The sequence below is a fragment of the Cytobacillus gottheilii genome, assembly GCF_018582665.1.
GTDB classification, from domain to species: Bacteria; Bacillota; Bacilli; order Bacillales; family Cytobacillaceae; genus Cytobacillus; species Cytobacillus gottheilii.
In genome coordinates, this window is record NZ_CP071709.1 from 4,404,978 (window position 1) to 4,462,648 (window position 57,671).

At 39.6% G+C, this 57,671-nt stretch carries 45 protein-coding genes and 1 riboswitch (2 of these 46 cut by a window edge); of the genes, 21 read left to right on the forward strand and 24 right to left on the reverse strand.

All coding sequences use genetic code 11. The features are described 5' to 3' along the window. The 4 genes in view from J1899_RS21680 to J1899_RS21695 are tightly spaced (each overlapping or abutting the next) and all read left to right on the forward strand, a layout consistent with a single transcriptional unit that may run on beyond the window. Positions 1-647, forward strand: the 3' portion of a protein-coding gene (locus J1899_RS21680; RefSeq protein WP_214476675.1) for an iron-siderophore ABC transporter substrate-binding protein. The gene continues 427 nt to the left of window position 1, outside the view; 647 of the gene's 1,074 nt are visible here — the last part of the coding sequence; its start codon lies off the left edge, out of view; it ends in the stop codon at positions 645-647. Next, on the forward strand, positions 640-1,680 hold the full coding sequence (locus J1899_RS21685) for a FecCD family ABC transporter permease (protein ID WP_066442066.1): 1,041 nt from the start codon (positions 640-642) through the stop codon (positions 1,678-1,680). The genes J1899_RS21680 and J1899_RS21685 overlap by 8 nt, the downstream gene beginning before the upstream one ends. Then, entirely contained in the window at positions 1,677-2,708 is a 1,032-nt protein-coding gene (locus tag J1899_RS21690; RefSeq protein WP_214476677.1) for a FecCD family ABC transporter permease, read from the forward strand. The genes J1899_RS21685 and J1899_RS21690 overlap by 4 nt, the downstream gene beginning before the upstream one ends. Continuing rightward, positions 2,708-3,514: an ABC transporter ATP-binding protein gene (locus J1899_RS21695; protein WP_066442064.1), complete on the forward strand. Its 807-nt coding sequence runs from the start codon at positions 2,708-2,710 to the stop codon at positions 3,512-3,514. Before J1899_RS21690 ends, J1899_RS21695 begins: the two co-directional genes overlap by 1 nt. Positions 3,515-3,666: 152 nt before the next feature. On the opposite strand, the gene J1899_RS21700 is transcribed toward J1899_RS21695, so the two are convergent. From J1899_RS21700 to J1899_RS21735, 8 genes are all read right to left on the reverse strand, one after another. Beyond that, positions 3,667-5,334: a glycerol-3-phosphate dehydrogenase/oxidase gene (locus J1899_RS21700; RefSeq protein ID WP_214476679.1), complete on the reverse strand. Its 1,668-nt coding sequence runs from the start codon at positions 5,332-5,334 to the stop codon at positions 3,667-3,669. A 238-nt stretch (positions 5,335-5,572) separates the two neighbouring features. Then, positions 5,573-7,063 (reverse strand): glycerol kinase GlpK, encoded by a 1,491-nt coding sequence (glpK, locus tag J1899_RS21705; RefSeq protein ID WP_214476681.1) that lies wholly within the window; start codon positions 7,061-7,063, stop codon positions 5,573-5,575. Positions 7,064-7,178: 115 nt separating this feature from the next. After that, positions 7,179-9,197, reverse strand: a complete 2,019-nt coding sequence (locus J1899_RS21710) for an alpha/beta fold hydrolase (RefSeq protein WP_214476684.1) — start codon at positions 9,195-9,197, stop codon at positions 7,179-7,181. A 238-nt stretch (positions 9,198-9,435) separates the two neighbouring features. Then, positions 9,436-9,969 carry a glycerol-3-phosphate responsive antiterminator gene (locus J1899_RS21715; RefSeq protein ID WP_425514990.1) on the reverse strand — a complete coding sequence of 178 codons (534 nt, stop codon included), beginning with the start codon at positions 9,967-9,969 and terminating at the stop codon, positions 9,436-9,438. A 170-nt stretch (positions 9,970-10,139) separates the two neighbouring features. Next, positions 10,140-11,582 (reverse strand): PH domain-containing protein, encoded by a 1,443-nt coding sequence (locus tag J1899_RS21720; protein ID WP_214476688.1) that lies wholly within the window; start codon positions 11,580-11,582, stop codon positions 10,140-10,142. 408 nt (positions 11,583-11,990) lie between these two features. Further along, on the reverse strand, positions 11,991-13,229 hold the full coding sequence (locus tag J1899_RS21725) for an L-lactate MFS transporter (protein WP_066442049.1): 1,239 nt from the start codon (positions 13,227-13,229) through the stop codon (positions 11,991-11,993). Positions 13,230-13,335: 106 nt separating this feature from the next. Continuing rightward, positions 13,336-14,064 (reverse strand): LytR/AlgR family response regulator transcription factor, encoded by a 729-nt coding sequence (locus tag J1899_RS21730; protein WP_066442047.1) that lies wholly within the window; start codon positions 14,062-14,064, stop codon positions 13,336-13,338. Further along, positions 14,061-15,704, reverse strand: a complete 1,644-nt coding sequence (locus J1899_RS21735; protein WP_214478976.1) for a sensor histidine kinase — start codon at positions 15,702-15,704, stop codon at positions 14,061-14,063. The genes J1899_RS21730 and J1899_RS21735 overlap by 4 nt, the downstream gene beginning before the upstream one ends. A gap of 730 nt (positions 15,705-16,434) precedes the next feature. Here J1899_RS21735 and ahpC point away from each other — a divergent pair. The 4 genes from ahpC (at position 16,435) to J1899_RS21755 (ending at position 20,616) form a co-directional block, all read left to right on the forward strand. Beyond that, a complete protein-coding gene (gene ahpC / locus J1899_RS21740; protein ID WP_151575744.1) occupies positions 16,435-16,998 on the forward strand; it encodes an alkyl hydroperoxide reductase subunit C in 564 nt (187 codons plus the stop codon). Between the two features lie 13 nt (positions 16,999-17,011). Then, entirely contained in the window at positions 17,012-18,541 is a 1,530-nt protein-coding gene (gene ahpF / locus J1899_RS21745; protein WP_214476690.1) for an alkyl hydroperoxide reductase subunit F, read from the forward strand. Positions 18,542-18,747: 206 nt separating this feature from the next. Further along, positions 18,748-19,314 carry a permease gene (locus J1899_RS21750; RefSeq protein WP_214476692.1) on the forward strand — a complete coding sequence of 189 codons (567 nt, stop codon included), beginning with the start codon at positions 18,748-18,750 and terminating at the stop codon, positions 19,312-19,314. Between the two features lie 480 nt (positions 19,315-19,794). Next, positions 19,795-20,616 (forward strand): Cof-type HAD-IIB family hydrolase, encoded by an 822-nt coding sequence (locus tag J1899_RS21755; RefSeq protein WP_214476694.1) that lies wholly within the window; start codon positions 19,795-19,797, stop codon positions 20,614-20,616. Between the two features lie 45 nt (positions 20,617-20,661). Here J1899_RS21755 and yeiL read toward each other — a convergent pair whose 3' ends face one another. Then, positions 20,662-21,327 carry a transcriptional regulator YeiL gene (gene yeiL / locus J1899_RS21760; RefSeq protein ID WP_214476696.1) on the reverse strand — a complete coding sequence of 222 codons (666 nt, stop codon included), beginning with the start codon at positions 21,325-21,327 and terminating at the stop codon, positions 20,662-20,664. A gap of 81 nt (positions 21,328-21,408) precedes the next feature. Here yeiL and J1899_RS21765 point away from each other — a divergent pair, with 81 nt between their 5' ends. Both J1899_RS21765 and J1899_RS21770 read left to right on the forward strand, forming a co-directional pair. Beyond that, positions 21,409-22,596 (forward strand): MFS transporter, encoded by a 1,188-nt coding sequence (locus tag J1899_RS21765; protein ID WP_214476698.1) that lies wholly within the window; start codon positions 21,409-21,411, stop codon positions 22,594-22,596. Between the two features lie 178 nt (positions 22,597-22,774). Then, entirely contained in the window at positions 22,775-24,193 is a 1,419-nt protein-coding gene (locus tag J1899_RS21770) for a PAS domain-containing sensor histidine kinase (RefSeq protein WP_214476700.1), read from the forward strand. 138 nt (positions 24,194-24,331) lie between these two features. Here J1899_RS21770 and J1899_RS21775 read toward each other — a convergent pair whose 3' ends face one another. The 4 genes from J1899_RS21775 to J1899_RS21790 all read right to left on the reverse strand — a co-directional run bounded on the left by J1899_RS21775 (position 24,332) and on the right by J1899_RS21790 (position 29,912). Next, complete coding sequence (locus J1899_RS21775; RefSeq protein WP_066442034.1) at positions 24,332-24,919, reverse strand: hypothetical protein; 588 nt, start codon at positions 24,917-24,919, stop codon at positions 24,332-24,334. An 88-nt stretch (positions 24,920-25,007) separates the two neighbouring features. Beyond that, complete coding sequence (locus J1899_RS21780) at positions 25,008-26,399, reverse strand: vWA domain-containing protein (RefSeq protein WP_214476701.1); 1,392 nt, start codon at positions 26,397-26,399, stop codon at positions 25,008-25,010. A 255-nt stretch (positions 26,400-26,654) separates the two neighbouring features. Then, positions 26,655-27,932, reverse strand: a complete 1,278-nt coding sequence (locus J1899_RS21785; RefSeq protein ID WP_214476704.1) for a glycosyltransferase family 2 protein — start codon at positions 27,930-27,932, stop codon at positions 26,655-26,657. 765 nt (positions 27,933-28,697) lie between these two features. Further along, positions 28,698-29,912 (reverse strand): TerD family protein, encoded by a 1,215-nt coding sequence (locus tag J1899_RS21790; RefSeq protein ID WP_214476706.1) that lies wholly within the window; start codon positions 29,910-29,912, stop codon positions 28,698-28,700. Positions 29,913-30,200: 288 nt separating this feature from the next. Between J1899_RS21790 and J1899_RS21795 the strand changes: the two genes are divergently transcribed. Then, a protein-coding gene (locus tag J1899_RS21795) for an IS3 family transposase (protein ID WP_214474385.1) occupies positions 30,201-31,570 on the forward strand; the annotation gives its coding sequence in 2 pieces (ribosomal slippage) (positions 30,201-30,612 and positions 30,612-31,570; 1,371 coding nt in all). 91 nt (positions 31,571-31,661) lie between these two features. On the opposite strand, the gene J1899_RS21800 is transcribed toward J1899_RS21795, so the two are convergent. Both J1899_RS21800 and J1899_RS21805 read right to left on the reverse strand, forming a co-directional pair. Beyond that, entirely contained in the window at positions 31,662-32,657 is a 996-nt protein-coding gene (locus J1899_RS21800) for an aromatic ring-hydroxylating dioxygenase subunit alpha (protein ID WP_214476708.1), read from the reverse strand. Positions 32,658-32,678: 21 nt separating this feature from the next. Then, positions 32,679-34,037: a nucleobase:cation symporter-2 family protein gene (locus J1899_RS21805; RefSeq protein WP_214476711.1), complete on the reverse strand. Its 1,359-nt coding sequence runs from the start codon at positions 34,035-34,037 to the stop codon at positions 32,679-32,681. Between the two features lie 198 nt (positions 34,038-34,235). Further along, positions 34,236-34,337, reverse strand: a riboswitch (purine riboswitch). A 92-nt stretch (positions 34,338-34,429) separates the two neighbouring features. On the opposite strand from J1899_RS21805, the gene guaD reads away from it, so the two are divergent. Next, entirely contained in the window at positions 34,430-35,794 is a 1,365-nt protein-coding gene (gene guaD, locus J1899_RS21810; protein WP_214476714.1) for a guanine deaminase, read from the forward strand. An 86-nt stretch (positions 35,795-35,880) separates the two neighbouring features. Here the strand turns inward: guaD and J1899_RS21815 are convergent, their stop codons facing one another. After that, positions 35,881-36,345, reverse strand: coding sequence for a VOC family protein (locus tag J1899_RS21815; RefSeq protein WP_214476718.1), 465 nt, complete (start codon positions 36,343-36,345; stop codon positions 35,881-35,883). A gap of 96 nt (positions 36,346-36,441) precedes the next feature. On the opposite strand from J1899_RS21815, the gene J1899_RS21820 reads away from it, so the two are divergent. From J1899_RS21820 to gnd, 6 genes are all read left to right on the forward strand, one after another. Next, entirely contained in the window at positions 36,442-37,350 is a 909-nt protein-coding gene (locus J1899_RS21820; RefSeq protein ID WP_214476720.1) for a helix-turn-helix transcriptional regulator, read from the forward strand. A 159-nt stretch (positions 37,351-37,509) separates the two neighbouring features. Beyond that, on the forward strand, positions 37,510-38,274 hold the full coding sequence (locus J1899_RS21825; RefSeq protein ID WP_214476723.1) for a MurR/RpiR family transcriptional regulator: 765 nt from the start codon (positions 37,510-37,512) through the stop codon (positions 38,272-38,274). Between the two features lie 254 nt (positions 38,275-38,528). Then, positions 38,529-40,130 carry a PTS transporter subunit EIIC gene (locus tag J1899_RS21830; protein ID WP_214476726.1) on the forward strand — a complete coding sequence of 534 codons (1,602 nt, stop codon included), beginning with the start codon at positions 38,529-38,531 and terminating at the stop codon, positions 40,128-40,130. Positions 40,131-40,190: 60 nt separating this feature from the next. Next, positions 40,191-41,516: a 6-phospho-alpha-glucosidase gene (locus tag J1899_RS21835; protein ID WP_066442019.1), complete on the forward strand. Its 1,326-nt coding sequence runs from the start codon at positions 40,191-40,193 to the stop codon at positions 41,514-41,516. A gap of 88 nt (positions 41,517-41,604) precedes the next feature. Continuing rightward, positions 41,605-43,146, forward strand: coding sequence for a gluconokinase (gene gntK, locus J1899_RS21840; protein WP_214476728.1), 1,542 nt, complete (start codon positions 41,605-41,607; stop codon positions 43,144-43,146). A gap of 126 nt (positions 43,147-43,272) precedes the next feature. Then, positions 43,273-44,679, forward strand: coding sequence for a decarboxylating NADP(+)-dependent phosphogluconate dehydrogenase (gene gnd, locus J1899_RS21845; protein ID WP_214476731.1), 1,407 nt, complete (start codon positions 43,273-43,275; stop codon positions 44,677-44,679). Positions 44,680-44,742: 63 nt separating this feature from the next. Here gnd and J1899_RS21850 read toward each other — a convergent pair whose 3' ends face one another. Together J1899_RS21850 and J1899_RS21855 are read right to left on the reverse strand one after the other, a co-directional pair. After that, entirely contained in the window at positions 44,743-45,501 is a 759-nt protein-coding gene (locus J1899_RS21850) for an ABC transporter ATP-binding protein (RefSeq protein ID WP_214476733.1), read from the reverse strand. A gap of 1 nt (position 45,502) precedes the next feature. Further along, positions 45,503-46,579 carry a FecCD family ABC transporter permease gene (locus J1899_RS21855; protein ID WP_066442014.1) on the reverse strand — a complete coding sequence of 359 codons (1,077 nt, stop codon included), beginning with the start codon at positions 46,577-46,579 and terminating at the stop codon, positions 45,503-45,505. Between the two features lie 112 nt (positions 46,580-46,691). On the opposite strand from J1899_RS21855, the gene J1899_RS21860 reads away from it, so the two are divergent. Next, complete coding sequence (locus J1899_RS21860; RefSeq protein WP_214476735.1) at positions 46,692-47,744, forward strand: ABC transporter substrate-binding protein; 1,053 nt, start codon at positions 46,692-46,694, stop codon at positions 47,742-47,744. Between the two features lie 77 nt (positions 47,745-47,821). On the opposite strand, the gene J1899_RS21865 is transcribed toward J1899_RS21860, so the two are convergent. Continuing rightward, on the reverse strand, positions 47,822-48,604 hold the full coding sequence (locus J1899_RS21865) for an SDR family oxidoreductase (RefSeq protein WP_214478977.1): 783 nt from the start codon (positions 48,602-48,604) through the stop codon (positions 47,822-47,824). A 250-nt stretch (positions 48,605-48,854) separates the two neighbouring features. Here J1899_RS21865 and J1899_RS21870 point away from each other — a divergent pair, with 250 nt between their 5' ends. Both J1899_RS21870 and J1899_RS21875 read left to right on the forward strand, forming a co-directional pair. Further along, the gene (locus J1899_RS21870; protein WP_214476736.1) at positions 48,855-49,817 is read left to right on the forward strand and encodes a TRM11 family SAM-dependent methyltransferase; all 963 of its coding nucleotides are present in this window, start codon (positions 48,855-48,857) and stop codon (positions 49,815-49,817) included. 268 nt (positions 49,818-50,085) lie between these two features. Next, a complete protein-coding gene (locus tag J1899_RS21875; RefSeq protein ID WP_214476739.1) occupies positions 50,086-51,531 on the forward strand; it encodes a DEAD/DEAH box helicase in 1,446 nt (481 codons plus the stop codon). A 161-nt stretch (positions 51,532-51,692) separates the two neighbouring features. On the opposite strand, the gene J1899_RS21880 is transcribed toward J1899_RS21875, so the two are convergent. The 5 genes from J1899_RS21880 to J1899_RS21900 all read right to left on the reverse strand — a co-directional run. Next, positions 51,693-52,709: a 2,3-butanediol dehydrogenase gene (locus tag J1899_RS21880; RefSeq protein ID WP_214476742.1), complete on the reverse strand. Its 1,017-nt coding sequence runs from the start codon at positions 52,707-52,709 to the stop codon at positions 51,693-51,695. 340 nt (positions 52,710-53,049) lie between these two features. Next, positions 53,050-53,877, reverse strand: coding sequence for a methyl-accepting chemotaxis protein (locus tag J1899_RS22795; RefSeq protein WP_214476744.1), 828 nt, complete (start codon positions 53,875-53,877; stop codon positions 53,050-53,052). Between the two features lie 11 nt (positions 53,878-53,888). Continuing rightward, positions 53,889-54,725, reverse strand: coding sequence for a methyl-accepting chemotaxis protein (locus J1899_RS22800; RefSeq protein ID WP_214476746.1), 837 nt, complete (start codon positions 54,723-54,725; stop codon positions 53,889-53,891). 502 nt (positions 54,726-55,227) lie between these two features. Next, positions 55,228-56,616, reverse strand: coding sequence for a sucrose-6-phosphate hydrolase (locus J1899_RS21895; RefSeq protein ID WP_066442008.1), 1,389 nt, complete (start codon positions 56,614-56,616; stop codon positions 55,228-55,230). A gap of 141 nt (positions 56,617-56,757) precedes the next feature. Continuing rightward, positions 56,758-57,671 carry the 3' portion of a sucrose-specific PTS transporter subunit IIBC gene (locus J1899_RS21900; RefSeq protein WP_214476749.1) on the reverse strand. Its footprint extends 496 nt past the window's final position, so only the last 914 of its 1,410 coding nucleotides appear in the window; its start codon lies off the right edge, out of view; it ends in the stop codon at positions 56,758-56,760.

Below are 57,671 nucleotides of genomic sequence, written 5' to 3' on the forward strand. Positions count from 1 at the left end.
ATCCAGATGTCATTTTAGCAGCATACTCAGGCATCACTCAGGAAGACTATGATTTATTAAGTCAAATTGCTCCAGTGGTTGCTTATCAAACAGGACCTTGGGCTACTACATGGCGTGAGCAAGTTCTTCTTAGTGCGACAGGTATGGGCATGAAGGAAGAAGGAGAACAGCTGATTGCAGATACGGAAAACTTAATTAAGGAAAAAGCTGCTGAACATCCTGAAATGGAAGGTAAAAAGGTTGTGTGGGTAAACTTCTCAGCTGATGATATGTCAAAACTTCACCTTTACACACCTGCAGATCCGCGTGGAGAATTCTTAATGGAACTGGGAATGGAGTATCCTGAAAGTGTTACAAACGAGATTACAGATCCATCTAGTTACTCTTTAAGTTTAAGCGCTGAGAATGCTGATTTACTTCATGATGCTGATTTAATTGTTGGCTATGGAGATGATAGTTTATATGAAGCAGTAAAAGCTGATCCTCTATTAGGAAAGATTCCTGCCATTGAAAGAGGTTCTGTAGTATTCATTAATGGTACCTCTCCATTAGGAGCAGCCGGCAACCCAAATCCGCTTGCAATTGACTATACGATTGATGAATATTTAGAGTTAATCGGAGGAGCTATTGAAAAGATAAATGAGTAGTTTAACAGATCAAACTATAAAGCAGAAAAATGCGTATTTACCAAAAAACTTCATAATCGTATTGACTGCTTGTTTGATCCTGCTTGGTGTATGTATAGTCGCCTCTTTGGCGCTTGGCTCTCGTACTGTGAGCTGGAATGAACTGATGGCTGGCTTATTTCACAACGACGTTGACTCCTATGGGGCCAGCGTCGTTCGTCAGAGAATAAGCCGGACCATTTTTAGTTTATTTTGCGGTGCAGCACTTGGTGTTTCCGGAGCGCTTATGCAGGCTGTTACACGTAACCCCATTGCAGATCCAAGCATTCTAGGAGTCAACACAGGCGCATCCCTTTTCGTTATTTGCGGACTCGCATTCTTTAACATTAGTACTGCGGGTGAATATATGTGGCTGGCAATAGCTGGGGCGATGGTTACAGCTGTATTTGTATATGGTATTGGCTCTATGGGGCGTGGGGGTGCCACGCCTCTTAAACTTGTTTTGGCTGGTGCCGCGACAAGTGCAGCACTTTCATCCCTTGTCAGTGCTATTATGATTCCACGCTCTTACGTGATGGATCAATTTAGATTTTGGCAAGTAGGCAGTGTTGGCTCCGGGAACTGGGAGTCCATTTCTCTCTTTTTGCCATTTCTCATTACTGGCCTTGTCATTGGAACCCTGGCAGCTTCAGCCTTAAATGCCTTGGCGCTAGGTGATGATGTAGCAACCGGATTAGGCGTGCGTACAGGAACGCTCAGAATTATTGCCGCTTTTGCCGGGGTACTTTTATGTGGTGCAGCAACTGCACTCGCAGGTCCAATTGGCTTTGTTGGTTTACTGGCTACGCATGTAATTCGTCTGATGATTGGCCCTGATCTTCGTTTCGTTATTCCAATGGCTGCCCTTTCAGGAGCCATTATATTAACCATTTCTGACGTGGCAGGCAGGCTTATCGGCAGTCCTGGAGAACTGGAAGTTGGAGTTGTAACTGCCTTTATTGGCGCTCCAATCCTGATTATTATAGCAATGAAAGCGAAAGTGCGTTCACTATGAAAAATAATTCTATTGAAATCATCAAACAAGGCAGACGTCTTAGACGCCGCCGCTGGATATTGGTCACTAGCCTCCTCTTTATTCTTGCAATCGTCCTTTGCTGTGCCATGCTTTTACTGGGAAACACGATCTACCCAGTAAACGACGTCATTCGCACTCTTTCAGGCGAACAAATTAAAGGGGTAACATTTGCAGTTAATACCATCCGTCTGCCACGGATGCTGGCGGGTCTTTTTGCCGGCTTTGCTTTCGGTATAGCAGGATACATCTTTCAAACAATGCTGCGCAACCCACTTGCAAATCCTAATGTTATCGGAATTACATCTGGTTCAAGTGCGGCAGCAGTCTTTTGCATTGTTATACTTCATACCAGTAATACGGTTGTTTCCATTGTCTCTGTGATTGCTGCACTTATAACCGTTATACTCATTTACTTATTATCTAAAGGAAGAACGTTTTCCATCGGCCGTCTTATTTTAGTGGGGATTGGAATCCAGGCAATGCTGGACGCTTTTATTTCATATGTTCTTTTAAAAGGTGATCAGCAGGACATCCCGGCTGCCATCAGATGGCTGAGCGGCAGTCTTAATGGATCACAAATGGATGAACTTCCTCCTCTTGTAATCGCCGTACTGATTTGTACGCCTATTGTTCTTTTATTGGGGAAACATTTAAGTATATTAGAGCTTGGTGAACAAGCTGCAACTACTTTAGGCGTAAGAACAGACCTTGCAAGAATATTATTAATTGTCAGCTCGGTCTGCATGATTGCACTTGCTACTGCAACGACTGGTCCTATTGCCTTTGTTTCATTTCTGGCCGGACCAATTGCGAAAAGAATTGTCGGAATTGGTTTTTCCAGCATCATCCCTGCAGGCCTTGTAGGTGCAAATCTCGTCTTGGCAGCAGATCTGATCGGTCAATTCGCATTTGAAGTCAGATTCCCAGTAGGAATCATAACAGGAATACTCGGAGCGCCATATCTGATCTTCTTGCTCATCCGAATGAATCGAAAGGGAGACTTATGATGATATCACCGCATGTGTTTAAAGCAGAAAAAATCGAAGCTGGCTATGAAAATAAGAAGATTTTACATGAAGTAAGCTTAACCATTCCCAGCAACAAAATAAGTGTTATTATTGGCGCAAACGCCTGCGGGAAATCGACGCTTCTAAAAACATTGGCTCGGCTAATCAAGCCCACTTCCGGCAGCATCACGCTTGATGACAAACCGATCAGTAAGATTCCCGCTAAAGAATTAGCAAGAATTGTTGGACTTCTGCCGCAATCTCCAATTGTGCCTGAGGGGATATCAGTGGCCGATTTGGTTGGCAGAGGCAGGTTTCCTCACCAATCCTTATTTAGCGGCTGGACAAAAAAAGATTATGAAGCGGTCGCAGATGCCATGGATATTATGAATATCACCGAGCTTGCCAATCGCAATATTGATGAACTTTCCGGCGGTCAAAGACAGCGTGTATGGATTGCCATGGCCTTAGCACAGCAAACAGATATTTTATTTCTAGATGAACCAACCACCTTCTTAGATATTACGTATCAGGTTGAAATTCTTGATCTGCTGACAGATCTAAATCGTAAACGCGGAACAACCATTGTTATGGTTCTGCACGATATTAATTTATCGGCCCGTTATGCTGACTATATCTTTGCGATGCACAGTGGAAAGCTGGCAGCGGAGGGGAAACCATCGGACGTAATCACAAGCACCTTGATTAAAGACATCTTTGGTCTTAACTCAACTGTGATTGAAGATCCGGTTTCAGGATCGCCAAATGTAGTGCCTATCGGACGCTATCATGCTGATAGAGTATGAACTAAAATGGAGCTGCTGAACTCTCCTTTGGAATCAATATATATATAAAAACTCCTCTAAGTTAGATCTTAGAGGAATTTTTATTAGATTTGTGATCCTCGCCCATTAACCATTGATTAGGACACTTAAAAAATTTCTCTTCAAAATTGCACTTAAAACTCTTCCTTAGCAATCGGATGTGATGCTTCATAAATGAACTGTTCCAGTTCTTGCTTATATTCCACTTCCTGCTCGTTGCTCCAGTTAAAGATTTTTTTCATATACTGGATGACTGAATCCTTATGTGCTTGAACCCAGGCAATATCAAAGAAGAGGGCACTGGTTCTTCGAATAAAGAAGTCTGCTGGCTTATAGACCTGCTCATCATTTATAGCATACGTTAAACACGCATAAACGACTGGGTCAAGATTTTCTGCTATTGCTTTGTTGGCATCATCCTGATAAATAGAATACACTTGATCCACATTTGATCCATAGCGCTGCACTAATTTTTCCGCTTCAGCTTCTGTCAGACCTAGCGTCTTGCCTTCTTCTACCTTGCTCTGTGCAAATGTGATGAATCCTTTCGAACCGCCTACATCTCCGCCAGATATGGCCATATGCTTTGTTTGTGTTGCAGGAAATTCTCTGTCTTCCTCTTTGTGGAGCTGCTCCGCCACTAAATCAACAATGTTTTCCGCCATTTTACGGTAGCCTGTCAATTTCCCTCCAGCTATGGAGATAAATCCTGATTCTGAAACAAAAATTTCATCTTTTCTTGAAATTTCAGATGGCGACTTTCCATCCTCATGTATCAATGGTCTAAGCCCCGCCCAGCTTGATTCCACATCATCTGCTGTAATCTTCACTTCTGGAAACATAAAATCAATCGCTTTTAATACATAATCACGATCTTCAACTGTCATTTTTGGATGAGCAATATCCCCCTTATAAACAGTATCTGTCGTGCCCACATATGTCTTGCCTTCTCTTGGAATGGCAAATACCATGCGCCCATCAGGTGTATCGAAGTATATTGCCTGTTTTAATGGAAAACGGCTGCGATCGAAGACAAGGTGAATACCTTTTGTCAGCTGCAGTGATTTGCCTTTTCTTGACTTGTCAATCTCCCTTAGAGTATCTACCCATGGGCCTGCAGCATTCACAATTTTCTTTGCCCGAATCTCCTGAACAGATCCATCCGTTAAATCCTCTGCTTTAATCCCAACGACTTTCCTATTTTCATATACTAAATCAGTGACCTTCATATAATTGAGAGCCAATGCGCCTTTTTCAACAGCCTTTTTCATCACTTCGAGGGTCAGGCGGGCATCATCCGTCTTGTACTCTACATAATAGCCTGCACCATTCATTCCCTCTCTTTTCAATAATGGCTCACGTCTTAACGCTTCATCTGGGGTAAACATTTTTCTTCTTTCGCTTTTCTTAACTCCCGCTAGAAAATCGTACACCCTTAAGCCGATATTGGTTGTAAAAGGACCAAAAGTTCCTCCTTTATAAAAAGGCAGCAGCATCCACTCTGGCGTTGTGACATGGGGGCCATTTTCATATACAATCGCTCTTTCCTTTCCTACTTCAGCCACAACTCCAACTTCAAACTGCTTTAAATAGCGCAATCCGCCATGGACAAGTTTCGTCGATCTGCTTGATGTGCCGGCAGCAAAGTCCTGCATTTCTACAACAGCTGCTTTCATTCCCCGGGCAACAGCATCCAGTGCAATTCCCGCTCCGGTGATTCCGCCTCCAATCACAAGGAGATCCAAAGGTTCTTTTTGCATTTGATCTTTAACGTCCTGCCTTACTAAGTTTGTGAATTTCATACAAGTCAATCCTCTCGTTTTATGTTCTCTTCTATGTCATTACAAGCTATTAAACAATGTTTTCGTTCCTGATTCTGAAGGTACAAAAAAAGAGACCACAAACCGACCCTGCTTTTCGTTGCCAAAAAAGGGTGATTGTGGTCTCTCGAGATCTCCAGCCAAATAGTATTAACTTATTTTTAGTATAACATTTGATGCATAAATTTTAAAGTTTAACGTTACAGCAATTGTAAAAAATCTATTTATATTCACGTGTTGCTTTGACCGCTTTTTTCCAGCCATTATAGAGCAATTCACGCTTTTCCTCAGCCATATTGTCTGTAAAGGTGCGATCCTTTCTCCATTGCTGAGCGATTTCTTCCTTTTCGGACCAGAAATCAACTGCAAGGCCAGCAAGAAAAGCAGCGCCTAACGCTGTCGTTTCATTCACAACAGGCCGGTCAACAGGAACTCCTAAAATATCGCTTTGGAATTGCATTAAAAAGTCATTCTGAACAGCACCGCCATCCACGCGCAATGATTTTAAATCAATACCAGAGTCTGCTGTCATTGCATCTAATACATCTCTTGTCTGGTAGGCAAGAGACTCCAATGTCGCACGGATAAAATGCTCCTTTGTTGTACCGCGTGTCAGGCCAAATACGGCTCCGCGAGCATCACTGTCCCAATAAGGGGTACCCATTCCTACAAAGGCAGGTACCATATATACGCCTTCAGTTGATTCTACTTTGGTTGCATACTCTTCACTTGCCTTGGCACTGTCGATCATTCTCATTCCATCTCGCAGCCATTGAATGGCAGATCCAGCGACAAATATACTTCCTTCCAGCGCATATTCAACTTTCCCGTCAACACCCCACGCAATCGTCGTAAGAAGTCCACGCTCGGACTTAACTCCTTCACTGCCGGTGTTCATTAACATAAAGCAGCCTGTTCCATACGTATTTTTAGCCATGCCCTTCTCAAAACATGCCTGGCCAAACAATGCTGCTTGCTGATCGCCGGCAATACCGGCAATAGGTACGTTGTAGCCAAAGAAATGATAGTCTACTGTATGTGCATAAACCTCTGAAGACTGACGGACTTCAGGCAGCATGCTTTTTGGTATATCTAAAATCTCAAGCAGCTCATCATCCCATTGCAGGTCATAAATATTAAACATAAGTGTCCGGGAAGCGTTTGAATAATCGGTTACATGCACCTTGCCGCCTGAAAGCTTATAGACCAGCCAAGTATCAATAGTACCAAATAAAAGCTCACCATTATTGGCCTTTTCTCTGGCACCTTCTACATGATCAAGAATCCATTTTACTTTCGTACCAGAGAAATAGGGATCTAAAAGCAGACCCGTTTTACTGTTAAATAATTCATTATATCCTTTGTCACGCAGTTCCTGGCAAATGTCCTCCGTTTGGCGTGACTGCCATACAATCGCATGATGTATTGGTTTCCCGGTGTTCTTATCCCAAATAACGGTTGTTTCTCGCTGGTTTGTAATGCCTATTCCTGCTACTTCCCCAGGCTCCACATCTGCCTTTCGCAGCACAGAGGCAATACAAGCAAGAATGGAAGTCCAAATTTCATTTGCATCATGCTCTACCCAGCCTGGTTTCGGAAAAAATTGTTCAAACTCCTGTTGAGCTGTCCCAACAATTTCACCCTCTTTATTAAAAAGAATAGCACGGGAGCTTGTTGTACCTTGATCCAATGCTAATATATATTTTCCCATCCGTATTCCTCCTCTTCCATCCATCATTCCTTGCCGTAATCTTTAACGTGTTAGATTGTGAATAAAAGAGAGCCCGGAACACCTTGCTCCTTGCTCTCTTCACATTTATATTCTATTAGAGAATTGTATACAGCGCAGTATTTGCCAGTGTAATGAGTGTCATTAACACGGTATTTAGAATAGCACCTACATATACATTGCCCGTTTTTCTATAAAAGTAGCGATTGAAGATGGCAGCTACCAGAAGAACGGGAACCAGTCCAATGACGATAATAGAGGATAACGATTCTCCCGTATAACCTGCCGTTCCTGTCGTAAATAGTAAACCATATTGATAGCCTAAATATAAAACTAAACCGCCTATAAAGTGAACGATGGAAACGAGATAACCTTTAAATCCATCATATTTTACACTAGCTGTATTCATATTGACAGATAAGCCAATGATGAAATAGTAAATAAAGAAGAGTGGAGCATATTTTAATAAAGCAACCAGATGCTGATCTTCAAACGTTTTCACAGCTAGTGTCCACAGACGGAAATCAACCTTGAATAAAGCATCTACAAGATATAGAATTCCAAAGCCGATCGCAATTGCTGCAATAGCTGTTACGAAGGCAGCAAGAATCGTTTTAATAGAAACCTTAATTCCATAGCTATTAATCGTTGCACCTTCAGGCTTTTTAGCAATATAGTGATAGCCAACCATAATCATTAAAGTGACAATCGCGACATTAATAGCCCAATAAAGAACTGGGTTTACCGTTGGTGCTCCAAAGAATTCTGTTGTAGCTATAAGAGTATCTTGGTTCCTTAAAATAACATATTGAACCACACTCAAAACAAGCATAATAGAAGAAACGACTGTGATTGTACGCTCTGACTTTTTCACCATTGAGAAGATTAGAGCAATGGCAGAAATAGCAATAAAGACCATACTCACTTGTCTCAAAAGCCTCATTCCGTATAGATCTCCACTATATAATGCAGAGAAGAATAAAGCAGGGAACAGGAGCCCAATGACAATTAAGAATAAACCTGCAAGCTTTGATCCATTTGTTTTTGCTTCTGGAAGCAGATCAGGTCTGCCAGTATAAACGTTTTTCAAGAAAGGCAGTTTTGACAGCAATGATACAACTGGTATGAATAGCATGAAGAATCCAATCAGTGCAAGGAAAGAGAACCACTCTTTATACATCCATGTCTGACCATCCGCATCTACTGTTACAATATTGCTGTAATCAGCAAATGTCATATCATAAAAATCAATTGCGTATTCTGTAGATGTTTTTGAAAAATGATTCCAAGGGTGTGTTTCATTTGGCTGATAAATAACCCTTTTTCCGCCATTGACTTCATATATAGTGCCTGCCTCCGGATTTTCCGGATTGCCTAAAAATCCTTGCCCTTCTGCAGTACCGATGTAATTTTTCTTCACTACAGGTGCGCCAGCCGCTGCTGCGTCAGCATCAAAGAAGAATTCATCATAGATACCTGCAATTTTACCAGATGTTCTTGGACCATATGAATTGTTGATGATTTCATCTGTGTATTCCAGTGATCTCAGCCACTGATAATCAGAGCCCATTGTTAGAGAACTAAAGATTTTTCTGATACCTGATTCCTGAAAATCCATTTCATCAAGCATAACGGCATGAGTTGACGAGAAGCCGCCCATTGAATGCCCAGAAACTGCAATGATTCCATTGCCGCTTTCATCTTTCAGAACAAAGTCCTGATCGTACATATATTGAACGGCATCATAAATGGCTTGAGGCCAGAATGAGAAAAACGGAACTGGCTTTTCCATTGTACCTGTTGAATGTCCATGATCATATTGATCTAATGCTAAAACGACATAGCCTCTTTTAGACATTTCAATTGTCTGTGCATCCTGCATCTCAGCAGAATTCAGATAACCGTGAGTTGCAATAATCGTTGGTCGCGGCTGTTCGTCACTTCCTTCTGGTTTATACAAGAGACCAGAAAGCTCTCCTCTTGGTGTATCAAAGTAAATCCGTGATACATCCACATCCCCACTCGAACTATTAAACTGAGAAGCTGAAAAGCTGCCAACTAAAATCAGCAAGAATGAAACCACTAATAAGATGACTGTTTTTTTCATGTTTTTCATATTAATCCCCCTTTTGATCTCTCTTTAAAACTCCATCCCCAATAACGATGACCATTTTCAGAGCATAAAAAAGACACACTAAATACCCTTGAATAAATATCCAAAGCATTTAATGTGTCTCCTGATCACGGTCACTAGTTATTAACTTAAATACAGTGTATAACTATATGAAAACGGTGTCAACAAAATATTTTCGGGGCAGGGTTTAGAACTTTTTCAAAAAGGTCTTCTACGTATCTTACCAAAGTTCTCTATTTGAAGTCGTAACAGCAATAGCGCCGTTTTCTATAGACTTCTCGACATCCTCTTTCGTGCGGATCAAACCGCCAGCAATAAGCGGAATACCTGTTTTTTCATGAATTTCTTCCATGATGCCTGGAATAATGCCCGGCAGCACTTCTATAAAATCAGGCTGGATTTTTCTGCATACTTTCACATTGTTCTCAAGCACATGACTGTCTAATGCAAAGAGCCTTTGAATGGCAATAATATTGTGCTTTTTTGCCAAAGTAATCACGTTTACTCTGGTAGAGATAATGCCATCCACCTTCACGTTATTGATTAAATATTCAATCCCGTATTCATCCATTTTCAGGCCCTGAATAAGATCCGCATGCATAAACACCTTTTTACCGTTCTTCTTTGCATACTTGACTACACTTTCTACCTGAGAAAGACGGGTTTCTAAAAAAATGATATATTCATGGTCTTTTTTTAACGCATATTCAAAATCCTTCATATTGCGGATCGCAGGTATAACTCGATTAAACAACCTCTCACATCCTATTTCTGATTTATGAATCATTAGCACACTCGATGGCACATTAACTTTATCGGCATCATTGTACCATTTTTACACTCCTTTTACGGTACGCCTGCCTAAACAGAAATAAAAGGATTTAAGAGGAAAGAAGAGTTCCTCCAAAAGGACGTTATCATTTTTTAATACTCCAGCGCCTGCTCTTCTCCTTCTTTCCATTCAGCAGGAAACTGTCCATAACGCCAGATAATACTTCTTTCATAAAATGCATACCATAAGTGAATACCATCTATAATCTGCTGTATTTGTTCTTCTGACTTTAGCTGTTCCTTGGTCTCCAGAAAATAAGCAAGATAGATTTCTAAATGATGATGGAACTTCACAGCAACTCCAATGTCTCGATTGATAAGCGGCTGAAGAAAGGAAATGATTTCATCAAGTTGTTCTTGAGGAATTGCCTTCTCTGTATAAAGATTATGAGCTACCAGTGATTGCTGTAATGTATACTTTTCACTTTTAAGTTTATTTCCTTTAGGGACTAGCAAAAAGGATTTCAAACTCTGCCTCGTTTCTTTTGGCAGCGTCAGCTCGAAATATAACCCCATCCTTTTCGTAGTTTCAGTATGCTTCTTCATTTTATAAGAGATATAATAAATACGGTCTTTTTGCAGCTTCGGAAAATGAAAGAACCTGGTTATTTTGATGTTCCTGCGGTTCTCAAAACCATACTTTAGAAACATTCCAGTGACATTCGGTTTTATTCTATAGCCACTGTTAGGAATAAGGTATTCAAAGAAACTATTCCAATATCTGATGCAATATTTATAGATTACGAGTGAAGAAGTACTTTTCTTTTTATTTATATCTTCATTCAGCTCTTTTTGCAGAACCCATGCCCCGCCAATCCAAAGAACACTTAAGAAGACTGCAAACTTCCATACTTCTATTAAGGAACTTTGTACAATGAGGCTTATAACTATAACTGCTAAGATAAGAGCTGCTAAAAAAACTCTCCAAAAATAACGTTTTTTCAGCTTCTTTATATATTGCTCCTGAGAGGGATCTAAAGGTTTAAAACCGAGCCATCTGCTTACCTTCTCCTTTACCTCTGGACGTTCTTCAATCTGAAGATCAGATACTTCATAAAAAAGGCCGGATTTGCGATGAGATTGAGGATTCATCTCTTTTTCGATTTTTATTTCTGCCACAGTGCTGTCATCAATTGATGAGCTAAAACTACCCCTCTGGTCGTTTATAAAATGGAAAAAAGACTCTGTTTCTTCTTTCTCTAACATCTCTAATTTAATCCATTTTCCTAAATACAGCATGTCTATTTTTCCATAAACCCAGCCTAGATTGTATTTCATATCTAAAAGCTCATCATACTTAAATTCATACAGTGTTAATTTCCCTTTATAGCCTTTATCAATAAAAAGAAAGCGGCTATTGGTTGCGATGAACATCCCAGTAAATGTTTGATAAGTGCCGCCCATTAAGCGTAAAATCTTTTCATTATCCTTTAAAATATTGGGCAGCTCTTCAATCTCTTTTCTCATTAATTTCCTTCGATGATCACTTACATGCAGTTCTTGAAGCTGCCGCTGAACTTCTTCCATACTTGGCATGCTATCACCTCAGTTCTATATGTACTCACCTAATTTTTAAATTTCTTTTAGCATACGTATAAGTTAGATAAATTGTTTCAAAATCATGCTGAACAACAAAACAATCATCCTAAAATTAATCTCAATATGCTGTTTTTGTAACTTTATTGCTTGATGATGTGAATAAATTTGTTTACTCAGGAGTCTAATAACATCATTTTATATTTATTTTTTAAAAGCCACAAAAAAACCGAACAATTAGTCAGGCTGTTAACCTCTGCTAATCGTTCGGATGTTTCTTGAGCTGAACCTAATGTCTCAATCTCTTTGCTTTATACCTTAATCTTTTAGAAATTGCCGGGTTCCTTTGAAATGAACAATAGGATGTTCTGCTGTATACCTATACCTTCAATAATGCCTTTCATTTTCTTATCCAACTCTTGTTCCAGGCTGCATCCGTTTCATCTTACCTGTACTTTCTTTCACCTGATCCGCTTCATGCGGAGGTTTGATCGTCATAGCAATGATGAGAGAAATAATACATAGAACGGCAATAACCGTAAAGGTTGCCTGGAAGCCTCCAAGAATCGCTGCGACAATTGATCCTGCTAAAGCACCTATTCCAAAGCCCTGATAAATGACACCATAGTTTTTACCTTGATTTTTAAGTCCAAAGAAATCGGCTACGATGGCTGGAAAAACGGTAATATTTCCTCCGAAGCAGAAGGCGATAGCTGCTACACAGGCAAAGAAAATTGGGAAATTCAATGGCACAAAACTTAATACTGCTACCGCAATAGCTGTGGCTAATAGTGTTCCACAGACAACTTGCATTCGACCAACTTTGTCTGACAAAGCCCCTAAAATAATTCGGCCAGTGGTATTAAAGATTGCTACTAATGCTACTGCATTTGCAGCTGTGGCTACATCTAAACCAGCTAGACTCACACCAATGTCCTTAACAATACCAACTAAATATAAACCGCTCATACAAGCTGTAAAGAAGATGATAAATAGCATGTATGCCTGTTTCGTCTTAAGCATCTCTTTTACTGTATAATCTTTTTGAATTGATGCTGCTTGTGCTGTGCTCTCTCCAGAGACCTTCGCTTCTTTTAATAAGAAAGAACCGCCAACGACCATGACTAACACGATGAGTCCCCATAATAAGAAGGCTGTTGAAACACCAAATGAAGAAATGAAGCTTGCGTTGACATATTTGAAAATTAAGCTGCCTGTTCCGAATGCACCTACTGAAATTCCTGAGATTAATCCTTTTTTCTCCGGGAACCACTTAATCAAGTTACTTAATGAGGTAATATATGCCGTACCGTCAGCAAAACCGACAATAACTCCTGCAACAATGTAAAGCGTCCATAAAGAAGATACTTGGGAGCTTAAGATCAGTCCAGCACCTAATAAAATCCCAGCAGCCGCAACTAAGCGGCGAAGTCCCCACTTATCCTGCAGCTTTCCTGAGAAAAGGGTAGCAAACGCAAGTGCAAAGCTTGTGATCGAGAACGTAATGGCTGTTGCACTTAAATCCCAGCCAAATTTATCGACTAGCGGCTGGTTAAATAAACTCCATGTATAAATAGTTCCAAGTCCCATTTGAACAATGACTGTGCCTATTATAATAAGAAAGCGATTTACGTTTTGGTTTTTCATTCCGATCTCCTCTTTCTTAACGGTTTCTATACTTGAATTTTACCGCTGGAAAGCTTTATGAAATCGGTATCAGAATGAAATGCCTCAGATCTGGAATGAATGGTATTTACAAATGCATAATCTGTCGAAAGGTTTTTGATTTGCTTCTGCTGACCGGTATTTCAGCCTTTATATCTTTTAATCGGACGATATACGTATTGTTGAACCAAGGAACAATTTCATGTATTTTAGACAGGTTTACGCTATACGAACGGTGACATTTAAAGAAAATATCCTGCGGAAGTTTATCATGAAATTCGCTTATAGACATCGGCATGCTGTATTCGTCTGTTTTAGTATAAACAAGAGTCGTCTTCTCACTTGCTTCTGCGTAATAAATATCATTCACATCTGTTACGATGATATTTTCATTTTTCCGGAGGTTGATTCTGCGATTTGAATCTGAAGGAACTTCATCATGCGGCTGCTGATTCTTTTTAAAAGCTGATTCCAGCTTCGCTAACATCGCTGCAATTCTTTTTTCCTCGTATGGCTTTAATATGTAATCAAAAGCCTCTAACTCAAATGCTTGTGCTGCATGTTCCTTATAAGCTGTAGTAAAAATGATATATGGCTTTTTTGCAAACTTGCTTATACTCCCTGCAAGCAGCATGCCATCCAATGAAGGGATATTGATGTCTAAAAAGATCGCATCCACTTCTTCTTCTTGTAAAAATTTTAATACATCAAGTCCGTCTTCAAATGCAGCAACAATGTCGATCCCGCTATGCGTCTCAATTAAATATTCCAGCTCGTCCTTCGCCGGAATTTCATCTTCTACAATGATGGCTCTCATGATATCTCCTTTGTTATGTCAAAATAAACTTCCGTTCCTGGCTCCAGCCTCTGAATGACTAGACCTGTTCCATAAATTAATTTCACACGCTGATGTACATTGGATAAACCGATTTGCTTGGAGGAAACCGTCCCTTGGTATAAATGATCAATGACGTCCTGCCCAATCCCCACCCCTGTATCGCGAACACTCACTCTAATTTTCCGGCCTGTATCTTTAATTGAAATCGTCACTTTCCCAGGTCCTTTTCTTTTTAAAATGCCATGAATAACTGCATTTTCAACTAATGGCTGGATCAGTAAACTTGGCAATTTTAAATGAATGTCATCTACATCGTATTCAACTTGAAGACGTTCACCAAACCTCGCTTTTTCTATTTTGATATAATTCTCTACTTGTTGCAGAGCTGTCCCAATATCAATAAGTTCTTCATCTACTTCTAAATTATATCGCATATAGCCCGATAAGCTGATGATCAGTTCTCTCGCTTTATCAGGGTCACGTCTTGTAGTAGAAGCTATTGCATTCAGAGCGTTAAATAAAAAATGAGGATTGATTTTTGTCTGCAGCGCCTTTAATTCTGCTTTATTTGCCTCTTCCTTAATCTGCTCTACCCTTGAAACTTCCATTAAGGTAGAAATAATCTGGGCAAGTCCGATGGCCATTGTCTGAAGTGTATATGTGATCGTATAAGCCTTACGATAATAGATTTTCAGCGTGCCCGTAATAATACCCCTTTCCTCTAAAGGAATGATCAGCAGGCAATGGATCTGCGGAGTATGATGATCTGCAATATTGTTTCGGATCGTAATCTTCCCGCTGCGGATCGTCTCTTTTGTTAAATCACTAATAATTTCTTGGCCAATCTGATATTTTTCTTCTCCATAGCCCACATAGGATAGCACGTCTTTTGTATCTGTTATCGCAACGGCATCTGCTTTAATATCTTTTTTTATAATGGTACAGATGGTATGAAGAGATTCCATGTTGATGGATCGAAAATAGGGAAGTGTTTTATTCGCAATATTAAGAGCTAATTGTGACTGCTGAGCGGCAATACGTTCCTTTTCACCCTCCACACTGGCAATCATCAGCACAATTAATCCAATGCTCCCCTGTCCTAAAATCATTGGAAATGCAATCTTTGAAACGATATCCACCCCTAGTTCATATGGTTCAGCCATCATGAGTATGAGGATCATCGTTAAGATCTCACAAAACATTCCCGCTGCAATGCCATATATCCACCTTCTGGCCTTTTTCATATAGAGATAGATATAACCCGATACAACCCCAGCCAAGATACTTGTGATCAAACAGGGTATAGAGGTTACTCCCCCAATATCGATTAAATACCGGTGAACTCCTGAGACAATCCCTGTTATAATCCCCACCCATGGACCGAAAAGAATCCCTCCAGCCGTGATGGCAATTGTCCGGATATTCACAATAGAGCCTTCTACTTCTATTCCTGAGTAGGTTCCAAATAGGGCAAATAGACAGAAGATCACCGTGATAATTGATAGCTCTGTTGGAGAATGCCGATCTCTTTGCAGTATTTCTTTAAATCTCGGCACTCGCGTCATAAAAAATAGAGTAATCAGTAATAGTGCTGCTCGTTCAATTAATTGAATGAGCATTTGCAGTTCAATTGAAAGGTACAAGGCGAACAGCCTCCTTGGTGCTAGATTCTTTTATCTTAATAATATCACTGCAGCATCGCATTAATGAAATCCCGATTACACTATGTTCTTGACTCTCACTTACGAGAAACTTTCATTTAACCTGACTGACTTTAAATCCTAAGAGCAGGGTACCGTCCGTCCAAAGCATTTTTCAGAAGCAATTGTATTTTCAACAGAAAGAGTGCAATTGAAAATAGCATATTCGAGGATTGGATGTTCATCTATTTGCAGTTTGATCGTTTCTTTTGCCATTTTTACCTGTTATTGATAGATTAGAAAGGGAGGCACAATCGGACAAAAAGGTTTTTTTACACAGATCATAAGCATCCTGGTGCACAGTCCTATTTATTGCTGCTTAATTTTTCTTCAACTCATTACTCTTTTCATTAAAGCCTTTCCTGTAACCTTATGAATTCTAATGTATAGAACAAAAATGATTAGATTATACTAATCGGCGTGGTATGTTTCCCAGACAACCTCACTGTACATGCATGAAAAAATCATCTATTACCCAGCTTTTAGTTTCCGTATCTTTGTTACAACTTTATTAATATAAATGAAAACCACCTCAAATCTGTTGACAAAGAGAATCAGTCCTATATAATAATAATTACAAATTAGTATCTATTATAGGAATTAACTTTTCTATAATATCTACATACTAAATCTTAGGAGGAATTTTATTATGCCATTAATCGGTAAACAAGTTGAACCATTTACATTACAAGCTTACAAAAACGGTGATTTCATCGAAGTAACAGAAGAAAATTTTAAAGGCAACTGGAGCGTTCTTTGCTTCTACCCTGCAGATTTCACTTTCGTTTGCCCAACTGAGCTTGAAGATCTTCAAAACCAATACCCTGCACTTCAAGAACTAGGAGTTGAAGTATTCTCTGCATCTAGAGATTCTCACTTCACACACAAAGCTTGGCACGATACTTCTGAAGCAATCGGCAAAATCACTTACACAATGATCGGTGACCCAGCTCACGTTCTTTCTCGTCAATTTGATGTTTTAGTTGAAGAATTAGGACAAGCTGACCGCGGTACTTTCATCATTGATCCTGACGGCGTAATCCAAGCTGTTGAAATTAATGCTGATGGCATTGGCCGTGACGCTAGCACTATCGTGAACAAAATTAAAGCAGCACAATATGTTCGCAACAATCCAGGCGAAGTTTGCCCAGCTAAATGGCAAGAAGGCAGCGAAACACTTAAGCCAAGCCTTGACCTTGTTGGTAAAATCTAAGGAGGCTTAAACAATGGCACTGGATGCAGAAATCAAGTCACAATTAAATCAATATCTTCAGCTTTTAGAAAATGACATTCTGCTTAAAGTCAGTGCAGGTACAGATGACGTTTCAAAGGAAATGCTAGCTCTTGTTGATGAGCTAGCTTCCATGTCATCTAAAATCACTGTCGAAAGAGCAGAATTATATAGAACACCCAGCTTTAGCATAAACCGTGCTGGCGAGGAAACTGGCGTAACGTTTGCTGGGATTCCTTTAGGACACGAGTTTACTTCTTTAGTATTAGCATTGCTTCAGGTCAGCGGCCGCGCTCCAAAGGTAGAGCAAAGCGTCATTGACCAAATCAAAAAAATTGATGGCAAGTATAACTTTGAAACATATGTTAGCTTAACATGCCACAATTGCCCTGATGTTGTACAGGCACTAAATATCATGAGCGTACTTAATCCAAATATTACGCACACAATGATTGATGGAGCTGCTTTTAAAGAAGAAGTTGAAAGCAAAAACGTTATGGCAGTACCAGCTGTCTTCTTAAATGGAGAGTTCTGGAATGGCGGACGTATTTCACTGCAGGAAATCTTAGCGAAATTAGGCGAAGGCTTAAGTGCTGATGACTTTGCAGATAAAGACCCATATGATGTTTTAGTTGTCGGCGGCGGACCAGCTGGTTCAAGTGCTGCTATTTATTCTGCTCGTAAAGGAATCCGTACAGGTATCGTTGCGGAACGCTTTGGCGGACAAATTCTTGACACTTTAAGCATCGAAAACTTCATCAGCGTAAAAGCAACAGAAGGTCCAAAACTTGCACAAGCGCTTGAAGAGCATGTAAAAGAGTATGATATTGATGTCATGGACTTACAGCGTGCAAAGCGTCTTGAAAAGAAAGACCTGTTTGAACTTGAACTTGAAAACGGAGCTGTTCTTAAGAGTAAGACCGTGATCATTTCAACTGGTGCCCGCTGGCGCAATATTAATGTTCCTGGTGAACAAGAGCTTAAAAACAAAGGTGTAGCATACTGCCCACACTGTGATGGACCATTATTTGCCGGTAAAGACGTAGCCGTAATCGGCGGCGGTAACTCTGGTATTGAAGCAGCTATTGATCTGGCTGGGATTGTGAAACATGTCACAGTTCTTGAGTTCGCATCTGAATTAAAAGCAGACAGCGTACTTCAAGAGCGCTTGAATAGCCTGCCAAACGTGACAGTTGTCACTAACGCTGCAACGAAAGAGATTACTGGTACTGATAATGTGACTGGCATTACGTACACAGACCGTGAAACAAACGAAGAACACCATGTTGAACTTCAAGGTGTATTTGTCCAAATCGGTCTTGTGCCAAACACTGAATGGCTTGAAGGCACTGTTGAGCGCAACCGCATCGGTGAAATCATCGTTGACAAGCGCGGAACAACAACAATCCCTGGCGTATTTGCTGCGGGAGATTGCACAGACAGCGCTTATAACCAAATTATTATTTCAATGGGATCAGGTGCAACTGCTGCATTAGGTGCCTTTGATTATATGATTCGAAATTAATTTGAAACCCGCTCTACTATTTAAGTAAAGCGGGTTTTTTATTTGTCTTCACTGCTCTTTTGTGAATGCTATATATATGAATTATGCTTGTGAAATATCACTATTTTAAAAATTTACAAAACTTCATATTCATTTAAAACACTTGCTACAGTGAACAGCTAAACTGAAATTACATGAATTGTACATTTCTTAAGGAGGCTGTCACCATGTTTGCAGGTCATTTTGGTGTTGCCGCTGCCGTTAAAAGCAAAACACCTGAACTGCCGCTTTGGTCTTTGTTAGTTGGCACACAATTGCTTGATCTTGTATATATTCCTTTTGAATTAGCCGGATTAGAATCTATTGAGCCAATAGGCGATGGAGGCTACTCCAACATAATGGTATATGCTTTTTACACACACTCATTTATCGGCGCACTGTTCATCTCGATCATAGCAGCCTTTCTAGCCAAGATCTTTTGGGGTAAAAAATCAGGATTTATTATGGGGAGTGTTGTCTTCAGTCACTGGATACTCGATTTAATCGTCCACCGTCCGGATTTACCGATCCTCCCCGGAAATGCAGGTAATTTCCCGCTGATGGGATTTGGAGTTTGGGAATCAGTCACAGCCACTCTCCTGCTGGAATTTCTCTTACTTGCAGCTGGTGCCATTCTTTACTTCAGATACACACTTAAATCCGCAGGTCCGGAACGCAGAGGGAAAGCGATCGCAGCTGGATGTGTGATGACTGTGTTTCTCTTTGCCTCTTTAGGCTTTGATGCATTTGCTTAAGTGAATCCTGCCGATTGATCAAATCGAGAAGGCACAAGTAGCAGCTAGAGGCTGGGACATAAGTATTTAACACTCTCATAGAACCGTATGGTTAGGAAGTCATCTTTCTAATCATTCGGTTTTTTTATGATTATAATATATATTTTATTAACATGAGTGAAATGGAGCGGAGGACACTCGACTCCTGTGGGCAATAGAGGAAAGGGTGAGACCCCGCAGGAGCTTGCTCCGAGGGCTCAGCTTCCTCCCCACGGAAAGCAAGGGTCTGCAGCGCAATGGAACGGACTTGTTTAAACACCTAACCAACTTATTGAATGTTCGTATTTTAGAAAGGTTAATTTCGTTTTGTCCTAGCCTTTTTTCAATCTTATTTTGTATTTAAAGCACTCTTTTCCAGTTGCTTCTACATCATATATTTTTCAGTCTAACTATGTAATAATAATAGGTATCGACCTTATAATGCAGAAAGGAGATTTAACGATGAAATGTATCTCAATCGATTTAGACGGCACTTTGTTAAATTCTCAGCATGAAATCACCGAAACAAGTCTTAAAACATTACAAGAACTTAAAAATCAAGGACATTGTGTCATTTTAAATACCGGCCGCGCTATTGCAGATGTCATCAAAGTACCAGGCATTGCAAGCTTAGAACTGCCTACATTCTGTATTAATGGCTCCACCTTATATTCAAGCACAGGTGAATTGCTATATGAAGCAACCATCCCTATTAAAACATATCAGGAAATCTTCACTGTCCTGAAAAAGCTAGGTGTAGGCATCCTTGTTTATACAAATACCGGCGGACACCCGTCCACATTGCCTCCATTACATGGAAAAAGCGTGGATGAACTGACGACTCTTTTTCAGGAATACGATTATGATAAACTTCTAGAGCAAGAGGATGTTAAAATTTATAAAATGATTGCGCTTGTTTATAATGGGCAATTAGAAAAAATAGAAGAAATGAAGGCAGCGTTAGGACCCCATTTCGATGTTTCAATGGCATCTTCTTTTCCCAATAACTTAGAAATCACCTCTGGTGAAGCTCATAAAGGAAAGGCACTCTTTCGATATCAAAATTTAATGAATATCGAATTTGAAGAGATTATCGCCATTGGAGATGGCGGAAATGATCTTGCACAATTTGAAGTAGCAACCACTTCAATCGCCATGGGGAACGCTCCGCTTGCCATTCAAAACGCGGCAGACATTATTACAAAAACGAATGATGAAGATGGATTTTCCTATGCAATGGAACAGCTTAAATTGCTATCTGCAACTGATCCAATCATCGCTTAACTTGAAGGGACATAGGATTAACCTATGTCCCTAAGTTTATCTCTGCTATCCATTTCTCAATGCCCCTGCCAATTCATGTAATGACTGAGGTTGTATAATCCTGTAGTTCCTCCCTTCTTTTTGCAAAAACTGCTTCTCACTGAACTGTGTCAGCACGTGTAAGAGGTGGCGATAGGATACGCCAAGATAATCACAAACGGTTACGTGCTTCTCCTTATAGAGTCCTTCATCTGCTGTCTGCAGGATAAAATCAGCCAACCTATTTTCCAGCGGAAAAGCAAGACTTTGAGAATACTTTGCGGCCATAAAAGTGGCTTTTAAACTTAAAAACTTGGTTAATTCACGCAGGAATTTATTATCATCCAGCAGTTGATTCCGGTAGCGATGATAGGGTATGGCAAAGCAGATCGTTTTTGTCGTTGCCTGAATTCCTTTTGTGTAATACACATCATTTAATAATTCCATTTCCCCAATATATTCGTCTTCATTAATAAAATTGATCAGCGACACTTTCCCATTTTGATGTGTGACATAGATTTTGGCTTTTCCTTCGAGAACATAAAATAAATAATGGGGCCTCATCCCCTCTTGAATGATCCATTCATCACGCCCATACTCATGTACTTCCATTTCAACGTGAAAAGAAAATAAATGAGCGATACTATAATTGTCTACATAAAACTGCTTCTTCTGATTTTTATAAACTTCCATCTTTCACCTCAAAAATATGAGATATCTCATATTAATCAACTTTCTTTCCATGATATCATGCATTCAGTTAGGAGGTTCATAATGAATACACAACGCTGGATGAGTACACAATTTTTTAGTTTCTTTTTGACTTGGGGAATTTTTCTCCCTTATTGGTCAGGATGGATGATTTATACAAAGGGAATTTCGGTCTCGGAAGCAAGCTTAATTATGAGCTGCGGTTTAGTTGCCAGAGGCCTGTCTACATTGTTTGCATTTCCATACTTATTAGAAAAAGTAAGCAGTAAAGCCCTATTACAAATATCTGGGATTGGCACCCTGGTGTCCATTCTATGCTATATTCCTGTTGATTCTTTTACTGGTTTATTGATTGTTACAATTGTTCTTCATTTATTCTATCCCACATTAATGCCAGCATTAGATAGTGCAGCCAGTGTTTTAGTTCAAAATAAACAGCTTCAGCATTATGGACGAAGCCGACAATGGGGATCAATTGGCTTTGTTTCTATTGGTATTGTTTTAACCATTTTTACAGGCATGATGGGAGATGAAGTCATCCTCTGGGCACTTTTACTTGGGATGATTGGCTTTGTAGCCCTCAGCTTTATGAATGCACCTCGTATTCTTTCAGAAAAGCCGAAAACAAATCCAAAACAAAAAATTAGCCTTGCTCAGTTATTCCGCATTAAAAACTTTGGCTTAGTACTGATTATTGTGATTCTGCTTCAGGCAGCACATGCCACATACTATAATTATGGCTATGTTTTTCTGCAGGATATTCATGCACCTGTCTATCTGATTGGTCTGATCATTAATATTGCGGTTATAGCTGAGATTCTATTCTTTGCTACTGCCGATAAAGCGTTCAGGAAATTTTCAGTCGGATCCTTGCTATTGCTATCTGCGCTTGGTTCCACGGTTCGCTGGATTCTGGTCTTCATTTTTCCAAACGTAATTGTATTTAGTATCGCACAAACCTTGCATGCATTCTCTTTTGCAATGGGACATTATGCTTTTATGAAATACTTAATTGGTCATATTCCACATGCACAAATTCCAAAGGCACAAGGCATCTATTCCGCACTTGCGCTTAGCTGGAGCACTTCTGTTTTCACGATTATCGGCGGCTATTTATATGAAGTGCAGCCGCAGTATGCCTTCCTCGGGATGATTCTCTGCAGTGTGCCAGCAATGATCATTGCTGCTGTGTATCAAAAGCTGGAGAATAAAGAGAAAGGTAATAGTCTTACCCAGCCGAAACAAGCATAAGAAGATGTCGAGAAGAACTCTATTGATCTTCTGGACATATATAAGATCTGATGAGCTAATCATATTCAATGCGGTTAGCTCATTATTATTTAGATGATAGAAGGACTTTCCTAGTTTTACTAGAATTTTATTAATATAAAAAATATTAAAATAGTGAATTAGTGAGGTTTTTCTATTTATGAATCTGGTTGAAATAGATGCACTTGAGATATTAGATCGCATTACAGATGGTTTTTTTGCATTAGATATGAACTGGAACTTCACTTATGTGAATGAAAATGCAACTCGCCTTTTATTCCGCAGCCGTGATAATCTGGTTGGCAAGAATATATGGGTTGAATTTCCGGAAGCCGTAGACTTACTTTTTTATAAGCAATATCATAAAGCTGTTAATGAGCAGGTATTTGTAAATTTTGAAGCCTACTTTCCACCTCTTAATGCATGGTTTAGTGTTCGCGCGTATCCATCTGACAATGGGCTCTCCGTTTATTTTCAGGATATAACGGCAGAGAAAAAGAAAGCATCAAAGAATGAGCAGCATTATAAATCACTATTCGAGCATAATCCCAATGCTGTATTTTCTTTTGATTTAAATGGTAATTACCTTAGTGTAAACACTGCGATGGTAAAGATGCTGGGATACAGTGAACAAGAGCTGCTGCATAAGACCTTTTTGCCTCTTGTTGCCCGGGAAGATGTGGACAAAACCTTGGAATACTACAAAAGAGCTGCTAGCGGTACCACTCAAAACTATGAAGTTAAGTGTTTACATAAGAATGGTGATATAGTCTATCTAAGTGTAACAAATATGCCCATTATCGTTGATCAGGAGGTAATTGGCGTCTACGGGATTGCCAAAAATATCACAGAGCGAAAGCTTACAGAACAAAAACTTCTAAAATCAGAAAAACTTTCAGCAGTAGGACAGCTCTCTGCATCAATTGCGCATGAAATTCGCAATCCGCTAACTGCGCTAAAGGGCTTTTTACAATTAATGAAAGCATCAGAAGGAAGTATTAAAGACAGTTATTTAGAGGTAATGTCGAGTGAAATGGAAAGGATTGAACTGATTACCGGAGAATTACTACTGCTGGCAAAACCACAGGCCCATCAGTTTAAACTTGAGAATATAGAAGAAATTATTCAAAATGTAACGACACTGTTAGGGTCACAAGCATTAATACACAATGTTGAGATAAAGGTAGTAAATGATAAGGAAATTCCTCCAGTACACTGTATTGCAAATCAATTAAAGCAAGTATTTATTAATCTAATTAAAAATGCACTGGAATCAATGCAAAGCGGCGGCGAGGTTTTAATCAATATGAAAGTAAATGATGAGCAAACCTTATTTATTTCCATTGCTGATGAGGGAGATGGCATTCCAGAAGAGATACTCCGAAATATTGGTCTCCCTTTTTATACAACGAAACAAAAGGGCACCGGGTTAGGAATGATGACCAGTCTTAAAATTATTGAAGCACATAATGGAACGATGGATATAACAAGCACAGTCGGAAAAGGAACAGTTGTAAGCATTTCCCTGCCGCTTGTTTCATGTGAGCAAGTTATTGAATTGGCGGAATGTATGAATTAAGGCTCTTTATTAAACAATGAGACTGGGACAGCGCTCGGAGACAAAAAACATATTATGCTGTTTGCTCCATTGCGCCAGGACACTCATTTCCCCGGGGAGCAGGCACGTCTACTCAGCAAACCTGCTGGATCTCCTTCTTTACTCCTGATACTCCCTAACACTAACTGCATACCGGCTATTGGGAAGATAATCAATCTCAAGCTGTCTTCCTGATAAGTTTTCATGATAATAGGTCCTTGAGATATCAAGAGAATAAACGTCTAAGATCAGTTCATTGAATTCCAACTCCATGAGGTATTCTCTTCCATAGTCTGGGTCGTCAAATTCTGTTCCAGTTGGAATCATTACTAGTGTTTCAAACTGCTTGTTTTCATAGGCCGCTTTATCTTTATAAAGAAGGGCAGATGTTTCCATAAAAGAATAAGCGCCTGACGCTGTAAAACCTGCAACTAACAGACAGACAATCCTCCCAAACCAACTGCCTTTAATGCCAACGAAAAGGGCAATAAACATTATACTAAAGCAAAGAAACAAGCTTGCTACACTATATGCACCCAACATTTCAGACACTATAAAATGTTCATCTATTAGCTCAGATACTCCCCATAAAATGAGTGTGAGAAGAAAGAAACAAGTACTGATGATCGCAATTCCACCAGCAATCGTTTCTCTTTTATCACTGCCTGAAGTACGTTTTTTTGCTTTCTTTTTTAGCTGTGTGCCCATAAGCGATTTCCCTCTCCCTCAACCTATCTTATCGAGAAGACGGCCTGGCTGCTATTAATGCGACCAGACCTAATCTTCATAGATCATCTTACTGCCATTGTTTACGCCATTCCTCAACCTTTGTGGTTATTTCTTCATGTGCTTGTTCTCTCTCTGCTTCTTTGGTTTCTTTCAACTCTGAAAAGTGCTCTTTCCTTGAATCATATAAAGAATCTGCTAATTCATTAACTTCATCCTTTACTTCAACAGAAATGAGTTCTTCATTACTTAAGAAGCGAATAGCATCTTTAATTCGATTCATTTCTGATTCGGAGGCAAAATAGAGTGGATTATAAGTGTCATTCATTCGTTCCATTGCCTCAACTGTTTCATTTAATGTCACACCTTGTGTCCACCAGATTTGCCCTAGAGTAGGCTCCCATTTCTTCGTCATTTCAATTTCAAGCTCAGCCGGATTATCTACAGTGACATATTCTCCTCCGCCAGAATCTGCAACCTGCTTTAGCTGCTGCTGGCCTTCGTTATCTACATTAAATCCAATAATATTGACCTTTGCTTTAATATTTTGATTCTGAAGCTCTTTTGCTGCTGCAACAGGATCTCCATTACATGTCTCTACTCCATCACTTACAATATAAACTTGGTTATAATATTCTTCTGATGGGTAAGCCTGTAAAATTTCTCCGGCTTTTTGAATCGCTCCAGCTAATGGAGTCCAGCCGCTTGCCTCAAATGAACGAAGCGAATTTGTGAAATTTTCCTTTTGGTATGCTGCTAACGGGTATACCGTTTCTACAGCTGCACATGATTTTGCCTGATCGGAATTAGCTTCTGTTCCGACATGTCCGTATGATATCAGCGAAACATTTGCTTCCTCAGGAATTTGCTCTACAAAACCCTCAATTGCTGCTTTTGCCAAATCCATTTTCGTCTTGCCTTCTAAAGCTTCTTTCATACTGCCGCTCGCATCTAATAATACTAATGCATTTACCTTCTTTTGCTTCGTTGTCACCTCATCCTCACCATCCGGCAATTCAGGCATCCTAAATCCGTGATCATACGAAGCTAATTCCTCATAATATTTTTTATAATTTCCTGAACCAAGTGTATGTACAAGGTAATCATAAACCTCTTCACTGCTTAGGCTTTTATTCTCTGTAAAATAAGTTTTAAGTTCTTCCTCGACAATTGGCTTGAATGTTTCTTGAATAAAATCAAGATATTGCTGCCGATCCCAGCTCTGCAGAGTTTCCAGCTCTGGATCCATATGTTCCTCTACCAATGTGCCAGCTTTTTGTTCTACCATTTCTTCCACTGTTCTTGCGGCAGCAGGAATTTTTTCTTCCTCAGATTCCTCCGCGGCAGGTGCAGCAGCAGATTTTGTATCCTCATTTTGTGCTTGTTCGTTCGCACATGCTGTCATAACCGCTAATGATAAAATGAATAAAACAAATATGCCACTTCTTTTTATCAAACCCATCTTTTATCCTCCTCTAGAAAATTCTACTAGTTTATGTACGATTTAGGAAAGATATGGTTTCTGAGGCTTTTGGGGGAATATAACATTATTAAGATAGGTATTTTCTACCGAAGTGGTGATTTTTCAGAATTAGTTTCTCAATTACAAAAAAAAACCGAACAATTAGACAGATGAAAAGTATCTGCTACTTGTTCGGGCATATTAGCCGCTTTTTACTTCCATCCGCCTAAAATGCATTCATACGCTGCGGACATGCTAGCGCAGGTCATCTATCGATTTAACAACAGTGTGCTGAATTGGCTTCCATTCAATCTTCTTAAATAATGCTACTAAGGATATTGGCAGGTAGGTGAACATAAAGAGCGGGAATGTGAACATATAGAAGATTTTCTTCCAGTTGGAACAGCGTATTTTATTCCACTCCATAGTTGTTGTAATGAATCCAAAGGAGAATAGAAATACATAGATTGACAGGATCCCGCCAGCTCCTCTGAACACATATTCATTGAATAGTCCTTCTCCTTCTAATAAGGCAAGAAGCAGGACAACTATATTCCCGGCAAGACTAAGAACGGAAACAATAATGATGGGCGCAAGCGTCATCATCATATCGAAACAGGAAACTCTGTTGCCTTTCCCGCGAATGATTCCATTCATCAGATCCTTGCCATACCTCATGAATACTTGGTAAAACCCTTTTGCCCAGCGAAGCCTCTGCTTCCAGGACTCACTGAAGATCGATGGCTGCTCATCATAGAAAACAGCTTTCCCGCAGTAGCCGATCTTTTCTCCTTTGATAATCTGTGCGACAGTAAACTCGATATCTTCGGTTAAAAGATGGTGGACCCAGCCGCCATTTTCTTTGATCACATCTGAATGGATTAAAAAACCTGTTCCGGAAACAGCACAGCTTGTCTTCAGATACATCCTTGGGCGATTTAGGAATTCTGCTTCATATAAAAACCAAAGTGCGTACCCAGATGTAATCCAATTTTCATCATAATTCTTTGAATTCCGGTAACTAGTTGTGACTCGGTATCCCTGATTAAAGGTTTTATTCATTTCTTGGATATAATTCTCATCTAGAAGATTGTCAGCATCGAAAACAAAATACCCATCATAGCTTTTAGAAGAGTAATCCCTTTTAATAATGTTCAGCAGATGATTGAGTGCATAGCCCTTCCCAACCACTTCTTTATTAAAGCGTTCCGTTACGATGGCCCCTGCTTGTCTGGCAATCTTAGCTGTTTGATCTGTACAATTATCGGCACATACATAAATATCATACAATTCTTTCGGGTAATTCTGATTTTTAATGCTTTGAATCAGTTGTCCAATGACAAGTTCTTCATTTCGAGCCGGTATTAGAAATGCATATTTATTGAGCGGGACTTCTTTCTCTTCTTGAGAATGATCCCTTCTTGCTTTAAACGCAACAAATATGTAGAAAACTTTATATAAAAATAACAGTGTAAACACGATTCCCAAAAAGAAAATAAACTGACTTACAATTTCTAATAGATCTTTGACCATGGTCCACCCCGCATTTTTGAATATGTGCCTGTTAGTCATGTTTTTTACTATTTCATTTCTACATCTAATTTTTATCTAAAACGGGCATATACATCCCCACTATTTATAAAGAGTTAAATAAAAACGAATAAAATGATGCAGACTATAAGACCATAGACCATCTCCTTTTTCTGAACTTGGATTGGATATTAAAAGCCAAAAAAAAAGAGTGTAATCTTAATTGCAGAGTTAAAACAAAGAACCTTTAAACCATTTTATTAGTCATTCTGAGATCTTGAATAAAATATTCACTTTACAATGTAACAAACCTGTCCCCTCTTAAAAAAGGCAGTTCCTGTAAAGGTTTTGTTAATAATTGTTAATTATGTTACTTCTTTATGAAACAAGCATAATTAAATAGAGACGGCATAATTAATGAATTACTCACAATTTCGAAAAAGAGGCCCGGACAAAATGAAATTAATCATTCTAATACCATATTCAACATCTTATTTTAGGTATTTAAACTAGTCCGTTCCACCTGCGCTGCGAACCCTCGCTTTCCGTGGGGAGGAAGCTGAGCCTCCTCGTAGCGCGCTCCTGCGGGGTCTCACCCTTTCCTCTATTGCCCACAGGAGTCGAGAGTCCTCCGCTCCATTTCACTCATGTTAATAAAATAAAAAACCGAATAATTAGAAAGATGACCTTCCTAACCACTCGGTTCTTTGTATGTCAAATACTTATGACCCAACTTCTTTTTATACCTATTTTATCCAAGCTGCTTACCTACTTGTAATCATTTACTGGACCTTGGTCCATAAGTACCTCTACTAAATTTAATGGGCCCATTTGTAGTCTTGGCCGGTTCTCTGAATTCGGTTTACTATAATACTCCAGCGGACTGATCATGATGCCATCATCTGTATTGTGAAGTATTCCAGGAACACACGTATAGATCCGATCATTGTTATTCGCATTTTTGGAAGATATCGTAACGGAAGTTCCTTTATGATTATCGATACTCATAGACACCTTATATCGATAAAATGAACCCGTTCCATTTGACTGTGCAGAGTAAACAACAGGAACAACGGCGAGAATATCATTTGTCAGTCTTAATTTAATGATCTCTGTCTTCGTTGAACCGCTGTTTCTCCCAACATCGCCCATATGTTCAACAGCTCCATTGCCATAGCGGCTAAGAGGCGGTGTGCCTTGTGCTCCAAACATGGCTACATCTATTTGTCTCCCATTCTTTGTATAAACTAAAGCATAAATATCATAATCTGTACCTGTCTTCCAAGAAACTGTCGCGGTGATTTCCGGTGTCTTTTCAATAATCACGGGTTTTTGGCCTTTATCAAGACTGATATTGCCTGTTACCTTTTCCAGGCTGATCGAAGAAAAAGCACTTTTACTGCTCTTGCTCTGCGGTTCTGATGGTGATATTTTAGGCTTAGAAGGGATCATTTCCTCCTCCTCTTCAACTTCTACGCCGAAGTTTTCACATAAACCTTCAAGACCAGAATTAAACCCCCGCCATACTGATTTTGCCTTTGTCTGGCCATTTCTTACATATATTTCGAGTACGACAATACCATTTTCCGTTGTAAAACTAGATGGAATCAATTGAATCACTTCTTGATCGGTACGGATCTCTGCCTTTAAGTTTTTTACATTTGAAAAACCTGTATGATGATCCTCTGTCAATGTAATGGCTATTTTCACAATGCCAGCGGGAACTTTACTCATGTCAAAGTCCATTTTATGTACTTTTGTTTGTCCAGCAATCATAGCTGGTATAAACGTCGCAGCACCAGAAGGAGCTTTTGGCTGATTATAAAAAATAATGCCGCTGTCTCCCTGTACCTTGTCAGTACCTGTTAAAAGAAAAGCCGTCAACGAAACATCAATGGTATTTGAAACGTCATGGCTGACTGTTACAGTTCCTTTTGGAGAGGTTAATGCTGTATTTGCTCCCATTTGCAGTGGTGGATTCATTTATAAAACTCCTTCCTGGTACGTAAATAGATATGTAAATTTCTAATAGATTGTACTCAATTATATCACCAGATCCTCCAATTCTATTAATTTTCCAGCTATTATCCAAAAGAATTTCTTGTATACCTATTTGGACAGACGGAACTCTTAGCGGCGCTACTCCAGCGAGCACGGCTAGCTTAGAACTCTTTTAGTAAAAGAAAAGCCTATTCAAGTATTGAGCTTTAAAATGTACCCTATAGAGTAGACACTTTAAAAAAGTCTACCTATAGGGTATTTTTTTGTATAATGACAAATAGACAACTAGTAGAAATCGGGGAAAACATCATGAGTAAAAAAACATTTACAGAGAAAGAAATCAAACAATTATCTATTAATCCTTTTGTGAAAGCTGTAAGTCCTAAGGGAATTACCTACACAGATGAATTTAAACGCCTATTTATCGCTGAGAAGGAGAGCGGCAAATTCTCTAGACAGATCTTTGAAGAGGCTGGATTTGATACAAATATAATTGGTATGACACGTATTCATGCCGCTAGTAAGAGATGGAATGCTGCTTTTAAAATGAACGGAGTTTTGGGGCTCAGTGATACAAGGAAGGGCAATTCCGGGAGACCTAGAGAACGGGAGTTATCCCTTGAGGATAAGAATGCTCGACTAGAAGCACAAATCAACCTGCTTAAGGCGGAAAATGAACTTCTAAAAAAGATTCGATTCGCGGAAAGGGGGCTAAAGAAGTAGTCCTCTCTCCAAGTCAAAAGTTCATTCTCATTCGTTCCGTAATAGAGAAATATAAGCTCAAAAAAATGGTGAGATACCTTTGTGGGGTCGCAGGAATTTCCAGAAGTGCCTATTATAAATACTACTCTCCCGAGTCTCAAGAGCATAGAAAACAACGGGAAGAAAGGGATGAAGAACTGAAAGAAATCATCTTGAAAGCATTCCGTCATAAGAATCGAAAGAAAGGGGCGCGTCAAATTAAAATGACTTTGGCGGGTCAATTTAAGATTGTCTTTAACTTAAAAAGAATTCGAAGAATCATGAAGAAGTATAACATCGTTTGCCCCTTCCGGAGGGCGAATCCATATAGGCGTCTTATGAAGGCCACCCAGGAACATTCAGTGGTCCCTAACCTCCTGAAGCGCCAATTCAATCAGGGTAAACCAGGGAAAGTGCTGTTAACAGACATCACCTATTTGAACTATGGAAAAAGTTCCAGAGCGTATTTATCAATGATATTAGATGGCTCCAGCGGGGAAGCTCTTGCTTACAATGTGTCTGACAGAATGACTATTGAATTAGCCACAGATACCATCAAAAAGCTAAAGAAAAACAAAAGGTTTAAAAAACATAAAGATTCACTCATCCATTCGGATCAAGGGGTTCACTATACCCATCCTCACTTTCAGAAAATGATTAAAAGACTTGGAATCAGGCAATCAATGTCCCGAAGGGGTAACTGTTGGGATAACGCCCCCATTGAATCTTTCTTTGGACACCTGAAAGACGAAACCTCTATTAAATCCTGCCTGACACTAGAGGAAGTACAAAAGGAAATTAAGCAATACATGACTTACTATAACCACCATAGATATCAATGGAACCGAAAAAAGATGACCCCTGTTCAATACAGAGATCATCTTTTAGAAGTAGCTTAGGCTTTTTTAAAATGTCCTTTACAAAGGGTACAATTTACTTCTTGAATAGGCTTCTTTTTATAGCTTTACAGTCATAAATATATTTAATCGACTATAATTGTGGTGCTTTTTCCATTAGTGAGGTACCGTTTTCCACCCCAAGCTCCTGCAGCCATTTGCGATAGGCAATCGTAAGCGCATCAGACTTCAGGTGCATTTCAGCTTGAAGGTCTAATGGAAGCAGCTCAGGCTTTTGACTTTCTACAATGTCTAAATCCTGGTTAAAAATGATATCCTGAAACTCGATAAAAGGTTCATCCGGCTTATCTAAGTCATAGTTTCTCGTCAATAGCATAAACGCCTGAGATTTCTCTTTTTCCATTTGGTTAACAGCAAGCAAAATGGTAAATTCCTCATCATTATCATCTGTCGTTTTCGTAAAGCGAACTGTTTTTGGATTTAGAATTTCATATACATAGTTTGCATAGCCACCCTTTGAACGGCCGTCGGAATTCGGCTGGTAAACAGGAATTTCACTTGTAATAATACGATTATCCAGAAATTCTACAGTATAATCCGCTACCTCAGCATGGTCTTCATCTCCAAGCAATCCCTCATGAACGAACATAAGATGGGAAACATCAAGGAAGTTTTCAATGATTCTAGGTGCATTGGCTTTTACTTCATAAGGTCCGCAAATGGCTGTATGATAGCTATCCTGATGATATTCAGGGTAGGAAACGAGCGGTGCTGGATCATCATCCAAGTTAACCCAAATCAGCCCTAGGTGTTCCTGGCATTTGTAAACCGTTGCTTTTGCTTTAGGCGGAATTGGACGCCCCTTCGGCAGAGCAGGAATGCTCACACAAGCTCCTGAACAGCCAAATTCCCAGGCATGGTAGGCACATCTCAAGTTTCCATTTACCACTTTACCAAGTGATAAAGCTGCTCCTCTATGGATACATAAGTCCTTAAAAGCATGAACACCTTTTTCGTTGCGGAAGATGGCAACACGTTCACCTAGTACATATACCTGCTTCGGATCATCAAGCAATTCTTCTGCCTTACATACCGGATGCCATTCATTCCATAATCGATCTTGTTGCATAAGAGATCCCCCTTCTCGATGTTAGTTTATAGTTACGTTGACTTTGCCTGTCACTTCAGTGTCATCAAGCTTCTGCGGAAGAACTAAATTCAGAATGAGAGCCGTAACCGCCCCAACAGCTGTTCCTGAAGAAACAAAATAAGTAACGATTTCTGGAAGTCCTTGAGAAATATTGGCTGGAATCAGCACTGCAAACATCGCAAGCATAATCGATACACCAATGACCAGCATATTCCGCTCTGTAAATGGCACGTTTTTAATGACTTTGAAACCATTCATCATAATAACGACACAAAGGATAGCAAACACACTATTGATTACAACACTTGGAATACAAGCAATAACGGTCATTAGCTTTGGCATCATTCCAAGCAATACGAGTATAAAACCGCCCATGATAATCGGCTTTCTGCTCTTCACTCCTGTGATGGCAATAATACCGGCATTAGACGAATATCCAGTTACTGGCGTTCCGCCAAAGAATGAACCAACAAAACAGCCAATTCCTTCACCAAATGCTCCGCCATTTAAACGCTTATCCGTAAGCTCTTCATCCGTCACATTTCCTACTGTAAACCATGTTCCGGTCGTTTCAATCATGACAATAAAGTAAATCGCAAGCATGATTAAGATCGCATGAAGTTCAAATTCCGGCATTCCAAATGCAAAAAGACTTGGCATCTGGAACCATGCAGATGCTCCAACAGATGAAAAATCAACTAATCCAAAAAACGAAGCAACAACAGTTCCCATTCCCAGTGATAAAATAACGGATACGAGTTTCATATATTTCAGTTTGGTTTTTGATTTCTCACCAACATACATACAAAAAATCAGAATGGCTGCTGTTATGCACGCAACTAACATATTTGTTCCAAAGCTTCCTTCTGCACTATAAATCGAATTGATGGCACTTGGCATCAATGATAGCCCAACCACCACAATAACGGTTCCTGCCACGATTGGCGGAATAAATTTTCTTACCACTTTACTAAACACTTTGAGCGGATTACCCAATAAAGCAATTAATATGGCACCTGGTATTAAGCTGCCGATCATTACACCAATTCCTGAAGTCGTACCAATGGCAGCCAATGCACTAAGCGGTACAAAGGAAGGCCCCTGCATAACAGGCAGTTTCATGGCTAAACCCGCTTGAATAATCGTTGCAATTCCGCAGGCAAGGAAGGTCATTTGAATCAGCATTGTGCTATCTGTAACAGAAAAGGATAACATTCCAGCTAAAATAACCGGCGGGATAAACAGGTCCATTGCTAGAACCTGCTGCAGACCAAGGAATAATGATTGCGAGAAGGTAACCTCTCTTTTCTGCTGCCCATCATTGCTGGCAGACTCTAAATGATTCGTAGTACTCTCCATTTTGTCATCCTCCTACTAGGATTTGATTTTTTTATTAAGGCTATTTCTTATGCTGCCTTTTAAAAAGGCATTATGATTTCTTTCCAGCAAAACTGAACATACAAAAAAAGCTCGAAATACATGCTTCTGAAAATAGAAAAGCATGTACTTCGAGCCTTAGCGAAATACGAAAGAAGGACAAATTCCATTAAAGAAATTGATCCTGTCTCTGCTTTTCATAGCCTGTTTATTTACGGTAAACAGGTAGAAACTTGTAGGCCATATTCCTACGATTATATGAAAAACAATATTTAATTTTCATAGATATAATTCGTGTTTTTATAGAGAAAAAGTGTTACTATTTCACTATAATCACGATGATAACACAAAATACGAACATTAGGAAGGTAATTATGAATAATTATCCGCGAATTTTTGTTGGAACTGCTTTCACAAGTGATTCACCAGAGAAAATAAGTATTCTAAAAGATTATCTTTTTTGCATTAATCATAATGGCATGATTGATAAGATCGTTGCACCACTAGATGAAGAATATCAGCAATTGATTGAGACTCATAAGGGGAAAGATCACTTTCATGTTTTGGATGATGGGCACTATCTCCTGCCTGGTTTTGTGGATTTACATGTTCATGCTCCGCAATGGGCTCAATCAGGAACGGCTCAGGACCTTCCCTTATATGATTGGCTGAATACGTACACGTTTCCTTTAGAAGCTAAATACACGGATTTAGACTTTGCCCAAAGTGTTTATGGAAATTTAGTAGACACACTGCTGGCAAATGGCACAACTACTGCTCTTTACTTCGCGACCGTGCATAAGGAAGCCAGTCTATTATTGGCAGAAATATGCGCACAAAAAGGACAGCGCGGATTAGTAGGAAAGGTTGTTATGGACGACCCTGAACAAAACCCATCCTATTACCGAGACCAAGATGCCGAAACCGCACTTAGAGAGACAGAAGAGTTTATTTTAGCAGTAAAAGAACTGAACAAAACAGTAAAACAAGGTGTGTATCCAGTTGTGACACCTCGCTTTATTCCCAGCTGTTCCGATGAGGCATTAAAAGGCTTAGGCGAATTGGCTCTTAAATACGATACCCATATTCAATCTCATTGCAGTGAAAGTGATTGGGCACATCAACATGTAAAAGAAAGATTTAACAAACATGATGCCTTTGCGTTACATGACTTTGGATTACTAAGTGATAAATCGGTCATGGCTCATAGTAATTTCCTTAGTGATGAGGACGCTGCTTTATTCGCTGAAACAGGCACCGCTATTGCTCATTGTCCCTTATCAAATGCCTATTTTGCCAACAGCGTCCTTCCTCTCTATCGCTTTAGAAGAATGGGGATCGACATTGGACTAGGAACTGATATTTCTGCTGGTGCCACACCAAGTTTATATGATAATGCCAAACAGGCTGTTGTCTCTTCAAGAATGCTTGAAGACGGTGTTAACGCAAATTTTCCAGCAGATGAAAGAGGAGTAGCAAACTCACGCATTACAATTAATGAAGCATTCTATCTCGCAACCGCTGGCGGTGGAGAAAGCCTCAGCCTTCCAGTCGGCCGATTGAAAGAAGGCTATACATGGGATGTACAAATTATTGACACAAAAGCTCCTGCGGCAAAGCTGCCTATTTTTAATCCAAATGAAGATTTGTATGATATCTTTCAGAAGATCATGTACAACGTTCGGCCGGAGAATATTCGTGAGGTTTGGGTTCAGGGGGAGAAGGTTCATACCCGGTAAAATCGAATCGATACTGGAATTTAATGATGACGGTCTTTAATAAATAATAAAAACATGGCCTTTCATGCAAGGCCATGTTTTCTTATTTACTGTTTGTTCGCAATAACACTGTCCAGAAACTGATCTGCGTCACGATTAAATTTCCAGGTTAATCCGAATTGATCAACCAGCATTCCAAAGCAGGAAGACCAAGGCGTTTCCGATAAAGGCATGATTACAATTCCGCCTTTAGATAGATTCTTAAAGTATTGCTCTAATAAATTTTTATCATCCATCACTAGACTAATCAGGACATTACTTCCTTTCACCAATTCACCTGTTACACTCTTCATGGAAGGCAATAGATCTGACATCATGATTTTACAGCCTGCAAATTCTATGGATGATTCCATGATCATATTAAGTTCATTTTCCGGCATTGGAAAATTGGAATCCTGCGGAAAATCTTTGAATTTCACTTTCTTTACCTTGCTTGCATTGAGTGCCTCCGAATAAAATTCAATTGCCTCTTCTGCGTTTCCATCAAAGTTTACATAAACAATAGCTGACATATAGTTATACCTCCTTCTTTTGATAAATGAAGTATAATTTATTAGTGGTGACAGCTGTATGTCACCTTTTCTAAATAAATAAAAAAAGGTGATGTTATGGGGAAGATTGAGCGATTAATAACGATTATCATGATTTTGCTTAAAAAGGATGTTGTTTCCACAAGAGAATTTTCACAGATTTTTAACGTCTCCAAAAGAACGATTCTTCGTGATATGGAAACATTGAGCCTATCAAACATTCCGATCTACTCGGTTCACGGAGTAAATGGCGGCTACGGGATCATGGAAGAATACAAGGTCGATAAACGACTCTTAAATACCTCTGACTTAGAAAATATATTGATTGCGCTTGGAGGATTGGAACAGATTTTTATGAGCGAGGAAGTGGAACTTACCATTAAAAAGATGGAAGCGATGGTTAATCCATTGGCGAAGCAAAATTCAATCCATCTATCTTTTTATAAGTGGGAAGGCCGAACTGAAGTCTCAAAAATCTTAAAGACATGCCAAAAATCAATAGCAGAACATAAGTTGATCACTTTTGACTATATAGATAAGAATGGTCTTAGCACCATTCGAACGGTCGAGCCGTATCAGCTTCATTTTAGCGAAAGCAGCTGGTATTTGAAGGGATTCTGTCTCCAGCGGCAGGGTTATCGAACGTTTAAATTATCTAGAATCGACAATCTCGCTTTAGAAGAACAAACCTTTCATCCTAGGGAACTAGCACCAGAACACGCTCATACGAGTTATCAAGATCCGCAAATCACTATAAAGGCGATCATTTCTCCTGCCATACAAGATCATTTCATAGAAAGGTATGGCCGAGAGAGTATTGAAATCGATCCCGCACAGCGCCTTCTTGCTACCATTCATGTTCCTCAGAATACGATAGGATTTCAATTTTTAGCAGGTTTCGGTACAAACCTTACGATTATTGAACCAAAATCCTATGTTGAAGAATTTCGTCATTATTTACTGGAAATCGCGAAGAATTATGCTTAATTCCCGCGGTCCATTTATGGCAGCATAAATAGAAAATGCCTTTCTAAAGTACGTACTTATATTTGCTGAAGACCATCATTCCTTCATCGGTTATTCTTCTCTATTTGTGGTAAAGTAAAATAAAACGATTCCAAGAAGGCGAAGAAAGAGTGAGTCCAATTGATTGATATCAGCAAAATGATCCAAGGGAAAAATTTAACGGAATTAGATGTGCAGATCCTTCAATACATCATTCATAATATTGACCACGTTTTACAAAAAGGAGTCCGGGAAATTGCCAAAGAAAATTTCACGTCTCCTGCAACAATTATCCGACTATCAAAAAAAATGGGCTATACAGGATTTGTCGATCTGTATTATCACCTCCTGCCCATGATCAATAAAGTGGAAAGTCCTGAGAGCAATGAACTTGAAGACTGTTTACATATTAGCCAAAATGACTTTTTAACTCATAACACACTGGAGGATTTTGAAATATTTATCAGTAAAGTGCTGAATCTTAAGCACAAATATATTTTTATTTATGCGACCGGTTTTTCAGCTATTGCCGCAGATTATTTTTATAAGAAGCTGCTTGTATTAGGCAGGAAGACTATTTTTTCGAGCGGTACAGATTCCATTGGTGTCTTTGAAAATAACCTTGAGGATATTGGTGCTTTAGTAGTGATCAGCAAATCCGGTGAAACACAGCTGGTGATCAATAAACTGCAGGCAGCTAAAGAGCATGATATTTTTACAGCCTCCTTCACAAAGGAAACAGAAAATAGAGTCGCCGAGCTTTCTGATTTGAATTTTAAAATAACAGATCCAAATAAGCTTGATGATCGCAATATGCTGCCAAGCAGCTTCTTTCCAAGCCTGCTGCTATTGTTTGAATTTATTTTTAAACAATATATTTCCCATCTCACTGCAAAAGACAAATAGAAAACTTGCCGATTGGCAAGTCTTAAAAGAACGCAGACAGAGGTCTAGTTGCACTTATACTACATTCCTAAACTGAGCCATTACGTTGGATTTTCTTCTCCGATGCTCAATTATTTTTTCTGATAGTATAGTGACGAAACGTGTTTCTAGATGTGAAACACGTTTTTTATCGTGGCAAAACCATCGACTTACAAGCGCTTACATTGTAATCTAAACACATCAAAAAAATCACATAAAGGTAAGGAGGCGGCAAGATGAAAGCCAAAATGATGGAAGGAATGCAGCGCTTTTCCAAAGCCATGTTCATTCCCGTACTTATTTTGCCGATTGCAGGTATATTAATCGCATTTGGAAATTTATTTACCAATGCAAGGCTTCTAGAAGTTATTCCTTTTTTAGATAACCCGATTACTACAGGGTTTGGATCGATCTTAACAGGATCATTGGTTTCAATCCTCGGTAACCTTGGACTCATTTTCTGTGTTGGTATAACTGTCGGTTTAGCGAATCGCGACAAGGCTGTTGCTGGTTTTACGGCACTTTTAGGCTATTTAGTATTCGTTAACGCAATGAATAAATTTATGGAATTAAGCGGAGTCCTTTTTGAAGGTGATTCTCTGCAAGGTTCAGGACAAACCCTTGTCTTAGGTGTTCAAATCCTGGATATGGGTGTTTTCCTAGGAATTATTCTCGGAATTGTAACCGCTATCGTCTTTAATAAATTTGCAGATAAAGAATTTAAAGGTGCTTTTCAAATATACGGAGGCTCTCGCTTTGCCTTTATCGTGCTGATTCCTGTAGTTGTTCTATTATCGATTGCACTCACCTTTATCTGGCCGTTCTTCCAGTCAGGAATAAACAGCCTTGGAACATTGATCAATCACAGCGGCAACTTTGGTCTCTTCTTATATGGAGCATTGGAGCGTCTATTAATTCCAACAGGTCTTCACCATCTGATTTATACGCCTTTCTTATACACCTCTCTAGGCGGTGCAGTAGAAGTTGGCGGGCAATTATTTGAAGGTGCAAGAAATATCTATTATGCAGAAATTGCGGATCCAACTGTCAAAGTTCTTTCAGAAAGTGTCATCTGGGATGCACGCGGTATTTCGAAGATGTTTGGTTTACTTGGGGCATGTCTGGCGATGTACCACACAGCTAAACCTGAAAATAAAGGTAAGGTAAAAGCCATCTTAATTCCAGCTGCTGTTACATCTTTTATCGCTGGAGTTACAGAACCAATTGAATTCTCATTCATGTTTGTTGCACCACTGTTATTCGTTGTGCACGCTGGATTAAGCGGATTAAGTTTCGTTGTGTTAAATCTATTTGATGTTAGAGCAATCGGTCCAAACGGAATGATTGACTTCCTATTATTCAACCTGCCGCTTGGAATCGAAAAAACAAGCTGGCCGATGTACATTGTAGTCGGATTAATGTTCTTTGTTGCTTACTATGTCATCTTCCGCTTCTTAATCACAAAGTTTAAATTCAAAACGATCGGAAGAGAAGATGAAGGAAATGAAACAAAGCTTTATTCAAAGAAAGAATACAATGAAAGCAAAACAAAAGATAAACAAGAAACTCCAGCAGCACAGGGAGATGACGGACTCGCAGGCGTGATCGTCAATGCTTTAGGCGGAGCGGAAAATATTCAAACTGTCACCAATTGCTATACAAGACTTCGCTTAACAGTAGATAAGCCTGAATTAGTAGATGAAGCTGTATTAAAAGGTCAGACAGGTGCCAATGGCGTCATCATTAAAGATAAAAACGTTCAAGTTGTTTACGGTTTGCAGGTAACAAGTGTACGAAAAGCAGTTGATAACTATTTAGGGTTAGAAGGAACGGAATAAATCAAAATGTTTCACATGAAACAGCAATAAAACATTAAAATCAGAAGGGAATGGAGATACATGAAGAAATTTTCAGTTGTCATCGCAGGCGGAGGAAGTACTTATACACCAGGGATTGTTATGATGCTATTAGATAATCTGGATCGTTTTCCCCTTCGCACGTTAAAACTATATGACAATGATGGTGAAAGACAGGCTATGCTTGGGGATGCACTGGACATTGTGATGAGAGAAAAAGCACCGGATATTGAGTTCAGTTTTACAACAGATCCAGAGGAAGCCTTCACGGATGTAGACTTCTGCTTTGCACACATTCGCACTGGAAAATATGAAATGCGAGAGAAAGATGAAAAAATCCCATTAAAACATGGTGTTCTTGGCCAAGAAACTTGCGGTCCTGGCGGAATTGCTTACGGAATGAGAAGCATCGGTGATATGATTGAGATGATTGATTTAATGGAGAAATATTCACCAGACTGCTGGATGCTGAACTATTCAAACCCTGCAGCGATTGTAGCAGAAGCTTGCCGCGTTCTTCGCCCGAATTCAAAGGTATTGAACATCTGTGATATGCCTGTAGGAACACTGCGCAGAATCTCACATATCATTGACAAAGAGCCACAGGATTTAGAAGTCCGCTATTTCGGATTGAACCACTTTGGCTGGTGGACAAGCATCAAAGATAAAGAAGGCAATGAATATTTACCGGCAATACGTGATTATGTGGCTGAACATGGCTATCTGACGCAAAAAGAAGTGGACACACAGCATACAGATGCAAGCTGGCAGGATACACATAAGAAAGCAAAAGATCTATTAGCAGTAGATCCAAGATTCTTGCCAAACACGTATTTAAAATACTATTTATATCCTGATTATGTGGTGGAGCATTCAAACCCAGATCACACAAGAGCAAATGAAGTCATTGCTGGCAGAGAAAAGACCGTCTTCTCTATGGCAAAAACAATCATTGAAAATGGAACTTCTGAAGGCTGTGAATTTGAAATGGGTGCTCACGCTACCTTTGTTGTCGATCTAGCTCGTGCGATTGCCTTCAATACACATGAAAGAATGCTTCTGATCGTAGAAAACAATGGAACCATCGCAAACTTTGATGATGACGCAATGGTTGAGGTTCCATGTATCGTAGGAAGCAACGGCCCAGAGCCACTAAGCCAAGGTAAGATTCCTGAATTCCAGAGAGCCTTAATGTATCAGCAGGTGACGGTTGAAAAATTAGTCGTTGAAGCGTATATTGAAGGCAGCTATCAGAAATTATGGCAGGCTCTAACACTTTCAAAAACAGTGCCAAGTGCAAAAGTAGCAAAAGAAATACTGGATGATCTAATTGAAGCAAATAAAGGCTACTGGCCTGAGTTACACTAAACAATAAATAAACTGAGAAAAGGCGAAAAAGTGTAAGTTCATTTTTCGCCTTTTCTATTGAATTAGAGAAATTGAGGTGAGCAAAAAGGTGACTACCTATATGCTAGGAATTGATATCGGCACCACTAGCACCAAAGCCGTTTTATTTAGTGAAAACGGGCAAGTTATTCAAGCTGAAAATATTGGCTACCCACTATACACTCCAGATATAACAACAGCTGAACAGGATCCGGATGAAATCTTTAAAGCTGTACTGCAAGCTGTTTCGAATATTATGAAGCAGCACAATGATAAGAAGCTATCGTTTATCTCTTTTAGCAGTGCCATGCACAGTGTCATCGCAATGGATAAAAATGACGAGCCCCTTACGCCTGTCATTACGTGGGCAGACAACCGCAGTGAAGCATGGGCTCATAGAATTAAGAATGAGTTAAATGGTCATGCCATTTATAAACGAACCGGGACGCCAATTCACCCTATGTCACCTTTAAGCAAAATAGCCTGGCTGGTCCATGAACATCCTGAAATTGCTCTGGGAACGAAAAAATACATCGGCATTAAAGAATATATTTTTAAAAGACTCTTTGATCAGTATGCTGTCGATCATTCGATTGCATCGTGCATGGGCTTGATGAATCTTGAAAAACTCGATTGGGATCAAGAAGCATTAGAGGTTGCTGGCATCACATCTGCTCAGTTATCAGAACTCGTGCCAACGACTAAAATTTTTAAAGGCTGTGATCCAGCTCTAGCGAAACAAATGGGGATTGATCCTGAGACTCCTTTTGTCATTGGGGCCAGTGACGGAGTTCTCTCAAATCTCGGTGTCAACGCAATCCGAAAAGGGGAAATTGCGGTCACGATTGGGACAAGCGGTGCCATCCGGACGATTATTGATAAGCCGAAAACAGATGATAGAGAACGAATCTTCTGTTATGCCTTAACGGAGAAGCATTGGGTCATTGGCGGACCGGTCAATAATGGCGGCATGGTTCTGCGCTGGATTCGGGATGAGCTTGCAGCATCAGAAGTTGAAACGGCGAAAAGGCTGGGCATTGATCCTTACGATGTATTAACGAAGATTGCAGAACGAGTAAGACCAGGGTCAGATGGTCTCTTATTCCATCCATACCTTGCAGGTGAACGTGCTCCCTTATGGAATCCCGATGTGCGCGGATCATTCTTCGGTTTAACACTATCACATAAAAAAGAACATATGATTCGAGCAGCCTTAGAAGGGGTTGTTTACAATCTATATACTGTCTTTTTGGCACTCACAGCATGTATGGATAGCCCGGTTACCCGCATTCAGGCAACAGGCGGATTTGCACGCTCAGAAGTTTGGAGACAAATGATGGCCGACATCTTTGGAACAGAAGTAGCGGTGCCAGAAAGCTACGAAAGCTCATGTCTTGGTGCATGTCTTTTAGGCTTATATGCGACAGGAAAAATTGACTCATTTGAGCGTGTTTCTGATATGGTTGGCAGCACCTTTAAACATACACCTATGGAAGAGGCATCAAAGGAATACAGACAATTGATTCCGATATTTATCAGCTTGTCCAAAGTATTAGAAGAGGATTATACGCGTATTGCCCAATATCAGAGAGGCTTAATAAAACCTCAGTAAAAGGTTTTTTCATAACCTCCTCATAGTGCACAGTGAAAATAGAAATAATTTTAGTATAAAGCTTATTTTGGCAGTAACTATTTGCAGATGTTACTGCCTATTCATCAAGAAAAAGGAGCAGTAGCTATGTTGAATACAATTGGTGTGATCGGTTTAGGTGTTATGGGCGGTAATCTTGCCCTGAATATGGCGGATAAGGGAGAACCAGTAGGTGTTTATAATTATACAAGTGACCTAACGGATCAGCTTATGGAAAAGCTAGAAGGACAAACCATTCGTCCCTTCTATAACATTGAAGCTTTTGTACAATCTTTAGAAAAACCGCGGAAGGTTTTCTTGATGGTAACAGCAGGCAGAGCGATTGATGAGGTCATTGCAAGCTTAACTCCTTTTCTGGAGGAAGGAGATGTCATCATGGACGGCGGCAACTCTCATTATGAAGATACAGAACGCAGATATGATGAACTGCAAGGAAAAGGAATCAGATACTTAGGAATTGGCATTTCAGGCGGCGCAGAAGGAGCTCGAACAGGTCCTTCCATTATGCCTGGCGGAGATCGTGAGGCTTATGAACAAGTCGCCCCTATTCTGACGAAAATCGCTGCACAGGTTGATGGTACACCTTGCTGTGCCTATATGGGTCCTAAAGGGGCCGGCCATTTTGTCAAAATGGTACATAACGGGATTGAGTATGCAGACATGCAGCTCATCACCGAGGCTTATACTTTTTTAAAAAATCGGTTAGGGTTATCTGTTGAGGAAATTGCTGATATTTTCGAATCCTGGAATGAGGGAGAACTAAAAAGCTATCTAATTGAAATTACCGCTGATATTTTACGAAAAAAAGATGATGTGACCGGCTTGCCGCTAATACAGGTGATCCTTGATAAAGCCGGGCAAAAAGGAACCGGCAAATGGACAAGCATTCAAGCGATCGATCATGGAATTCCAAACTCGATCATTACAGAATCGCTATTCGCTCGTTACCTCTCTTCTTTAAAAGAAGAACGAATGACTGCCGAAACCATTTTGTCTCTTCCTGACATAGAGCTGCAGGAGCTGGATAAAGAGGTTTGGATTGAACATGTCAGACAAGCTTTATATATGGGAAAAATATGTGCTTACGCCCAAGGGTTCACTCAATATAAAATGACTTCAGAGCAGTACGGCTGGAACTTGCCATTAAAGGATATTGCGCTTATTTTCCGCGGCGGCTGCATCATCCGCGCCGAATTTTTAAATATCATAAGTGAAGCATATGAAGGGAATTCCAGTCTAACCAATTTATTAATCTCTCCCTATTTTGCTGAGAAAACAAAAGAGTATCAAAGGAACATGAGAAAAGTCGTTTGTGAGGGCATTCAATCTGGCATCTCATTCCCAAGCTTAGGTGCCTCCCTCACCTATTACGACAGCTACCGGACAGGGACTTCCAATGCAAGCATGATCCAGGCACAGCGTGATTATTTCGGTGCTCATACTTATGAAAGAAATGATTTAGAAGGCAGCTTTCATACAAACTGGCAGGAATAACGGATCGCACTATTTAAAAGCGAAGTAAGGATATGATTATCCTTGCTTCGCCTTTTCTAAAACCTATAAATAAGCTATACCAATATGGCCAGTTACAGGATTTTGATAAATTTCACACTTAACATCAAAAACAAATTCAATATTCTCCTTTGTAAGAACCTCTTCCGGTTTTCCGTAAGTGACGACCGATCCATTTTTCAGTAAATATAAATAATCACAATACGATCCAGCTAACGTTAAATCATGCAGAGCAGCTAACGTACCGATATTGATCTGCTTGACCATTTTGATGATTTCAATCTGATATTTAACATCTAAATGATTGGTCGGTTCATCTAAAATTAAAAACTTCGGTTCTTGAGCTAATACCCGTGCCAGGATGACCCTTTGTTTTTCTCCGCCCGATAATGTTAAGAAACTGCGATTCTTATAAGCTAATAGATTTACTGTTTTTAATGCCTGCTCTACCATTTCATGATCTTTTTTTGCTTCAGAATCTAATAGTTTTTTATGAGGCGTCCTGCCCATCATCACCATTTGTTCCACTGTAAAATCAAAGCTGATTTCATTGAATTGACCTACTACGCCTAGATGTTTAGCAATTTTCTTCGACTTCTCCTTTAGTACATCCATTTCACCAAGCTTTACGTACCCTTTATTTGGTGATAAAACCTTATAGATGCTTTTGAGCAGGGTTGATTTACCGCACCCATTTGGACCAAGAATACCAACGAATTGCTGGCTGTTTACACGAAGTGAGATGTCATCAACAATTTGCTTTTTCCCAATTTCAATTGAAATGTTTTCAACCTGCAGATTCAATTTAATTCCCTCCGAATCCATATCCTTTTTTAATCAGCATGTACATAAACATTGGCGCACCAATCATGGCGGTGACAACTCCGATCGGCAGTTCCACTGATGGCAGAATGATGCGGGCAAAAATATCTGCCCAGATGAGAAAAATAGATCCAAATAAAATGGCAGCCGGAAGCAGTTTTCGATGATCAGAACCGACAATACTTCTAATTAAATGTGGAATGATCAGTCCGACAAATCCAACCATTCCTACAGAGGCAACCGTAATTCCAGTTAAAATCGCCGTAATGGTCATATAAATTCTTCTGTATGTACTTAAATTGATGCCCAGAGTAACGGCTGCTTCATCTCCAAGCAGCATCGTATTTAAATTCCTTGATTGAATAAGAAAATAAATAATCCCTATTAGTACGATGATTGTGAGAAGCGGTATTTCACTCCAGCGAGCACTGGCAAGGCTTCCCATGCTCCAAAAAGTAATCGTCCGGATGCCCTCAGCATTATTGGCAATATAAATAATAAAGTTTGAAAACGCGGAAAATAGAGCATTAATCACCATTCCCATTAGTACTAATTTAACGGAAGTCATCTTCCCGCCTATGCTCGAGAAGGTAAGGACAAACACGCTGGCAAGAAGTGCTCCCGCAAACGCACCAAATGCTAAACCAAACTGAGAAAAGATCGTGCCTGCACCAAAACCGATCAGTACGGCGAATGTTGCACCTAATGTGGCTCCTGAAGAAATTCCCAGAATATATGGGTCAGCTAGAGGATTTTGGACAGTCGCCTGCATAATCGCACCACAAAGTGCCAGAGCAGCTCCTACAAGCAAAGCCATTAAAACACGCGGAAACCGTATGCTCCATATGATATTAACACTGGATCCATTTTCGATTTCTCCACCGCCAAACATTTTATGAACTAATATTCTAAATGATTCTGAGAAAGGGATATCCACTTGTCCTAGTGAAACGCCCATCACAATAGATAATAAAAGAATGATAATAGCGCCAGAATAGATCATTGCCAAAAACGTTTTTGATTGCACAAAGCCTTTGCTTGAATGATGGTCCACTTTCATTTCCTCCAAAAGAAAAGATTGTCAAAATGAATCTCTTCCTCTATACTAATCGAGAAAGATTATCATTGTCAATTAGCCTTTCAAACTATAAAACTCAAAAGGTGGAGGAAATATGAAAAAATTCTCATGGTTAGTGTTCGCATTCGTTTTATTCCTGTTAGTTGGCTGCTCAAATCCGGAGCAATCAAATTCAGCTGATAGCTCAAACACAGAAGAAGAGACAAATACAGAAGAAACAGCTGCATCCGATTCAAACGAAACACAGTACCCGCTTACAATTGATAACTATTTAACAACCGATGGCGTTACATATGAAACACATTCTCAAACATTTGAGGAAGCACCAAGTAAAGTAGTAGCCAATACACAAGGTATGGCTGAAATTTTAGTTCACTTAGGATTAACAGACAAAATTGTTGGGGTTTCTGCACTATATGGAGAAACAGATCCTGAAATTGCTGAAGACTTTGCAAAAATTCCTGTCATTTCAGAAGGATATGCCAGCAAGGAACTTGTTGTCGGCGCAGACCCTGACTTTGTAATGGGACGGGCAGGACTATTCCAGGATGCCGAATGGGGTGTTGGTTCAATCACCGGCTTAAATGAACTAGGCATTAATACATTTGTACAGCATGCCAGTCTAACTGGTGGAACGCTTGATAGTTTATATGAAGATATTGAAGATATTGGTAAAATTTTTAACGTTCAAGATGCTGCTGCAGAATATATCAGTGAACTAAAAGAAGAACAGAGCGCGATTGAAGAAAAAGCCAGTGAAAAGCCATTAACATATGCATATGTATTCGATGGCGGTGAAGGCAAGATTTCCCCTGATCCAGGTGGAGACTATACATTTATTGCTGACATTCTTGACAACTTGAATCTAACAAATGCTTTAGCTGATAGTGAAGGAACAGTGAGTGTAGAACAATTAGTAGAAATTAATCCGGACATCTTTATCCTTTCTCATTATGCAGGCGGTCCTGATACGCAAGCTACAATTGACAGCTTCTATAACGATGAAGCACTGCAGAGCATTAATGCCATCAAAAACAAAGCGATTATGGTAATCGACTTCAACCAATTCTTTGGGTATGGTCCAACTATTTTAGACGGAGCTTCAAAGCTGGCAGATGATGTTGCTGCTAATGAGAATTTGAAATAATAATAACTTCAAAGGTTAAATTGATATTTTTATAAGAAAAGTCCTGCTCTCTCTTTTGAGAAGCAGGACTTTTCAATTTAATATTTATAAGATTGTCCGCCATCAATGGGAATAACCGTTGCATTAATGAAGTTAGCCTGATCAGATAGCAGGAATGCCACTAAATAACCCACTTCTTCAGGTTTACCGAATCGTTTCATTGGGTTTGGCTGAACAAATTGCTTTCCGACCTCTTCCCAGTTAACAGGATCCATTTGTTTCAATGACCCTTCCACCATTGGTGTCATGATTGCCCCAGGAGCAATCGCCTTGACCGTAACTCCATACTGGCCATATTCAATCCCTGAGTTTCTAGTTAAACCCACTACACCATGCTTACTTGCTGCATATCCAGATTGGTTTCCAACTCCGCGAATACCGCCAACTGAAGCTGTATTTACAACAGATCCAAAGCCTTGTTCTTTCATGACTTTTAATACATATTTCATACCGTAGAAGACACCATTTAAGTTGATGCTTACTACTTTCTCAAACTCATCACTGCCATAATTCTCTGTTAGATTTTGTTTTCCTTCAATGCCGGCATTATTAAAGAAGCCATCAATCTTCCCAAACTTTTGAACGGTTTCATTTACAAAGTTTTCAACTGCTTTCTCATCAGCCACATCCGCCGTAATCAAAAGCATCTCTGCGTTTGGCACAACTTCTAATATCTTGCTTTTTGTTTCTTCTAATGAAGCTTCATTTAAATCAACAAGCGTAAGCTTCGCTCCTTCTTTTGCAATCTGCAAAGCAGAAGAATAGCCTAAGCCTGACCCTGCACCTGTAATAATAACTACTTTTTCATCAAAACGATTCATCATTCCATTTCCTCCAGTCGCTATTATTTCTTGTACAGTGCTATATTGCACTTTTTTTCATTGATCTAAACTTTTTGGGGAGCAGTACCTTTTAAAAACACTTAAAATAATCGTGCTGTGGATGTGCTGAGCAGCTGCAGACAAAAGAAGGAAACAGGATATAACGACCTTTTTCGTTTTCAAGAGAGTTTATAGGCTATAATAGATTTATAGTATTTGATCAGTGAACCAAGAAGGGCTAAAAACAAACATGACAACATTTAACTTGCAATCAACAGAATTTCTATATGCCTATACACATGGCCGGGAAGAAAAATCGCTCTGTGCACTGGAGCAGCGAGCCATTTTCGGGGAAGAGTCAGACCACCTTATAATCAGCACTAAAAACATAGACCCAAACAGAAGCCCTTTTATCAGAAGCAAACTTTCCATTCTTTTCTCAGGCCAATCTGTTCAAGAGATCTCTGAACAGGTTCCACAGCTCGAACTGGGCGGCCAAACCTTTAAGGTTATTTTTATGAAAATAAATGATCTTTCTGATGAGGATAAAATAGAATACGCAGAACGCCAGCAAATTGAAAGAGAAATTGGCTGGAATGTCAATGCTGATGCGAAAATGAAAAACCCTGATATCCTTTTCGGCATTGTACCGTTTAAAGGGCTGTGGTATTACGGCATTTACCAGGAAAATGAGAATGTTTGGCTGCACCATGTTAAGAAGCCTCAAGAATACTCAACAGCCATAAGCGCACGTCTAGCCAGAGCTGTTGTAAATATTGCGGTTCCAGATCCAGCAGGTGTCAGCGTAATCGATCCTTGCTGCGGAATTGGAACGGTTCTTGTCGAAGCACTCTCCATGGGTATTCCTATTGTTGGATCCGACCGCAATCCTTTAGCCGTAAAAGGATCCAGAGAAAATATCGCTCATTTTCACTTTGACGGAACAGTGAAGATAAAAGACATTGCCGACGAAGAAGGTCATTATGATGTGGCTATCATTGATATGCCTTACAACCTCTATTGCCGAGCGACAGAGGAAGAACTGTTCACGATCATCAAGAACGCTAGAAGAATAGCAGATCGAGTTGTGATTCTCACAATTGAAGACATGGATGAGATGATTTCCAAAGCCGGTTTTACGATCGTTGACCGGTGTGTTGCCAATAAAGGGATTAAGGCGCTATTTTCTCGGCAGGTTGTTGTCTGTGAATAGAGAAAAATAGATATAATTTGCGGAAAAACCGTTATTTGCACAGCGAGCAGTCAGATTTCTGCTCGTTTTTTACTTTCATAGCATCAATGGATCGAACAGGAGAAACAACGATACAGAGTTAAGCCTCTTTCTGTGCCTTTTAGGCTTTTTAGCAGCAAGTCTTGGGTTTGTCCTGCTTTTTTCAAGTATAATGAATCATATTCAGATTATATTGTGGCTTTAAGAGAATGATATAGATGACAATAATACAAAAAAATGAGGTTAAAAAATGAGTAATAGCCGTTTTGCGGAGTATCAGCTGAGTGAAGAAATACAGAGAGCACTAACCGTTTTAAAATACGAAGATCCAACAGAAGTTCAAAGCAAAGTCATACCATTAGCATTGGAAAATCAAGACCTTGTCGTAAAAGCCCAAACAGGAAGCGGAAAAACTGCCTCCTTTGGTATTCCTCTTTGCGAAATGGTCCAATGGGAAGAAAAGAAACCACAAGCCCTGATTCTTACTCCAACGAGAGAGCTTGCTGTTCAAGTCCGTGAAGACATGACGAATATCGGAAGGTTTAAACGCATTAAAGCAGTAGCTGTATACGGAAAAGAACCTTTCTCGAAACAAAGGGATGAATTGAAGCAAAAAACACATGTGGTTGTTGGCACACCTGGACGTGTTCTGGATCACATTGACCGCGAAACTCTTGAACTGGATCAAATAAAATACCTCATTATCGATGAAGCTGATGAGATGCTGAATAGAGGTTTCATTGATGAAGTGGAAGACATCATTCAAGCACTTCCTTCAAATCGGGTAACAATGGTGTTTTCTGCTACATTGCCTGCAGATATTGAGAAGCTTTGTCATCAATATATGAATCATCCTACTCATATTGAAATTGAATCAAATGGGGTAACAGCCGATACAATTGAACATGGTTTAATTGAAGTGACTGAAGAAGAAAAAATCTCACTTCTTAAGAACATCACGATTGCAGAAAACCCAGACAGCTGCCTCATATTCTGCCGGACAAAAGAACATGTAGATACGCTATTCAGCGAACTTGATCAAGCCGGATATCCTTGTGAGAAGCTTCACGGCGGACTTGAACAAGAAGACCGTTTTGCTGTTATGGAAGGCTTTAAAATGGGGAACTTCCGTTACCTTGTAGCCACCGATGTGGCTGCGAGAGGCATTGATATTGATAATGTAAATCTCGTCATCAACTATGATGTTCCAATGGAAAAAGAAAGCTATGTGCACCGAACAGGAAGAACAGGCCGTGCCGGCAATAAAGGAAAAGCCATTACGTTTGCTACACCTTATGAAGAAAAGTTTATCAAAGCCATTGAAAGATACATCGGCTTTGAGATTCCTATTATAGAAGCTCCGAGTGAAGAGGAAATCGCTGGCGGGAAAGCTGCTTTCGAAGAAAAACTCAGCGGCCGTCGAGTTGTAAGAAACAATAAAACAGCCAGAATCAACCAAGACATTATGAAGCTTCATTTCAACGGCGGCAAAAAGAAGAAAATCCGCGCTGTTGACTTTGTTGGAACCATTGCAAAAATCCCTGGAGTAACCGCAGAAGATATCGGCATTATCACCATCCACGATCAAATGTCGTATGTTGATATTCTGAACGGAAAGGGCTCACTCGTTTTACAAGCGATGGAGAATTCAACGGTTAAAGGGAAGAAATTGAGAGTTAGTAAGGCGATTAAATAGCGGTTTGCCTGTTCCCCCTTATTTTTTAAAAGTAAGGGGGATTTTTGACATTTAAGAAATTAAATAATAATTATAACAAACGACACCTTCCACCTGCATAAACCCTTCTTGTTATATAAAGCTTAAAAAAAGCAGCAGAATGCATCTGCCGCTTCTTGTGATTAGCTCGGACGAACTAAAATCTTACATTCTTTTTTATCATTGATCAGTTTTTCGAACCCATCTTCCACAATATTATCTAAATTTATAATACTTGTGATGACCGGCTCAACATTCAATGATCCCTTTGATAACAAATCGATTGCTTGAGGGAAGATGTTATTATAACCAAGAGAAGAGTTGATTTTTTTCTCTCCGATTACTTGAGTTGTTGGATGATATTTAATTGGATTGGCGAACACACTAACAATCATTAACTCACCATTCGGTTTAATGACATCAAGTGATTGGTTAAAAGTAGCTTCTACACCCGCCACATCAAAGGAAACATCCACTCCCCCATTGGTATGTTCTTTAATAACTTGAACAGCATCCTCTTCGAGTGGATTAATAACGACATCTGCACCCATCTTTAATGCTAATTCTCTGCGTTCTTCACTTACTTCCGCTACAAAGATCTTACTGGCTCCTGCTGCTCTTAAGCTCTCAGATAAGAGGAGTCCAATTGGTCCTGCCCCAAAAAGAGCTACACGGTCCCCAATTTTAAACTTACTTTTTCGAATTGCCTGCAATACAACGGCAAGAGGCTCTATTAGCGCCGCATATTCATAGCTAAGTGTATCAGGCAGCAAAAATACATTTGATTCTTTAACGACAACATATTCAGCAAAACCGCCATTTTCGTGAATACCATATGATTTCATATCAGGGCAAATATTATAATTACCTGTTCTGCATGTTTCACACTCGCCACATCCCCAAATAGGTTCAATAGCAACGCGATCGCCAGCTTTAAATTTCGTTACATTCTTGCCAACTTCCACAATTTCGCCTGTAAATTCGTGGCCTAAAATCATTTTATTTTCTGTTACAAATGTTTTATGTAGATATTCGTGTAAATCTGTCCCACAAATACCAGCAAATTTAACTTTTACCTTTACCGTTCCTTGCTTAACTTCTGGTGAATTGATTTCTTCAATTTTCACATCTTTCGAACCGTAATATACCAAAGACTTCATCTCTTAATCCCCCGTTTTCAGTAAATAGCTGTACTCTTGAATGATAGATACTTAACTTAAAACTCGACCATATATATATTCTCAGATGATCCATCCTATCATCACTTTTAAATCTGCAATACCCTACTTACTATATATAACTTACTTTCTTATTACAATTACTCTGCTTTTACGTACCATAAATAATTTGCTCATAACATCTTTGTTTTTCTTAAACACATCTTAGACATTAAGACATTAATAACAGAATGTATATTTCTCTACATGTTCCACCTGTCTTATTTACTATGAATAACTGTTGCAAACTGGCTGGTCCTTCTATATGTATTTAAAGCAGATTTCAAGTAGTGATATCTTTGATGTATTGCCCGATATCATTGCTTTGCTCATTAAGACTTTGTATATCTTCCATAAATTCAACCATTACCCGCGATTGCTCTGCTGAGGCGATGGATACTTCATCAATACTCTCTTTCAAATTCTCCATATTTGTCCGTATTTCTTGAAGGGATTGAGCGATTGTACCTACTGCATCCTTCGTGCCGATCGAAAGCTTACGTATCTCATCTGCAACAACACCGAAGCCTCTTCCTGCTTCGCCAGAGCGGGCTGCTTCTATTGCTGCATTTAAGCCCAGCAGATTCGTCTGTGCAGAAATATCTTCAATTAGTTTAACGACCTTACCAATATCTTGAGTGTTCGCATTTGCATATGCTGCTTGATCGTTTATATCCGTGCTCGTAGCAGAAAGTTCCTCAGCTTGGGCTGCAACTTGCTCCACCTTTCCTTGCAGACTGCTGACAATTGAGCGCAATTCATCTAGATCTTTATCAAGCAGTTCTTCATCTTTTAATGTTTTAGTAATTTGGAATACACCAACGATCTCACCGTTTTCATCACGAATAGGGTTGGCAGAGTAGTGCATACCGATGCCATATCGTTCTTTTGGAATATGTAATTGTACTTTTTGCCCTTCTAGAGCATGCCGTAAGAGTTCATTATCTTTAGTAAATGCAGAGTCACCAACTTTAACACTATAATCCAAATCTTTTGATTGAGAAGAAAAGATAAAATTTTCTCTGTCTGTAACCACAACGGCACAATTTTCACCAAGATTCTTTTTGATTTCAGGGGCTAGTTTTACAAATGCTTGCAGTGTTAAATTCATATTTTAATCTCCTATTCCTGGTTCGTTACTTGCTTCATTTTTTCAATGATTTGTTTACTTTTTTCATCTAAAGCCTGTATATCCTGCATGAATTGAACCATCGTGACTGACTGCTCATCCGATGACGCTGAAACTTCATTAATGCTAACTGTCAGGTTTTCAATACTGGATCTGATTTCAGTTAAGGATTGATCGATTGTCTTCACTGCATCCTTTGTATTATTCGATAGTTTTCTAATTTCATCAGCCACGACACCAAAGCCTCTTCCTGCTTCGCCAGAACGTGCTGCCTCGATAGCTGCATTTAATCCTAGGAGATTCGTCTGCGTAGAGATCTGTTCAATTAATTGAACGACTTCCCCAATTTGTTTTGAATTTTTGTTTGCACTTTGCGCCTGCATGTTAATGTCACTGCTAGTTGCGGAAAGCTCTTCTGACTGTGCGGCTACATGCTGTACCTTTCCTTGTAATGCATCGATGACATCATTTAGTCTGCTAAGCTCTTTATCTAGCTTCTCCTGATGCTCCAATGTTCGTGTTAAAGATAACAAGCCAACGATTTCATTTGTTTCTAAATCATGAATCGGAGTAATAGAAGTCACAGCTGCTGCACCAAATATGGTGGGATCCATTGTTTTGGAAACAAAATGTTCTCCTTTAAGTGCACGCAGATAAGCATCATATTCATCCAGTCTTGATACTCCTACCTCTACCTTAATATTTAAGAGAGTGGATGGAGAATAGTAAACAAATTTCTCTGTATCCAGGACACCTAATGCAGCTGTCGGTCCTAGTGTATCTTTAATAATCGGGGCAATATTGACTACTGCCTGAATCGTAGAATTCATAAAATGAGCTCCTTCATACTAATTTTTCTTTATATCGGTATAAAGTTAAGGATGTAAAGTTTTAGCTGATAAGTCTGATTTTTTACATTTTAATTTTTGTTTTCTTATGAAGAAAAGATTAATTGAAACAGCCTGATAAATACTAGGGAAGCAACAACATTTATCCTAGATTTCTCTTGCTAATTGTTCATCCCAACTGATCGAACACTATAAAAATTGGCCCATTCCCATTTGAGAAGTTAGTGAAATTCTACAAATTTAGAAGAAATGAATCAGGCATTTGATTGGAAGCACGATTAAGTCTATTTTGTAAATGTAATAGATTTTAAAGATAATGTATATAAACAAAGCCATTAAATAAATCCAGCCTAAAATACCCCTTAACTTAAGAATCAAGGGGATTTTAGGCTTTATTAATATTCAAATAGATTATACCAATGAACCACGCTTCTTATGCAACGGTGCCCAAATGCTTGCCGTTCATCTGCCATATTTCTTCCGCTTAACCAAGATCCCACTTAATCAAAGTAAATTCTGCTTTTCCTTCAATGCTAACTATCACATTTTCGGAATCTGGAAAATAGCGCGCAGTAAATACCTCTTCACCACCATTGATAAAAATTTCCAAGGAGGAATGGTCCATAAATATGTGCAGCTTAGAAACAGAAGCTAGTTTGCAGGTTCTTGATTCTGCCTCACCCGTCTTTAAATTTCTCCTTTTTAACGTAAGTTTGCCGGTATCATAACTTAAGGATGCTTCATTTCGAAATGTAATTTTAAATGGACCATTTTTTTGGAAGTCTATAACTAATTCTGCTGAAACAGCTTCAAATTCATTATTTTTCACCAAAGCTTGATCTTTTCGAAGCTTTTTCAATTCTTCCACTGGTTTTTGAATAACTTTCCCGCCCTGAAGTTCTAATTCTCTTGGAATGGTCAGGGCATGAACCCAGCCATTCTCAACGGTTGGCTGATGTGCTTCCATCTCATCGGTAATCCCCATCCAGGCGTATAAAATAGTTCTCCCGATTTCATCTGTAAAGGTTTGCGGTGCATAAAAGTCAAAGCCGCGGTCAAGTTCAGTAAATGACCCATGCTGATACTTCAATGGCTCATAATCCAGCTCCCCGATAAAATAACCAGATTGGAATAAATTCTGATAAAAATCACCGTCTGGATTAAGTCCCTGAGGCGAAACCAATAAGACATCTTTGCCATTTAAATGAATCAGATCCGGACATTCCCACATATATCCAAAGTCCTTCAGGCCATTCATATCCGATCCGGCAATCGTCCCCGCTTCCTCCCAATGAAACAAGTCATTAGAATGAAACAAGGCTACTATCCCTTTTTCATCCAAGGTCTGTGCGCCAACAACCATATACCAGTGGTCACCTTTCTTCCAAACCTTCGGATCGCGAAAATGGGGTGTATACTGTTCGGGAAGCTTTAACACAGGACCAAGCTTTTCAAATTGAATCCCATTTTCAGACACGGCAAGGCATTGATACGTTTCCCGGGTTCCATCATCATTCTTCACATTTCCTGTGTAAAAGAGGTACAGTTTTCCATCCTCTTCTACCGCACTGCCAGAGTAACAGCCGTTTTTGTCATACCACTCATCTGGAGCCAAGGCAATTGGCTCCTCCCGCCAATAAACCATATCTTCCGACGTATAATGACCCCAAAATTTTGCTCCATGCGCCGTTTCAAACGGATTCCATTGGTAGAAAACATGATATACACCTTTAAATTGGATTAACCCATTCGGATCATTCAGCAGTCCAACCGGCGGCATAAGATGATAGTTCAGCCGGTAAGGATCATTTTTAACCTTATTTCTATATTTTTTTACTTCCTTATAAGCTTTTTGAATAAGGATTTCTGTCATTCCAGAACCTCCTCTAAAGGAATGGTGATCTTCGCAAATTGTTGTATTTAAAAAGTAGTTTCTTAGTGCGATTTCCACTCCAGGGTACTCGCTTTCCAGCGGGGCGGGTGCTGATCATCCAGGCCTGCTGTAGTCAAAGCATTACTCAGACTTGCCTATTTTCTCTTGTTCTTTATCAGAGAAGCCGAACATCCATGTCAAAACAAACGCAACAGCAACGGCAACAACGTTTACTAAAATATATTGCAGAACCTGGCCATCTAAATAAAGCAGTATGCCAGGAAGTGCGGTAACTGCCATACCCGTTGCCTTTATCCCTAGTATTGAAGCTAAAAATCCACTTGCGGCTCCGCCGATCAGTGCCATAATAAATGGTTTCCCATAACGAAGGTTTACCCCGAAAACAGCTGGCTCGGTGATTCCCAAAAAGGCTGATAATGAAGATGGCAGAGCCAATGCCTTTAATTTTGCAGAGTTTGTTTTTAATCCAACTGCCAAAGCCGCTCCCCCCTGTGCAGCTACCGCACCAGTTACAATAGCGTTATATGGGTTGTTATTAAACTCAGCAAGCAGCTGAATTTCCAGCATATTGAACACATGGTGGACACCTGTGATGACGATTAGCTGATTCAGTCCGCCGATTAATAGTCCGGCTAGACCAAATGGCCATGAAAGGACATGTGTGGCAACATCTAAAATTCCTTGTTCAACTGCATGGAAAATAGGTCCGATCACTAATAGTGAAAGAGCAATCATCACAAGCAATGTAAGAAACGGTGTAAGAATTAAGTCTAATGATTCAGGTGTGCGTTTTCTAATCGCTCTTTCAAGCTTTGCTCCAATTAGACCCGCAATAAATGCTGGAATAACGGATCCCTGGTAACCAACGACTGGAATAAAGTCGAAGAAGCGCAGTGCTTCCACATTCCCGCCTGCAACATCATAGGCATTTGGCAGCGAAGGAGATACGAGCATAAGACCAAGAACCAAACCAATAATCGGCGTTCCTCCAAATACCCTAAACGTTGACCAGGCAACAAGTGCTGGCAGGAAAG

Excerpts from the sequence above, each read along its gene's own strand:
- J1899_RS21685 (WP_066442066.1), top strand. The coding sequence starts at position 640 with ATGAGTAGTTTAACAGATCAAACTATAAAGCAGAAAAATGCGTATTTA.
- J1899_RS21690 (WP_214476677.1), top strand. The coding sequence starts at position 1,677 with ATGAAAAATAATTCTATTGAAATCATCAAACAAGGCAGACGTCTTAGA.
- J1899_RS21695 (WP_066442064.1), top strand. The coding sequence starts at position 2,708 with ATGATATCACCGCATGTGTTTAAAGCAGAAAAAATCGAAGCTGGCTAT.
- J1899_RS21700 (WP_214476679.1), bottom strand. The coding sequence starts at position 5,334 with ATGAAATTCACAAACTTAGTAAGGCAGGACGTTAAAGATCAAATGCAA.
- glpK (WP_214476681.1), bottom strand. The coding sequence starts at position 7,063 with ATGGGAAAATATATATTAGCATTGGATCAAGGTACAACAAGCTCCCGT.
- J1899_RS21710 (WP_214476684.1), bottom strand. The coding sequence starts at position 9,197 with ATGAAAAACATGAAAAAAACAGTCATCTTATTAGTGGTTTCATTCTTG.
- J1899_RS21720 (WP_214476688.1), bottom strand. The coding sequence starts at position 11,582 with ATGCCAAGTATGGAAGAAGTTCAGCGGCAGCTTCAAGAACTGCATGTA.
- J1899_RS21725 (WP_066442049.1), bottom strand. The coding sequence starts at position 13,229 with ATGAAAAACCAAAACGTAAATCGCTTTCTTATTATAATAGGCACAGTC.
- J1899_RS21730 (WP_066442047.1), bottom strand. The coding sequence starts at position 14,064 with ATGAGAGCCATCATTGTAGAAGATGAAATTCCGGCGAAGGACGAGCTG.
- J1899_RS21735 (WP_214478976.1), bottom strand. The coding sequence starts at position 15,704 with ATGCTCATTCAATTAATTGAACGAGCAGCACTATTACTGATTACTCTA.
- ahpC (WP_151575744.1), top strand. The coding sequence starts at position 16,435 with ATGCCATTAATCGGTAAACAAGTTGAACCATTTACATTACAAGCTTAC.
- ahpF (WP_214476690.1), top strand. The coding sequence starts at position 17,012 with ATGGCACTGGATGCAGAAATCAAGTCACAATTAAATCAATATCTTCAG.
- J1899_RS21750 (WP_214476692.1), top strand. The coding sequence starts at position 18,748 with ATGTTTGCAGGTCATTTTGGTGTTGCCGCTGCCGTTAAAAGCAAAACA.
- J1899_RS21755 (WP_214476694.1), top strand. The coding sequence starts at position 19,795 with ATGAAATGTATCTCAATCGATTTAGACGGCACTTTGTTAAATTCTCAG.
- yeiL (WP_214476696.1), bottom strand. The coding sequence starts at position 21,327 with ATGGAAGTTTATAAAAATCAGAAGAAGCAGTTTTATGTAGACAATTAT.
- J1899_RS21765 (WP_214476698.1), top strand. The coding sequence starts at position 21,409 with ATGAATACACAACGCTGGATGAGTACACAATTTTTTAGTTTCTTTTTG.
- J1899_RS21770 (WP_214476700.1), top strand. The coding sequence starts at position 22,775 with ATGAATCTGGTTGAAATAGATGCACTTGAGATATTAGATCGCATTACA.
- J1899_RS21775 (WP_066442034.1), bottom strand. The coding sequence starts at position 24,919 with ATGGGCACACAGCTAAAAAAGAAAGCAAAAAAACGTACTTCAGGCAGT.
- J1899_RS21780 (WP_214476701.1), bottom strand. The coding sequence starts at position 26,399 with ATGGGTTTGATAAAAAGAAGTGGCATATTTGTTTTATTCATTTTATCA.
- J1899_RS21785 (WP_214476704.1), bottom strand. The coding sequence starts at position 27,932 with ATGGTCAAAGATCTATTAGAAATTGTAAGTCAGTTTATTTTCTTTTTG.
- J1899_RS21790 (WP_214476706.1), bottom strand. The coding sequence starts at position 29,912 with ATGAATCCACCACTGCAAATGGGAGCAAATACAGCATTAACCTCTCCA.
- J1899_RS21800 (WP_214476708.1), bottom strand. The coding sequence starts at position 32,657 with ATGCAACAAGATCGATTATGGAATGAATGGCATCCGGTATGTAAGGCA.
- J1899_RS21805 (WP_214476711.1), bottom strand. The coding sequence starts at position 34,037 with ATGGAGAGTACTACGAATCATTTAGAGTCTGCCAGCAATGATGGGCAG.
- guaD (WP_214476714.1), top strand. The coding sequence starts at position 34,430 with ATGAATAATTATCCGCGAATTTTTGTTGGAACTGCTTTCACAAGTGAT.
- J1899_RS21815 (WP_214476718.1), bottom strand. The coding sequence starts at position 36,345 with ATGTCAGCTATTGTTTATGTAAACTTTGATGGAAACGCAGAAGAGGCA.
- J1899_RS21820 (WP_214476720.1), top strand. The coding sequence starts at position 36,442 with ATGGGGAAGATTGAGCGATTAATAACGATTATCATGATTTTGCTTAAA.
- J1899_RS21830 (WP_214476726.1), top strand. The coding sequence starts at position 38,529 with ATGAAAGCCAAAATGATGGAAGGAATGCAGCGCTTTTCCAAAGCCATG.
- J1899_RS21835 (WP_066442019.1), top strand. The coding sequence starts at position 40,191 with ATGAAGAAATTTTCAGTTGTCATCGCAGGCGGAGGAAGTACTTATACA.
- gnd (WP_214476731.1), top strand. The coding sequence starts at position 43,273 with ATGTTGAATACAATTGGTGTGATCGGTTTAGGTGTTATGGGCGGTAAT.
- J1899_RS21855 (WP_066442014.1), bottom strand. The coding sequence starts at position 46,579 with ATGAAAGTGGACCATCATTCAAGCAAAGGCTTTGTGCAATCAAAAACG.
- J1899_RS21860 (WP_214476735.1), top strand. The coding sequence starts at position 46,692 with ATGAAAAAATTCTCATGGTTAGTGTTCGCATTCGTTTTATTCCTGTTA.
- J1899_RS21865 (WP_214478977.1), bottom strand. The coding sequence starts at position 48,604 with ATGAATCGTTTTGATGAAAAAGTAGTTATTATTACAGGTGCAGGGTCA.
- J1899_RS21870 (WP_214476736.1), top strand. The coding sequence starts at position 48,855 with ATGACAACATTTAACTTGCAATCAACAGAATTTCTATATGCCTATACA.
- J1899_RS21875 (WP_214476739.1), top strand. The coding sequence starts at position 50,086 with ATGAGTAATAGCCGTTTTGCGGAGTATCAGCTGAGTGAAGAAATACAG.
- J1899_RS21880 (WP_214476742.1), bottom strand. The coding sequence starts at position 52,709 with ATGAAGTCTTTGGTATATTACGGTTCGAAAGATGTGAAAATTGAAGAA.
- J1899_RS22795 (WP_214476744.1), bottom strand. The coding sequence starts at position 53,877 with ATGAATTTAACACTGCAAGCATTTGTAAAACTAGCCCCTGAAATCAAA.
- J1899_RS22800 (WP_214476746.1), bottom strand. The coding sequence starts at position 54,725 with ATGAATTCTACGATTCAGGCAGTAGTCAATATTGCCCCGATTATTAAA.
- J1899_RS21895 (WP_066442008.1), bottom strand. The coding sequence starts at position 56,616 with ATGACAGAAATCCTTATTCAAAAAGCTTATAAGGAAGTAAAAAAATAT.